This is a genomic window from Novosphingobium sp. FKTRR1, assembly GCF_020404405.1.
GTDB lineage: Bacteria > Pseudomonadota > Alphaproteobacteria > Sphingomonadales > Sphingomonadaceae > Novosphingobium.
This window is the reverse complement of sequence record NZ_JAIZDA010000009.1, coordinates 1-55,845: the sequence shown is the minus strand read 5'-3', so window position 1 is coordinate 55,845 and position 55,845 is coordinate 1. Positions and strand designations below refer to the sequence as shown.

The 55,845-nt window shown below is 65.5% G+C and carries 53 protein-coding genes (1 of these 53 only partly in view); 22 read left to right on the top strand and 31 right to left on the bottom strand.

Annotation, left to right across the window (positions count from 1 at the left end):
- Positions 1-911, bottom strand: partial view of a M61 family metallopeptidase gene (locus LDN95_RS10670; RefSeq protein WP_226017662.1) — the 5' portion only. The gene continues 1,087 nt to the left of window position 1, outside the view; 911 of the gene's 1,998 nt are visible here — the first part of the coding sequence; the start codon lies at positions 909-911; its stop codon lies off the left edge, out of view.
- Positions 912-1,017: 106 nt separating this feature from the next.
- On the opposite strand from LDN95_RS10670, the gene hisS reads away from it, so the two are divergent.
- The 6 genes from hisS to metK all read left to right on the top strand — a co-directional run bounded on the left by hisS (position 1,018) and on the right by metK (position 8,477).
- Positions 1,018-2,268: a histidine--tRNA ligase gene (gene hisS / locus LDN95_RS10665; protein WP_226017661.1), complete on the top strand. Its 1,251-nt coding sequence runs from the start codon at positions 1,018-1,020 to the stop codon at positions 2,266-2,268.
- Complete coding sequence (gene prfA / locus LDN95_RS10660) at positions 2,265-3,329, top strand: peptide chain release factor 1 (RefSeq protein ID WP_226017660.1); 1,065 nt, start codon at positions 2,265-2,267, stop codon at positions 3,327-3,329. The genes hisS and prfA overlap by 4 nt, the downstream gene beginning before the upstream one ends.
- Before the next feature lie 5 nt (positions 3,330-3,334).
- Complete coding sequence (gene prmC / locus LDN95_RS10655; protein ID WP_226017659.1) at positions 3,335-4,171, top strand: peptide chain release factor N(5)-glutamine methyltransferase; 837 nt, start codon at positions 3,335-3,337, stop codon at positions 4,169-4,171.
- A gap of 240 nt (positions 4,172-4,411) precedes the next feature.
- Positions 4,412-5,461, top strand: coding sequence for a DUF4167 domain-containing protein (locus LDN95_RS10650; protein ID WP_370631680.1), 1,050 nt, complete (start codon positions 4,412-4,414; stop codon positions 5,459-5,461).
- A gap of 59 nt (positions 5,462-5,520) precedes the next feature.
- On the top strand, positions 5,521-7,209 hold the full coding sequence (gene lnt / locus LDN95_RS10645; RefSeq protein ID WP_226017657.1) for an apolipoprotein N-acyltransferase: 1,689 nt from the start codon (positions 5,521-5,523) through the stop codon (positions 7,207-7,209).
- Positions 7,210-7,265: 56 nt separating this feature from the next.
- Positions 7,266-8,477 carry a methionine adenosyltransferase gene (metK, locus tag LDN95_RS10640; protein ID WP_226017656.1) on the top strand — a complete coding sequence of 404 codons (1,212 nt, stop codon included), beginning with the start codon at positions 7,266-7,268 and terminating at the stop codon, positions 8,475-8,477.
- A gap of 54 nt (positions 8,478-8,531) precedes the next feature.
- On the opposite strand, the gene LDN95_RS10635 is transcribed toward metK, so the two are convergent.
- Positions 8,532-9,809, bottom strand: a complete 1,278-nt coding sequence (locus LDN95_RS10635; RefSeq protein ID WP_226017655.1) for an acyl-CoA dehydrogenase family protein — start codon at positions 9,807-9,809, stop codon at positions 8,532-8,534.
- Positions 9,809-11,164 carry a phosphotransferase family protein gene (locus LDN95_RS10630; RefSeq protein ID WP_226017654.1) on the bottom strand — a complete coding sequence of 452 codons (1,356 nt, stop codon included), beginning with the start codon at positions 11,162-11,164 and terminating at the stop codon, positions 9,809-9,811. The genes LDN95_RS10635 and LDN95_RS10630 overlap by 1 nt, the downstream gene beginning before the upstream one ends.
- Before the next feature lie 362 nt (positions 11,165-11,526).
- Here LDN95_RS10630 and bla point away from each other — a divergent pair, with 362 nt between their 5' ends.
- Positions 11,527-12,462, top strand: coding sequence for a class A beta-lactamase (gene bla / locus LDN95_RS10625; RefSeq protein ID WP_226017653.1), 936 nt, complete (start codon positions 11,527-11,529; stop codon positions 12,460-12,462).
- Positions 12,463-12,775: 313 nt separating this feature from the next.
- Here bla and LDN95_RS10620 read toward each other — a convergent pair whose 3' ends face one another.
- Entirely contained in the window at positions 12,776-12,943 is a 168-nt protein-coding gene (locus tag LDN95_RS10620; protein WP_226017652.1) for a hypothetical protein, read from the bottom strand.
- Between the two features lie 314 nt (positions 12,944-13,257).
- Here LDN95_RS10620 and polA point away from each other — a divergent pair, with 314 nt between their 5' ends.
- Both polA and LDN95_RS10610 read left to right on the top strand, forming a co-directional pair.
- Positions 13,258-16,152 (top strand): DNA polymerase I, encoded by a 2,895-nt coding sequence (gene polA / locus LDN95_RS10615; RefSeq protein WP_226017651.1) that lies wholly within the window; start codon positions 13,258-13,260, stop codon positions 16,150-16,152.
- 122 nt (positions 16,153-16,274) lie between these two features.
- Positions 16,275-17,783 (top strand): YifB family Mg chelatase-like AAA ATPase, encoded by a 1,509-nt coding sequence (locus LDN95_RS10610; protein WP_226017650.1) that lies wholly within the window; start codon positions 16,275-16,277, stop codon positions 17,781-17,783.
- Between the two features lie 19 nt (positions 17,784-17,802).
- On the opposite strand, the gene LDN95_RS10605 is transcribed toward LDN95_RS10610, so the two are convergent.
- The 6 genes from LDN95_RS10605 to LDN95_RS10580 all read right to left on the bottom strand — a co-directional run bounded on the left by LDN95_RS10605 (position 17,803) and on the right by LDN95_RS10580 (position 25,283).
- On the bottom strand, positions 17,803-18,324 hold the full coding sequence (locus LDN95_RS10605) for a GNAT family N-acetyltransferase (protein ID WP_226017649.1): 522 nt from the start codon (positions 18,322-18,324) through the stop codon (positions 17,803-17,805).
- Positions 18,325-18,334: 10 nt separating this feature from the next.
- A complete protein-coding gene (locus LDN95_RS10600; protein ID WP_226017739.1) occupies positions 18,335-19,543 on the bottom strand; it encodes a DUF445 domain-containing protein in 1,209 nt (402 codons plus the stop codon).
- Positions 19,544-19,602: 59 nt separating this feature from the next.
- Positions 19,603-23,007, bottom strand: coding sequence for an efflux RND transporter permease subunit (locus tag LDN95_RS10595; protein WP_226017648.1), 3,405 nt, complete (start codon positions 23,005-23,007; stop codon positions 19,603-19,605).
- Between the two features lie 15 nt (positions 23,008-23,022).
- Positions 23,023-24,258 (bottom strand): efflux RND transporter periplasmic adaptor subunit, encoded by a 1,236-nt coding sequence (locus tag LDN95_RS10590; RefSeq protein ID WP_226017647.1) that lies wholly within the window; start codon positions 24,256-24,258, stop codon positions 23,023-23,025.
- Positions 24,259-24,570: 312 nt separating this feature from the next.
- On the bottom strand, positions 24,571-24,870 hold the full coding sequence (locus LDN95_RS10585; RefSeq protein WP_226017646.1) for a DUF1153 domain-containing protein: 300 nt from the start codon (positions 24,868-24,870) through the stop codon (positions 24,571-24,573).
- Positions 24,867-25,283: a hypothetical protein gene (locus tag LDN95_RS10580; RefSeq protein ID WP_226017645.1), complete on the bottom strand. Its 417-nt coding sequence runs from the start codon at positions 25,281-25,283 to the stop codon at positions 24,867-24,869. The genes LDN95_RS10585 and LDN95_RS10580 overlap by 4 nt, the downstream gene beginning before the upstream one ends.
- 241 nt (positions 25,284-25,524) lie before the next feature.
- On the opposite strand from LDN95_RS10580, the gene mnmA reads away from it, so the two are divergent.
- Positions 25,525-26,697 (top strand): tRNA 2-thiouridine(34) synthase MnmA, encoded by a 1,173-nt coding sequence (gene mnmA, locus LDN95_RS10575; RefSeq protein WP_226017644.1) that lies wholly within the window; start codon positions 25,525-25,527, stop codon positions 26,695-26,697.
- A gap of 10 nt (positions 26,698-26,707) precedes the next feature.
- Here the strand turns inward: mnmA and LDN95_RS10570 are convergent, their stop codons facing one another.
- Entirely contained in the window at positions 26,708-27,148 is a 441-nt protein-coding gene (locus LDN95_RS10570; RefSeq protein ID WP_226017643.1) for a hypothetical protein, read from the bottom strand.
- Between the two features lie 22 nt (positions 27,149-27,170).
- On the opposite strand from LDN95_RS10570, the gene LDN95_RS10565 reads away from it, so the two are divergent.
- Positions 27,171-28,295 carry a serine hydrolase gene (locus tag LDN95_RS10565; RefSeq protein WP_226017642.1) on the top strand — a complete coding sequence of 375 codons (1,125 nt, stop codon included), beginning with the start codon at positions 27,171-27,173 and terminating at the stop codon, positions 28,293-28,295.
- A gap of 28 nt (positions 28,296-28,323) precedes the next feature.
- Here LDN95_RS10565 and LDN95_RS10560 read toward each other — a convergent pair whose 3' ends face one another.
- The 3 genes from LDN95_RS10560 to pdxH form a co-directional block, all read right to left on the bottom strand.
- Positions 28,324-28,608 (bottom strand): hypothetical protein, encoded by a 285-nt coding sequence (locus tag LDN95_RS10560; RefSeq protein ID WP_226017641.1) that lies wholly within the window; start codon positions 28,606-28,608, stop codon positions 28,324-28,326.
- 75 nt (positions 28,609-28,683) lie between these two features.
- Entirely contained in the window at positions 28,684-29,658 is a 975-nt protein-coding gene (locus LDN95_RS10555) for a cation diffusion facilitator family transporter (RefSeq protein WP_226017640.1), read from the bottom strand.
- 9 nt (positions 29,659-29,667) lie between these two features.
- On the bottom strand, positions 29,668-30,303 hold the full coding sequence (pdxH, locus tag LDN95_RS10550) for a pyridoxamine 5'-phosphate oxidase (protein WP_370631679.1): 636 nt from the start codon (positions 30,301-30,303) through the stop codon (positions 29,668-29,670).
- A gap of 164 nt (positions 30,304-30,467) precedes the next feature.
- On the opposite strand from pdxH, the gene LDN95_RS10545 reads away from it, so the two are divergent.
- Genes LDN95_RS10545 through fabI form a run of 3 tightly spaced genes read left to right on the top strand, consistent with a single transcriptional unit; the run spans position 30,468 to position 33,361 of the window.
- Positions 30,468-31,445 (top strand): DnaJ C-terminal domain-containing protein, encoded by a 978-nt coding sequence (locus LDN95_RS10545; protein ID WP_226017638.1) that lies wholly within the window; start codon positions 30,468-30,470, stop codon positions 31,443-31,445.
- 3 nt (positions 31,446-31,448) lie between these two features.
- Complete coding sequence (locus LDN95_RS10540; protein WP_226017637.1) at positions 31,449-32,561, top strand: YihY/virulence factor BrkB family protein; 1,113 nt, start codon at positions 31,449-31,451, stop codon at positions 32,559-32,561.
- The gene (fabI, locus tag LDN95_RS10535; protein ID WP_226017636.1) at positions 32,558-33,361 is read left to right on the top strand and encodes an enoyl-ACP reductase FabI; all 804 of its coding nucleotides are present in this window, start codon (positions 32,558-32,560) and stop codon (positions 33,359-33,361) included. Before LDN95_RS10540 ends, fabI begins: the two co-directional genes overlap by 4 nt.
- Positions 33,362-33,466: 105 nt before the next feature.
- On the opposite strand, the gene LDN95_RS10530 is transcribed toward fabI, so the two are convergent.
- The 9 genes from LDN95_RS10530 to LDN95_RS10490 all read right to left on the bottom strand — a co-directional run bounded on the left by LDN95_RS10530 (position 33,467) and on the right by LDN95_RS10490 (position 40,910).
- The gene (locus LDN95_RS10530; protein ID WP_226017635.1) at positions 33,467-34,021 is read right to left on the bottom strand and encodes a hypothetical protein; all 555 of its coding nucleotides are present in this window, start codon (positions 34,019-34,021) and stop codon (positions 33,467-33,469) included.
- A 129-nt stretch (positions 34,022-34,150) separates the two neighbouring features.
- Positions 34,151-34,660 carry a demethoxyubiquinone hydroxylase family protein gene (locus tag LDN95_RS10525; RefSeq protein WP_226017634.1) on the bottom strand — a complete coding sequence of 170 codons (510 nt, stop codon included), beginning with the start codon at positions 34,658-34,660 and terminating at the stop codon, positions 34,151-34,153.
- The gene (locus LDN95_RS10520) at positions 34,657-35,142 is read right to left on the bottom strand and encodes a disulfide bond formation protein B (protein ID WP_226017633.1); all 486 of its coding nucleotides are present in this window, start codon (positions 35,140-35,142) and stop codon (positions 34,657-34,659) included. The genes LDN95_RS10525 and LDN95_RS10520 overlap by 4 nt, the downstream gene beginning before the upstream one ends.
- Before the next feature lie 14 nt (positions 35,143-35,156).
- Entirely contained in the window at positions 35,157-36,491 is a 1,335-nt protein-coding gene (locus LDN95_RS10515) for a S41 family peptidase (RefSeq protein ID WP_226017632.1), read from the bottom strand.
- A 114-nt stretch (positions 36,492-36,605) separates the two neighbouring features.
- Positions 36,606-37,859, bottom strand: a complete 1,254-nt coding sequence (locus tag LDN95_RS10510; RefSeq protein WP_226017631.1) for a murein hydrolase activator EnvC — start codon at positions 37,857-37,859, stop codon at positions 36,606-36,608.
- Between the two features lie 11 nt (positions 37,860-37,870).
- Positions 37,871-38,296: a 23S rRNA (pseudouridine(1915)-N(3))-methyltransferase RlmH gene (locus LDN95_RS10505; RefSeq protein WP_226017630.1), complete on the bottom strand. Its 426-nt coding sequence runs from the start codon at positions 38,294-38,296 to the stop codon at positions 37,871-37,873.
- A 55-nt stretch (positions 38,297-38,351) separates the two neighbouring features.
- Positions 38,352-38,780: a ribosome silencing factor gene (gene rsfS / locus LDN95_RS10500; protein ID WP_226017629.1), complete on the bottom strand. Its 429-nt coding sequence runs from the start codon at positions 38,778-38,780 to the stop codon at positions 38,352-38,354.
- A gap of 127 nt (positions 38,781-38,907) precedes the next feature.
- Complete coding sequence (locus LDN95_RS10495; RefSeq protein ID WP_226017628.1) at positions 38,908-39,636, bottom strand: nicotinate-nucleotide adenylyltransferase; 729 nt, start codon at positions 39,634-39,636, stop codon at positions 38,908-38,910.
- Positions 39,600-40,910: a glutamate-5-semialdehyde dehydrogenase gene (locus LDN95_RS10490; RefSeq protein ID WP_226017627.1), complete on the bottom strand. Its 1,311-nt coding sequence runs from the start codon at positions 40,908-40,910 to the stop codon at positions 39,600-39,602. The genes LDN95_RS10495 and LDN95_RS10490 overlap by 37 nt, the downstream gene beginning before the upstream one ends.
- A gap of 345 nt (positions 40,911-41,255) precedes the next feature.
- Between LDN95_RS10490 and LDN95_RS10485 the strand changes: the two genes are divergently transcribed.
- Positions 41,256-42,377, top strand: a complete 1,122-nt coding sequence (locus LDN95_RS10485) for a peptidoglycan DD-metalloendopeptidase family protein (protein ID WP_370631678.1) — start codon at positions 41,256-41,258, stop codon at positions 42,375-42,377.
- Positions 42,328-42,747 (top strand): polymer-forming cytoskeletal protein, encoded by a 420-nt coding sequence (locus LDN95_RS10480; RefSeq protein ID WP_226017625.1) that lies wholly within the window; start codon positions 42,328-42,330, stop codon positions 42,745-42,747. Before LDN95_RS10485 ends, LDN95_RS10480 begins: the two co-directional genes overlap by 50 nt.
- 121 nt (positions 42,748-42,868) lie before the next feature.
- On the opposite strand, the gene LDN95_RS10475 is transcribed toward LDN95_RS10480, so the two are convergent.
- Positions 42,869-43,549 (bottom strand): DUF1013 domain-containing protein, encoded by a 681-nt coding sequence (locus LDN95_RS10475; RefSeq protein ID WP_226017624.1) that lies wholly within the window; start codon positions 43,547-43,549, stop codon positions 42,869-42,871.
- Positions 43,550-43,699: 150 nt separating this feature from the next.
- Positions 43,700-44,692: an NAD(P)H-quinone oxidoreductase gene (locus LDN95_RS10470; protein ID WP_226017623.1), complete on the bottom strand. Its 993-nt coding sequence runs from the start codon at positions 44,690-44,692 to the stop codon at positions 43,700-43,702.
- 159 nt (positions 44,693-44,851) lie between these two features.
- On the opposite strand from LDN95_RS10470, the gene LDN95_RS10465 reads away from it, so the two are divergent.
- The 3 genes from LDN95_RS10465 (at position 44,852) to LDN95_RS10455 (ending at position 48,821) form a co-directional block, all read left to right on the top strand.
- A complete protein-coding gene (locus LDN95_RS10465) occupies positions 44,852-45,091 on the top strand; it encodes a DUF1192 domain-containing protein (RefSeq protein WP_226017622.1) in 240 nt (79 codons plus the stop codon).
- Between the two features lie 198 nt (positions 45,092-45,289).
- Positions 45,290-47,674 carry an ATP-dependent Clp protease ATP-binding subunit ClpA gene (gene clpA / locus LDN95_RS10460; RefSeq protein ID WP_226017621.1) on the top strand — a complete coding sequence of 795 codons (2,385 nt, stop codon included), beginning with the start codon at positions 45,290-45,292 and terminating at the stop codon, positions 47,672-47,674.
- A gap of 142 nt (positions 47,675-47,816) precedes the next feature.
- Positions 47,817-48,821: a ligase-associated DNA damage response exonuclease gene (locus LDN95_RS10455; RefSeq protein WP_226017620.1), complete on the top strand. Its 1,005-nt coding sequence runs from the start codon at positions 47,817-47,819 to the stop codon at positions 48,819-48,821.
- 13 nt (positions 48,822-48,834) lie between these two features.
- Here the strand turns inward: LDN95_RS10455 and LDN95_RS10450 are convergent, their stop codons facing one another.
- Positions 48,835-49,152 (bottom strand): hypothetical protein, encoded by a 318-nt coding sequence (locus tag LDN95_RS10450; protein WP_226017619.1) that lies wholly within the window; start codon positions 49,150-49,152, stop codon positions 48,835-48,837.
- A gap of 119 nt (positions 49,153-49,271) precedes the next feature.
- Here LDN95_RS10450 and LDN95_RS10445 point away from each other — a divergent pair, with 119 nt between their 5' ends.
- From LDN95_RS10445 to LDN95_RS10435, 3 genes are read left to right on the top strand one after another with little or no spacing between them, the layout of a single operon-like run.
- Positions 49,272-50,867, top strand: a complete 1,596-nt coding sequence (locus LDN95_RS10445; protein ID WP_226017618.1) for a cisplatin damage response ATP-dependent DNA ligase — start codon at positions 49,272-49,274, stop codon at positions 50,865-50,867.
- A 37-nt stretch (positions 50,868-50,904) separates the two neighbouring features.
- Entirely contained in the window at positions 50,905-51,342 is a 438-nt protein-coding gene (locus LDN95_RS10440; protein WP_226017617.1) for a group II truncated hemoglobin, read from the top strand.
- Positions 51,343-51,397: 55 nt separating this feature from the next.
- Positions 51,398-52,036 carry a YoaK family protein gene (locus LDN95_RS10435; protein ID WP_226017616.1) on the top strand — a complete coding sequence of 213 codons (639 nt, stop codon included), beginning with the start codon at positions 51,398-51,400 and terminating at the stop codon, positions 52,034-52,036.
- On the opposite strand, the gene LDN95_RS10430 is transcribed toward LDN95_RS10435, so the two are convergent.
- Genes LDN95_RS10430 through LDN95_RS23300 form a run of 5 tightly spaced genes read right to left on the bottom strand, consistent with a single transcriptional unit; the run spans position 52,014 to position 55,604 of the window.
- Positions 52,014-52,301, bottom strand: coding sequence for a DUF167 domain-containing protein (locus LDN95_RS10430; RefSeq protein ID WP_226017615.1), 288 nt, complete (start codon positions 52,299-52,301; stop codon positions 52,014-52,016). The two genes, LDN95_RS10435 and LDN95_RS10430, sit on opposite strands and share 23 nt — an antisense overlap.
- Positions 52,282-52,854, bottom strand: a complete 573-nt coding sequence (locus LDN95_RS10425; protein ID WP_226017614.1) for a gamma carbonic anhydrase family protein — start codon at positions 52,852-52,854, stop codon at positions 52,282-52,284. The genes LDN95_RS10430 and LDN95_RS10425 overlap by 20 nt, the downstream gene beginning before the upstream one ends.
- Positions 52,855-52,876: 22 nt before the next feature.
- Positions 52,877-53,431, bottom strand: a complete 555-nt coding sequence (locus tag LDN95_RS10420) for a GNAT family N-acetyltransferase (protein WP_226017613.1) — start codon at positions 53,429-53,431, stop codon at positions 52,877-52,879.
- Positions 53,424-54,419, bottom strand: a complete 996-nt coding sequence (gene hemB / locus LDN95_RS10415) for a porphobilinogen synthase (protein WP_226017612.1) — start codon at positions 54,417-54,419, stop codon at positions 53,424-53,426. Before hemB ends, LDN95_RS10420 begins: the two co-directional genes overlap by 8 nt.
- Positions 54,420-54,473: 54 nt before the next feature.
- Positions 54,474-55,604 (bottom strand): M23 family metallopeptidase, encoded by a 1,131-nt coding sequence (locus LDN95_RS23300; protein ID WP_226017611.1) that lies wholly within the window; start codon positions 55,602-55,604, stop codon positions 54,474-54,476.
- Positions 55,605-55,845 lie beyond the last annotated feature (241 nt).

Below are 55,845 nucleotides of genomic sequence, written 5' to 3'. Positions count from 1 at the left end.
ATGCGGTCGGTCAGCGCCAGCAGCAGGTCGTAGTGGTCGAAGTGGCGCACGCCGAACGTCGCCTGCGCTTCGGCCACCAGATTGCGATAGACCTGCAGGTTCTCGGGCTTGATCGCCAGCAGCTCCGGCTTGTCGGCTACCGCATCGAGATAGACGTTCCAGCCCAGATCGAAGCGGCGGGCATGGGCCCCGGCGAAAATCGGCGAATCGACCAGCGTTTCGTAGTCGGTGGCGTCCCAGCTTACGCGGGTTGGCGCTCCGGCGGCCCCCCCGGCAACCTCGGTCTTGCCGTCAAGTGCAGTGAACACGCTCCATCCGGCCGGCACACTCACCGTCGGCTTGATCTTGATCTGACGCACGTAGTGCCCGGCGGGATAGAGGCTCATCTTCTCCCATTCGAGGTTGAGCATCTCGCGCGTGATCACCACGCGGCCCTCATCCTCGCGAAGGGGCGAGGTGTGGACGAAGCGTGCGGTCACCGCCACGGTTCCGGCGGGCACATCGACATGGAAGGCATAGACGTCGACCGGATCGCGCGTCCATGTCAGTGGTTTGTCACCGGCAAAGAACTGGACGCCCGCCAATTGCGGCATTGGTCCGCGCGGGCCGTGATTGCCGGGCAGCCATTCGGGGTAGAGCAGCGTCAGCCGGGTGGTGTTGGCACCCACCGGGATCGTCTCGACCACGCGGAACGCTCCGGTGGCAAGGTCGCTGGCATCGATATCGAGCGTGATCGTGCCCGGATAGGCCACGTCCTGCGGATCGGGCACGGTGGTGACGATCGGCACCGCCTGCGGGCGGGTGTTGCCCGCAGGCTGGACCTGCGCGATGGCAACTGGGGCGGCGAGCGATGCGGCGGCAAGCACGGTAACGGCAGCGGCGGCGAGGAGCGGAAAGCGCGTCTTGATCATGGGTTGCAGGTCATGGCGGCAACCGCTTGCCACTGCAACCATCTGCACACACCTTTTCTTGCCCGCCTTTTCTTGATCGCCATGACAGGCTAAGCGCGCGGACATCATGACCATCCAGACACCACAGGCCATTCGCGGCACCCAGGACATCTTCGGCCCCGACGCCGAGGCATTCGGCTTCGTAGTCGAAACCTTCGAGCGCGTGCGGCGGCTGTACCGCTTTCGCCGGGTGGAGATGCCGGTGTTCGAAAAGACCGCGGTGTTCAGCCGCAGTCTGGGCGAGACGACCGACGTCGTGTCCAAGGAAATGTACAGCTTCGACGATCGCGGCGGTGAATCGCTGACCCTGCGCCCCGAGTTCACGGCCGGGCTGGCCCGCGCCTACCTGACCGATGGCTGGCAGCAATACGCGCCGGTGAAGCTGGCCACGCATGGCCCGGTATTCCGCTACGAACGCCCGCAGAAGGGGCGCTATCGCCAGTTCCACCAGATCGACGCTGAAGTGATCGGTGCGGCCGAACCGCAGGCCGACGTCGAACTGCTGGTGATGGCAGACCAGATCATCAAGGAACTGGGCATTGCCGATGGCGTTACCTTGCAGCTCAACACGCTGGGCGATGCCGCCAGCCGCGAGGCCTGGCGCCATGCGCTGATCGGCTATTTCCGCGACCATACCGCATCGCTGAGCGAGGATTCGCAGGACCGGCTGGAGCGCAATCCCTTGCGCATCCTCGATTCGAAAGACCCGCGCGACAAGCCCTTCACCGCCGATGCGCCCCGCATCGACGACTTCCTGACCGCAGAGGCGCAGGACTTCTTTGCCAAGGTTACAGCGGGCCTCGATGCCGCAGGCGTCGAGTGGACCCGCAGCCCGGCGCTGGTGCGCGGGCTGGACTACTACCGCCACACCGCGTTCGAATTCGTCACCGACCGGCTGGGCGCCCAAGGCACCGTGCTCGGTGGCGGCCGCTACGACGGCCTGATCGAAGCACTCGGCGGCCCGCACACGCCTGCAGTCGGCTGGGCAGCCGGGATCGAACGGCTGGCGATGCTGGTGGGGGATCGGGCGGAACCGGTTTTGGATGTCGTCGTGGTGGCTGAGAGCGCAGACAGGGAAATCGAAGCACAAGCACTTGTCGCGCGGTTGCGCCGAGCCGGAGCGATTGCGGAACTGGTTGCCAGTGGCAGTCTGCGAAAGCGGTTCGACAGAGCCAAGAAGCTCAATCCGGCGTCGATCGTTTCGCTTGACCAGCGAGATGGCAACAAGACCCAGAATTTTCGGCCATTGCGGCCTGAAGTTGCCGGGATGGAGCTGGCCGGCAAGGTCTTTGCGGCCTTTTATGCGGACATGCAGTGAGCGTATCCGACACCCGTCTCTCGCAGATCACCAGCCGCCTTGCCGAACTGGAAGCGCGGCTGGCTTCGGGTACGCTGGAGGGGGCGGACTTCATCGCGGCCAGTCGCGACTATGCCGAGCTGGAGCCGGTGGCGCGCGCGGCCGGTGATGTGCAGGCCATGCGCAGCGAACTGGCGAGTCTTGCCGCGCTCGACGATCCTGAAATGCGCGAACTGGCCGAGGAAGAGATAGCGCACCTGAAAGTGGCGCTGCCCGAGGCCGAGCATCGACTGGCCATCGCGCTGCTGCCCCGCGATTCGGCCGACAGCCGCCCGGCGATGCTTGAAATCCGCGCAGGCACGGGCGGGGACGAGGCCGCGCTGTTCGCCGCCGACCTCTATCGCATGTACGAGCGCTTCGCCGCAGAGCAGGGCTGGCGGGTCGAGATGGTCAGCGCCAACGCCAACGAACTGGGTGGGTTCAAGGAAGTGGTCGCCAACGTGGCGGGCACGGGCGTGTTCGCCCGGCTGAAGTTCGAAAGCGGGGTCCACCGCGTGCAACGCGTACCCGTGACCGAAAGTGGCGGGCGTATCCACACCAGCGCCGCCACGGTCGCCGTGCTGCCAGAACCAGACGAGGTCGACGTGCAGATCGATCCGGGCGACCTGAAGATCGACATCTACCGCGCATCGGGCGCGGGCGGGCAGCACGTCAACACCACCGATTCGGCGGTGCGGTTGACCCACTTGCCGACCGGGCTCGTCGTGATTCAGCAGGACCAGCGCAGCCAGCACAAGAACCGCGACAAGGCGATGCAGGTGCTGCGCACGCGGCTCTACGACTTGCGCCGCGATCAGGCGCAAGGCGCCGAGGCCGAGGCGCGCCGCGCGATGGTCGGCAGCGGCGACCGGTCCGAGCGCATCCGCACCTACAATTTCCCGCAAGGCCGCGTCACCGATCACCGCATCAACCTGACGCTGCACCGCCTGCCCGAAATCCTTGAAGGACCGGGGCTTGGCGAACTGATCGACGCGCTGACCGCCGAAGATCAGGCCAAGCGGCTGGCCGCGATGGACCAGTAAGGACGATGGCCGAAGTCCGCGAGGCGCTGCGCCTTGCCGCCGGGCGCCTTGCCGCCACCAGCGACACCGCGCGGCTGGACGCCGAAGTGCTGATGGCGAACGCGTTGGGCATTACCCGCTCGGACTTGCTGCTGCGGCACATGTTCGATGCCGAACCCACAGCGTTTGCCGCGCTGGTCGAGCGGCGGCTGGCGCATGAACCGGTCGCCTACATCACCGGCTCTCAGGAGTTCTACGGACTCGACTTGCGGGTCAGCCCCGCCGTCCTGATCCCGCGCGGGGACAGCGAGACGCTGATCGAGGCGGCGCGCGCGGCCTTTCCCGGCGCCGGACCCGCGCGCGTGCTCGACCTTGGCACGGGGTCGGGCGCCTTGTTGCTGGCGGCGCTGACGCTGTGGCCTGCAGCGCAAGGGGTTGGCATCGATCGGTCGGCTGAGGCGCTGGCGGTTGCAAGGGGCAATGCCGCCAAGCTGGGCCTTGGCGAACGGGCGGAACTCAGGCAGGTCGACTGGACCCTGCCCGACTGGGACGCGGCGCTCGGCCGGTTCGATCTGATTCTGGCCAACCCTCCTTATATCGAAAGCGACTGCGCGTTGGCCCCCTCGGTTGCGGCGCACGAACCGCATGGGGCGCTGTTTGCCGGGCCAGACGGGCTTGACGATTACCGCCGCCTGATCCCGCACTTGCCCGGCCTGCTGACCCGGCAAGGCGTCGCAGTGGTGGAGATCGGCTGGACCCAGGCAGAGGCGGTCGGTGCGCTGGCGCAAACCGCAAGATTGGTCAGTCACTTGCACCGGGATCTCGGCAATCGACCGCGCGCGCTAGAATTGCGGTGGTTGTAGCAATATTTCGCTTGGCAATGCCCCGACGGTTCCCTAATTAGCTTTGCAGGCAGGGCGACGGATGAACTATTCCCGTCCCGGCCCGCTCCACCATTTGCACCAGATATCCGGCTTATCCGGGTTGGTGGCAGGCAGATGCGGGGATCCACCGCCGGGCTTTCGGCATGGCAGGTGGCGATTGGTTGCGCGCGGCAGCAGGGTTGCACCGAAAGGATCGGACCAGCCGCCCCAAGTAAGGACGTGCCTGAGTTGAACAACAACAATCGTGGTAACAACAACCGCCGTCGCGGCCGTGGTCCCAACCGCCCGCAGAACGGTGGCCAGCAGGTCAACCGCATCGACAGTCGCGCCCGGGGCAATGCTCCGCAATTGCTTGAGAAGTATCGCAAGCTGGCACAGGACGCCCATCTCAACGGCGACCGCGTGCAAGCCGAGTACTATCTGCAGTTCGCCGATCACTATTTCCGCGTGATTGCCGACACCCGCGTCCGGCAGGAAGAGCAGCGTCAGCGCCACACCAACGGCGGCGCCCCCGGCGTGGCCGGTGATCGCTGGCAGGAAGGCGAAGGCGAAGACGACGGCTTCGAATTCGGCATCGACAGCGACTTCCCCAGCTTCGACCGCCCGCAAGTGGTGCGTCGCGAGGACCGTGAGCCACGCGAAGAGCGTGCGCGTGAGGAGCGGCCCCGCGAGGAACGCCAGCCCCGCGAGGAACGGCAACCCCGCGAGGAACGGCAACAACGCGAACCGCGTGACGAACGGCCCAGAGAGGATCGTCAACCTCGGGATGATCGCCAGCCGCGCGAACCGCGCGACAACCGCGAACGTGCGCCCCGCGAGGAGCGCCAGCGCGAAAACCGTGAACCGCGCGAACCGCGCCAGCCCCAGTTCGAGCCTGCCGCAGAAGTGCTGCCCGGCGAAGGCGTAAGGGCTGCCGAGGGCGAACCGATCATCGACGCGAACGACAATCCGTTCATCCGCGACGCCCGCCCGACACGCGGCTTGCGTCCGCGCGGCGAACGGCGCCAGCGGCGAGACGATCCGGCTCCGGTTGCCGGGGGTCTCGATCCGTCAAGCCTGCCGCCGCCGATCGGGGTGCGGCCCGAACCCGTCGCCACACCCGCGCCCGCACCTGCGCCTGAAGCGGCGCACGAGCCCGCGCCCGTCGTGGCCCATGTCGCGCCGGAGCCGGTCGTTGCAGTCGAAGGCGAACTGGCACCAGCACCACGCAAGCGCGGTCGTCCCCGCAAGAATCCATTGCCCGAAGTGGCTCCTGCCAGCGGTGAGTGAGCCCGTTTCGGGCGGAGCGCATGATGGCAAAGCCCACAGACGAAAGCTCTGACCTACAGGTGTCGGCGCCAAAACTGACCCGCGCGCAAAAGTGGCGGGTCGTGCGCAAGATGGCGCGCGGCTATGCCGTCGGCATTGGCAGGGTACTGGGTGTTGCGGGCATCGGCGGAGTGGCCGCGACCGGCTTCCAGCCGCTGATGCTATGGCCGCTGACGCTGGCAGCGTTCGCTTGGCTGATCGACAGGATCGAGCGCGCGCCATCCACACGGCGCGCGACACTGATCGCCTGGCTGTTCGGCGTCGGCCACTTCACCATCGGCAATACCTGGATCGCCACGGCCTTCACCTATCAGGCACAGATGCCTGCATGGCTGGGCTATGTGGCGGTTGTGCTGCTGGCACTTTATCTCGCGATCTACCCGGCGTTGGCCACATTTGCCGCGCGGGCCGTGGCCAAGCGGACCGGCGCGGCGCTGCTGCCGACCTTTGCGGCGTTCTGGATCGTGGCCGAATGGCTGCGTGGCTGGGTCTTTACCGGCTTTCCGTGGAACCCGCTGGGGGTTGTCGCGCTGGGTCCGTTCGACCGGCCAGGCCTTGCCCAGGTCGCCGCCTTCACTGGTACTTACGCGCTATCAGGCGTTGTCATACTACTGGCCGGGCAATGGCTGTTCGGCTGGCGTCGCCTGATCAACTTGCGCAAGACCGAGCGCTCGCCGCGCACGCTCGTGCCCGCGCTGGTCCACGCGGCCGTCCCGGTCGCCCTGCTGCTGCTGCCCTTGCACGGTGACACCTCACCCGGAATGCTGCCCTTCACGCTGGTCCAGCCTGACCTGCGGCAAGACGAGATCAACGATCCGGCGCGGTTCGAGGCGCAATTCCGCAATTTGGCCGCGCTTTCGCTGCCGCGCCGTCCGGGCCAGCGCCGCGTGGTTCTGTGGCCCGAAGGCGCGGTGCCCGACTTCCTGCGCAGCGGCTATCCACGCTATTGGTACGAAAGCACCACACTTGGCGCAGACCCGGTGCTTGCCCGCACCCGGCTGGGCTGGACGGTCGGCCAGAACAGTCTGCTGCTGACCGGCACCACCGACTTGGAACTGCGCCACACCGGACCGCAGGCCGACCCGAACAATGCCACGGTGGCTGGCGCGTGGAACGTGGTAACGGTGCTCGACCACACCGGCGCCATCCGCGGCAGCTATGCCAAGGCGCATCTGGTGCCATATGGCGAATACCTGCCGCTGCGCGACTGGCTGGAGCCGCTGGGCCTTTCGCGGCTGGTTTCCGGCAACCTCGATTTCCTGTCCGGGCCGGGGCCGCGCACGCTGGACTTCGGCGATCCCGCGCATGGCGGCTGGGGCCGGATCGGCATGCAGATCTGCTATGAGATCGTGTTCTCAGGGCACGTGATTGACCGTGCGCACCGACCCGACTTCCTGTTCAATCCGTCCAACGACGGCTGGTTCGGCCCCTCGGGCCCCCCACAGCATCTGGCGCAGGCGCGGTTGCGTGCGATCGAGGAGGGCGTGCCCATTCTGCGGTCAACCACCACCGGCATCAGCGCGGTGATCGACGCTAGTGGCGGGGTGCGCGCTTTCGCGGCGCCGCATCGCGCGCAGCGCATCGATGCGCTGGTGCCACCCGTACACGCCACGACCTTGTTCGCCCGGTTTGGTAATCAAGTTCCGCTTGGCTGGGCCGTGGCACTTCTTGCCATTGCCTTGGTTGCCACGCGCCGCCGCCTCGGCTAGGAGGGCCGGACATAAAGAATGCTTTATATCAGCATTCGGCGCGAGGTTCCCCAGCGATGCGTAGCGATTACCTGTTCACGTCTGAGAGTGTTTCCGAGGGACATCCTGACAAAGTCGCCGATCAGATCAGCGATGCCATCGTCGATCTGTTTCTGGCCAAAGACCCCGAAGCGCGCGTCGCCTGTGAGACTCTGACCACCACGCAGCTGGTGGTGCTGGCCGGTGAAATCCGCGGGCAGGGCATCTACGAGAATGATGCATGGGCACCCGGCGTGCCCGAGGAGATCGAGCGCGTGGTGCGCGAAACGGTGCGCCGCATCGGATACGAACAGGACGGTTTCCACTGGCAGACCTTCCGCTTTGAAAACAATCTGCATGGGCAATCGGCGCACATCGCGCAGGGCGTCGATGCCGCTGACAACAAGGATGAAGGCGCCGGCGATCAGGGCATCATGTTCGGCTATGCGACCGACGAGACCCCCGATCTGATGCCTGCGACGCTTTATTACAGCCACAAGATCCTTGAACGCATGGCCGCCGACCGCCACTCGGGCGCGGCCCCGTTCCTTGAGCCCGACGCCAAGAGCCAGGTCACGCTGCGCTATGAGGGATCGCTCCCCGTCGCCGCGACCGCCGTGGTCGTCTCGACCCAGCATGCGCCGGGCTATGACGAAGGCGAGAAGGAGACCGCGCTCCACGATTACGTGAAGCGCATCGTTGCCGAAGTGATCCCGCCCGTCCTGCTGCGCGAGACGAAATACTACATCAATCCCACCGGCAGTTTCGTGATCGGCGGCCCCGATGGCGATGCGGGCCTGACCGGGCGCAAGATCATCGTCGATACTTATGGCGGCGCGGCCCCGCATGGCGGCGGTGCGTTTTCGGGCAAGGATCCGACCAAGGTCGATCGCTCGGCCGCCTACATCACCCGCTACCTTGCCAAGAATGTGGTCGCTGCAGGGCTGGCCACGCGCTGCACGATCCAGATCGCCTATGCGATCGGCGTCTCGGAACCGCTCTCGCTTTATGTCGATACGCATGAGACCGGAACCGCGGGCGACGACCGGATCGAACAGGCAATTCTGGATATCCCGCGCCTCGGCGGCCTGACCCCGCGCGCAATCCGCACGCATCTCGGGCTCAACAAGCCGATCTACCAGCCGACCGCCGCCTATGGCCACTTCGGGCGCAAGCCGAATGGCGACTTCTTCCCGTGGGAACGGCTCGATCTCGTCGATGACCTGAAGGCCGCCCTCGCCGCGCGATGATGAACAGCCGGAGGAGCCACATCGCGGCTCCTCCGATCATCGCGCCTTGTCATTTCAGTGCTTGTTCGGCCCCATGTAGCCGAACAGGAAGCCGGCGACCTTGCGCATCTGGATTTCCTCGGCGCCTTCGGTGATGCGATAGCGGCGGTGATGGCGATAGATGTGCTCGAACGGCTTGTGCCGTGAATAGCCGATGCCGCCATGCACCTGCATCGCCCGGTCGGCGGCCTCGCAGACCAGCCGGTTCGCCCAGTAGTTGCACATGCTGACCTTGTCCGACAGCTCGCGCTCGATCTGCTTGTGCTCCATCCGGTCCATTTCCCAGGCGGTCTTGCGGATCAGCAGGCGCAGCATCTCGCACTGCGTCGCCAGTTCCACCAGCGGGAACTGAATGGCCTGATTGCGCGCCAATTCCTGCCCGAACGGCTTGCGTTCACGCGCATAGCGCACCGATTCGGCCACGCAGAAGCTCGCCGCCCCCAGCGACGATGCCGCTTGCCGGATGCGGTTCTGGTGGACGAAGCTCTGCGCGATGGCGAGCCCCCCGCCGATCGGGCCGAGGATCGCGCTGTCGGGCACCCAGACATTGGTGAACGATACGCGCGGATGATCGGTCGGCATGTTGAAGGTCCACAGGTACTCCTCGATCACCATGCCCTCGGCCGGGTTGGGGACGAGGAAACAGGTGATGCCGCGCGCATCGCCATCATCGCCGCCGGTGCGGGCGAACGTGGCGCAATGCGTGGCAACGTGCATGCCGGTGGTCCACATCTTGGCGCCATCGATCCGCCAACCCGCCACGCCATCGCGCACCTCGGGCACTGCGCGGGTTTCCATATGAGTCGCGTCCGACCCGTGATCGGGCTCGGTCAGGCCGAAGGCGACCCGGCGTTCGCGGGCAAAACCGCCGAGGATGAATTCCTGCTGCTGCTCTGCCGTGCCGAAGTGTTCGAACATCGCCACAAACGGGAAGTTTCCGACGATCGAGTGTTCGTTCTGCAAATCATTGTGCAGGCCCAACCCCTTGGCGGCGAAGTGTTCGCGGATCACCGCCATCCACAGGTTCGATCCATCCTTGCCGCCATACTGTTTTGGCGCGGAAAAGCGCCAGTGCCCAGCCTGATCGGCGCGCACGGTGGCCTGACGCAGCAGATCTTCCCACTCATGACGCGGCAGGCCGCCGTTGTCGAAGTCGGTTCGCGCCCATTCGCGGCGGTGGTCGAAGAAGCGGATGTTGTCGTCCGCCTGCTCCAGCGGCTTGATCTCCGCGTCGATGAAGGCATCGAGTTCGGCGAGGTAGGCGACAAGATCGGCGGGAAGATCGAAGTCCATCACGGTTGCTCCCAAAGCGCGCGGGCCGGTGCCAGCGCGGGATATTTCGGCATGTCGGCGGAAAGGGTGGCGAGTACGCGGGCACGCATGTCGGCCAGCAGGCCCGGACTGGCGAGCGTCGCCTGCCCCGCCAGAATGGCATCGGCCAAAGCTCGATCCGCTACCGGGGGGCGCCCGGCCAGTTCGCGCCGCACGATGCCCAGCGCGTTCTGCGCAACCGCCAGTTCCCAACGGTCGCGCCCGTCGAGCCGGGGCTTGACCGTGGCCGCCAGCCATTCGGACACGGCGGTAAGAATTTCGCCCGCGCTCGGCTCTCCATCTCCGGCGACCGGCGCAGGCTGCGTTGCGGGCAATGGCCTTGCGCGTTCGGCGGCGGGCGCATCGCCTTCCAGCAGCAACAGCAGATCGAGTTCCTGCTCGGCCGCGCGGCGGGCGACGACGACGCGTTCGAGCGAGCGGTCTGCGCCGCTGCGCCAGGCCTGCCCCATCGACAAGCAGCCCAACGCCCACCACACCGTGCGATAGACCAGCCAGAAACGGAAGCGCACCGGGTCGAACGGCTCACCGCCCGCTGCCTCATAGGCGGCGGCGAACGTTGGCACGTCGGTCAGGCCAAGCGCCTGCTTGTCAAGCCGCCCGAAGCGCCACACCGTCATGCAGCCATAGGCCAGATCCTCGTGCCCATCGCCCAGATGCGCCAGTTCCCAATCAAGTACGCCCGACAAGTGGCCATGATCGGCCATCACGTTGCCGATCCGCAGATCGCCGTGGACCACCCGCAACGGCCCGGATTCAGGCAGATTGGCGCGCAACCACGCAAGGCCCAGCGCGATGACCGGGCGATCCCCCCCGGCACCGGCAAACTGCTGCGCCAGCCGCTCAACCCCTTCGACGGCATTCAGCACCGGCAGAAAGTCGAGCGGCCCGGTATCCAGCGCATGGATGCGCGCCATGGCCCGTGCAATTTCCTCAGCCAGCGTCGGCCCGTTGGCCAGCACGACTTCGGGATCGGCAGTGCCGGGTACGCAAGCCATCACGAAACCGATGCCGAAGTCGTCCCCGGGCACCAGTTCGACCACGATTTCGGGCGCAATCACGCAGCCTGTACGGGCATGGCGAATGACCGCGGCCTCTCCCGCCATGTCGAGCCCACGGCCGGCCAGCCATTCCGCCGATGGCGCGCGCCGCAGCACGAAGTCAGCTTTGCCGCAGGTGAACAGCCACGATTCCATGTTCGCGCCACCCGACAGCCGCCGGGCGCCGGTGATCGCGCCATGATGACCAGCTCGCGCCATGACCGCCGCCAATCCGGCGGCAAACGCTGCTGCCGCGCTCGCCTCTTCCGCCTGCGCCATGCATCCTCCGTGTCCGGTCTACTGCCGGACGAGCCACGACTATCGTTAATCGATCGATTAAAGTCCAGCGGTCAATTGGCGCCGCACAGCGAATACCGGCCGTCGAGCGCGCCGAACTCTTTCGCCAAAGTCGCGCTGGCTGGCCCAAATCGGTCGGAGCGCGCCCCGCGTAAGGTCGGTCGATGGAACAAGGGAATTACAACCGATTCGCGCTACGGTACGATGCGATCTATAAAAGGGCGCTTTTTCAAGGTAACCGTTTCGGCATGGCATTGCGTTTTCGCATCAGGCGTTCTGGCTCCCAACGCGCAACCAGTCAGCGTTCGGGATTCCTTGGCTCTCGGCGGACGACACTGGCCGCCATGCTGCTGGCTGCGCCGCTGCTGCTGGCGACTACGCCGGGCGTGCAATCGCGCCAACCGCTGGTCCAGATGGACGCGCGCGACTTTGCCCTGCAGCGCCAGATCGAAGCGATCGTGGCCGAAGGACGCGGCCGAATCGGCGTCGCCGCGATGGACCTCGACACCGGCCGCCAGATCCTGATCAACGGCGACATGCCCTTTCCCATGGCCAGCACCGCCAAAGTGGCGGTGGCGGCAACCCTGCTCGAAACCATCGAGAAGGGGCGTCTGCGGTTGGACCAGACGGTGCCGATGATGGTGCCGGTCGCCGAAACCAGCGCAGCGCGCACGGCCAACGCCCGCCTGCGCGCCGGCCCGACGCTCCCGGTGCAGCAACTGCTGGAACTGATGATCACCCGCAGCGACAACCACGCCACCGACGGTCTGATCACCGCGCTTGGCGGGATCGGCCCGATCAACGCTTGGCTCGCCCGCGCAGGGATTGTTGGCCAACACCTTGATTCGACGATGGCAACGCTGGTCCGCGATGAAAATCTGGTCAATCCTGCCACGACCATCGACACGCGCACGTCAAGCACGCCGCGCGCCATGCTGGCCTTGCTGAACGCGATCGACCGGGGTGGTGTGCTCAGCCCGCAAAGCCGCGCCTTGCTGCTCGACACGATGACCCGGACCAGCACGGGCAAGAACCGCATCCGGGCCGGACTACCCGAAGGCACGATCTTCGCCCACAAGACCGGCACCCTTACCGGGGTGACCAACGATGTCGGGATCGTCCGCCTGCCCGATGGGCGGCATCTGGCGATGGCCGTGTTCATCACCGGCAACGAAGGTCACACCTATCACGCCGGGCTGATCTCGCGCATCACGCGGACGTTGTTCGATGGTTATGCCGACGCGCCGCTTGGCGCTGGCGCAGCAGTGGCTCGCCGATAGAGGCTACCGCATGTGCCAAGCGACTTGGCGGCTGCTGGCGGGGTTGTGGACAGCAAGGTGCCCAGCGCGCGTTTGGCCGCATAGCCGCGCCATTTGAACCGCGCGTTTCGCCACCGCTTGCAAGATTCCTCGGCAATCAGGCCTTTCGTGGTGAAACGCGATCCAGCCACAGGCAAGTCCGCAAAACCGACGTATCCGCACGCCGATTCCCGAGTGCTCTTTCCGCCCCCATTCTCTGCGCCAAACGCACGAAAAGGGGCACGGCCTGATGGCCATGCCCCTTTTGCCTGTATTCAAACCCGTGAGGGTCTGATTACATCTTCGGTGCTTCCGAGCTGGCGTCGGCAGCGGGTTCCGAAGCGTCAGCCGAACCGGTGTCGGTGGCTTCAACGGTAGCTTCGGTCGGCTCGGCGGCCTTTTCCGAGCAGCCTGCAAGAGCGAAGGCGGTGCCGGCGACAGCGGCGAGGATGAGCTTGCGCATGCGTTACAATCCCTGGATTGAAGTGAACCGCGCCGGGCAAGCAGCCCGCCGCAAAGCCTATTCTGGCGATAGACTTCGCAACCCAATTAATGGGCAATTCATCGCGTTGCAAGCACAACACGTAGGCAAGCAGCCGCCCTTTTCCCAAGGGACGGACAGGGAAGGCTTTTTTGCCCTTGCACCAGCACGACGAAGCGCCCCTCACATGCGGTGGACGGTGCCAATTCATGCCGCATCGCACCAAGGATCGGTGGCATCAAAGCGCCGGGGGAGAACGGCTTTCGCTTGCGGGCCCGACGCGCTAACACCCGCCGATGGACACCATAACGGCTACCGATCCGGCTCTTGAGGCCGCTGCGCATCGCCATCTCTACCTGGTCGATGGCTCGGCTTACATCTTCCGCGCCTATCACCGGCTGCCCCCGCTGACCAATCCGCGCGGCGTGCCGGTCGGAGCGGTGTTCGGATACACCACAATGTTGTGGAAACTCGCCGAAGACCTGCACCAGGCCGACGGTCCGACCCACCTTGCGGTGATTTTGGACAAGGGTTCGGTCACTTTTCGCAACGCGATGTACGATAAGTACAAGGCCAATCGCCCACCGCCGCCCGAAGATCTGGTCCCGCAGTTTCCACTGATTCGCGATGCGACGCGCGCGTTCAGTCTGGCCTGCATCGAAGAAGCCAATCTCGAAGCCGATGACCTGATCGCCTCGTACGCCCGCGCCGCCAGTGCACGCGGCTGGGATGTGACGATCGTGTCGTCGGACAAGGATCTGATGCAACTGATCGGGACTTCGGCCGGGGGCGGACGGGTCGACATGCTCGACACGATGAAGAACCAGCGGATCGACATTCCAGAGGTCGTCGAAAAGTTCGGCGTTCCACCGGAACTGGTCGGCGACGTGCTGGCGCTGATGGGCGATTCGGTCGACAACGTGCCGGGCATCCGCGGCATCGGCCCCAAGACCGCGACCAAGCTGATCCAGGACCACGGCAACCTTGAAGGCGCACTGGCGGCCGCGCCCGCGATGAAGGCCGGCAAACTGCGCGAGAGCCTGATAGAGCAGGCCGACATGGCGCGGCTGTCGCGGCGGCTGGTGGCGCTCAAGGAAGATTGCGACCTGCCGGTGCCGCTCGACGATTTCTTGCTCGGTCCGATCCCGCCCGCACCGTTGGCGGCGTTCCTGACCGAGCACGGTTTCACCAGCCTGCTGCGCAAGCTGGGAACCGCCACACCGCCACCGCCACCCGCAGTCGCGTCGGCATCCGGCGATGCCGGTCCGGCACGGTCGCCGCTGGCGCCCGCCACGCGTCAGGCCCTGCCCGAATGGCCGCCGATCGATCCCGCACAACTTGCCTGCGTCCAGACCATCGATGACCTCAACCGCTGGATCGCCCGCGCCTTTGCCGCGCGCGTGGTCGCGGTCGATACCGAAACCTCCGAGCTTGATGCGATGAAGGCCGATCTGGTCGGCGTAAGCCTGTGCGTAGGGCCGGGTGAGGCCTGCTATATCCCGCTGGGCCATCGCGGGGCCGACATGTTCGCCGAAGCGCCGCGCCAGATCCCGCTGGCCGAGGCGCTGGCCGCGCTCAAGCCGCTGCTGGAGAGCGATGCGGTGCTCAAGGTCGGGCAGAACATCAAGTACGACCTCACCGTGCTGGCGCGCGCCGGAGAGGGCCCCGCAGGCCCGGTCGGCGGCATCACCGTCAGCCCGATCGACGACACCATGGTCATGAGCTTCTGTCTTGACGCCGGGCGTGGCGAGGCCGGCATTGGCGGGCATGGCATGGACGAGCTGTCCGAACGCCACCTTGGCCACACCACCATTCCGTTCAAGGAACTGTGCGGCACCGGCAAGAAGGCGATCTCGTTCGCCGAAGTGCCGCTGGCCGACGCCACTCGCTATGCCGCCGAGGACGCCGAGGTGACCTGGCGACTGCACCGTGTGTTCCAGCCCCGCCTTGCCGACGAGGGTGGCACCCGCGTGTATCAGCGCGTCGATCGCCCGCTGGTGCCGGTGGTGGCACAAATGGAGCGCCATGGCATCCGCGTCGATCGCGAGCGTCTGGCTGGGTTGTCGGGCGAATTCGCCACGCGCATCGCCGCGCTTGAAGCGGTCATCCACGACAAGGCAGGCGGCCCCTTCACCATCGGCAGCCCCAAGCAACTGGGCGAAGTGCTGTTCGACAAGCTGGGCTACAAGGGCGGCAAGAAGGGCAAGACCGGGCAGTATTCCACCGACCAGTCGGTGCTTGAAACGCTGGCCGGGCAAGGCGCCGAAGTCGCCACGCTGGTGCTCGAATGGCGCCAGTTGTCGAAGCTGAAATCGACCTACACCGACGCGTTGCAAGCGGCGATCAACCCCGCCACCGGCCGCGTTCACACCAGCTACAGTCTGGTCGGCGCGCAAACCGGGCGGCTTTCGTCGACCGACCCCAACCTGCAGAACATTCCGATCCGCACCGATATCGGCCGCCAGATCCGCGATGCTTTCGTGGCCGATGCGGGCAAAGTACTGCTATCGGCCGACTACAGCCAGATCGAATTGCGGCTGGCAGCGCACATCGCCGATGTGCCCGCGCTGCGCGAGGCGTTTGCAGCGGGTGAGGACATCCACGCCCGTACCGCGCGCGAAATGTTCGGCGAGGTCAACCGCGACACGCGCGGCCGGGCCAAGACGATCAACTTCGCCATCCTTTATGGCATCAGCCGCTGGGGTCTGGCGGGGCGGCTGGGCACCAGCGCGGACGAGGCGCAAGCGATGATCGACCGCTATTTCGAGCGCTTCCCCGGTATCCAGCGCTACATCCACGAAACGCTCGAGAGCGTGCGCGAGAAGGGCTATTCGGAAACGCTGTTCGGCCGCAAGACGTGGTTCCCGCGCATCAATTCCAAGAATCAGGCCGAGCGGCAGGGCAGCGAACGCGCCGCGATCAACGCGCCGATTCAGGGGACTTGCGCCGACATCATCAAGCGCGCGATGGTGCGGATGGAACCGTCACTTGCCGAAGCCGGCTTGCCGCACGTGAAGATGCTGTTGCAGGTGCACGACGAACTGGTGTTCGAGCTGCCCGAAGCCGACGTGGCTGCCGCGCGCCCGATCATCGAACAGGTCATGGCCACGGCCGCCGAACCATCGGTGCGCCTCACCGTCCCGCTGGGGGTAGAGATCGGCACCGGTGCCTCATGGGGGGCGGCGCACTAAGGCGGCAGCAAGAGTTGCCACCGATTTGGCGACACCGGCGCTGCGCCGCTTCACAGTCCGTCGTTGCTCCGTAAGTTCCCGTAGCTGCGCACAAGGCTGCGCCGTCAGGGGGATGCGGAGCAATGGTCGCGCTGGTTTCGACGGTGGCCTATCTGGGGTTGGAGGCGCGCGCGGTCGAAGTGCAGTGCCAACTCGCCCCCGGGTTGCCCGCCTTCCGCGTCGTCGGCCTGCCTGACAAGGCGGTGGGTGAAAGCCGCGAACGGGTGCAGGCGGCGCTTTCGGCCATGGGGCTGGCGCTGCCGCCCAAACGCATCACGGTCAACCTGTCGCCGGCCGACTTGCCCAAGGAAGGCTCGCACTACGACCTGCCGATCGCGCTGGCACTGCTGGCAGCGATGGGGGTGGTCGATCGCGAGACGATCGCCGACTACATCGCGGTGGGCGAGCTGGCGCTGGATGGCCGCGTCATCACCAGTCCCGGCGTGCTGCTCGCCGCACTCCACGCCAGCAGTTTGGACAAAGGGCTGATCTGTCCTGCGGCTCAAGGGTCGGAGGCGCGCTGGGCCAGCGGGATCGACGTGATCGCCGCGCCCGATCTGCTCCTGCTGCTAAACCACCTGAAGGGCACGCAGCGCTTGCCGCAACCCGAGCCGGGCGAAGCGGTACCGCCCCCGCGCGGTGCTGACCTGAAGCAGGTCAAAGGGCAGGAAACCGCCAAACGCGCGCTCGAAATCGCGGCGGCCGGTGGCCACAATCTGCTGCTCATAGGCCCTCCGGGCGCGGGCAAGTCGCTGATGGCCGCCTGCCTGCCCGGCATACTGCCCGAACTGACGCCGGGCGAGGCGCTGGAGGTGTCGATGATCGCCTCGGTCGCGGGGACGCTGGAGGAAGGAAGGATCAGCCGCGCCAGACCGTTCCGCGCCCCGCATCATTCGGCATCGATGGCCGCGCTTACCGGCGGGGGTCTGAAAGTCCGCCCCGGCGAGGTGAGCCTGGCGCATCTGGGCGTGCTGTTTCTGGACGAACTGCCCGAATTCCAGCGGGTGGTGCTCGATTCGCTGCGCCAGCCGCTTGAAGCTGGTGAGGTTACCGTCGCGCGCGCCAATGCGCATGTGACGTTCCCCGCGCGGGTGCAGTTGATCGCTGCCATGAACCCTTGCCGCTGCGGCCATCTCGGTGACCCGGCACTTGGCTGCTCGCGCGCCCCGCGCTGTGCCGCCGACTACCAGTCAAAGGTCAGCGGACCCCTGCTCGACCGCATCGATCTGCATGTCGAGGTCGATCCTGTTTCGGCCGGCGATCTGGCGCTGCCACCGCCGACCGAAGGCTCGGATCAGGTGGCCGCGCGGGTACGCGCCGCCCGCACCCGCCAGACTGCGCGATTGGAGGGGAGCGGTCGGCGCTGCAATGCCGAACTCGACGGCGACCTGCTCGACCGCTTTGCCACGCCCGATGAGCCGGGGCGCAAGTTGTTGCTGCAAGCCGCGGACGCCATGCGGCTGTCGGCGCGCAGCTATACCCGGATGCTGCGGGTGGCGCGCACCATCGCCGACATGGCCGGTGCCGACACGATCGGCCGCATCCACGTGGCCGAGGCGCTGAGTTATCGCCGGGTCGCGCCCAGAGCCTGAGCTCACCACGAAACCCGCGTCAGACGTACTGTTCCAGCAGCACCAGTTCGGTGCCTTGGTCGGTGTGGTGGTCGTATTCCACGAAGCCCAACCGGGCAGCGACCGCGCGGCTGGGCAGGTTGGTATCGTTGATCATGCAGGCGACCCGCGCCGGGCCAAAGCTTTTGGCGAACCAGGCCAGCACCGCCTGCATCGCCTCGGTCGCGAGGCCCTGCCCCCAGGCCCGGCGCGCAAAGATCCATCCCGCTTCGGGTACGCCGTCGAGCCCCTTGCCGAAGCCGCGCCACGAATGGAACACCCCGGCAATGCCGATCACGTCATCATCGCCACGCCGCCGGACGGTGAAGATTCCGTAGCCATAGAGCGCCCAGCTTCCGGCATTGCGGCACAGGCGGTTGAACTCTTCTTGCGCGCTGGTCGGCCGGTTGCCGAGATGCAACCGCACCGCATCATCGGCCAGCAAAGCGATCAGCCCGGCATGATCGCCCGACCGGGGCAGCCAAAGGTCGAGCCGTTCAGTCGAAAGCAGCGGTTCGGTCATGGCACCCCTTCTATTTCAGCAAGACATCGACCGCATGGATGGCAACGCCCACCAGTCCGCCAACGACCGTGCCGTTGATGCGGATGAACTGCAAGTCGCGCCCCACGGCGCCCTCGATCCGGTCGGTTACCGTGCGCGCATCCCAGCGGCGCACGGTTTCGGACACCAGCCGCACGATCTGTCCGCCATAGCGCGTCGCGATCCCCACCAACGTGCGGCGGGCAAAGCGGTTGACCAGCAGCCGCAGCCGCGCATCATGCTGCAACGCGCGGCCCAGTTCGGCCAGAGGCTGACCCAGTTGGCCATCCAGGGCCCCCTGCGGCTGGCGTACCAGTTGCAGCAGGCGCGAGCGGCCGCGCTCCCACAGGCTGTCCAGCCAGGCGGCGAAGGCCGGATTGCGGAGCGCTTCGGTCTTCATCCGTTCGACCCGCGCGTGCATCGCCGGATCGTTGATCAGATCGTGGGCGAGCTGCTCGAGCCCTTCCTCGATCTTGCGCCGCAACGGATGGTCGGGCAGCACCACCACTTCGGCCAGCAGCTTGTACAGGGCGTCAAGCACCGCGCTGGCCAGCCGTTCATCCATGCGGGTCCAGCGCAGCAGCGTGTTGGCGCGATCGTGAATCATCGCGCGCACCAGTTCCTCGTTCGCTTCAAGCAGCAGAGCGATCCGGCGGATCAGCGCCTCGATCACCGGCATGTGGCGCCCGTCGGCCAGCATTGCCCCAAGCATGCGCCCCAGCAGCGGGGCAAGGTCGATCCGTTCGATCTGGGCACGCAAGGCCCCTTTGGCCAGCCCGCCAAGCCGTTCCTGATCGAGCGATTCGAGCACGTCGGCCAGCAGGCTGCCGACTCCTTCGCGCAGGCGTCCGGGCCGCGCGCGCGGGTCGGTCAGGAATGCACCGGCTGCGCCTGCGACGTCGAGCGCCGACAACCGGCGCGCAACGACTTGCGGCGTCAGGAAGTTCTGCTGCAGGAACGCCGCCATCATGTCGGCGATGCGGTCCTTGTTGACAGGGATGATCGCGGTGTGCGGGATCGGCAGGCCGAGCGGGCGACGGAACAGCGCCGTCACCGCGAACCAGTCGGCAAGGCCGCCGACCATCGCCGCTTCGGCAAAGGCGCGGACATAGCCCCACACCGGACCACCATGGTCCAGCCACCGGGCAAGCAGGAACAGCCCCGCCATGACCAGCAAAAGCGACCCCGCAAGCAAGCGCATCCGCCGTGCCGCGTCCTGTGCGAACAACGGCGGTAGCGCGCGCTTGCGGGCGGATTTGCTCACTCGGCCGGCTGTTCCGCCAGATGCGTCGCGTCTTTGCCCGGCTGATACGTCAGCACAAGCCGGGCAAGCCAAGGCCCAAGCCGCTTTTCAAGGCCATCGGCAAGGCTGAAACCGGCCGGCACGATCAGCAGGGTCAGCAGGGTCGACAGCGTCAGACCACCGATCACGACAATGCCCATCGGCGCGCGCCAGCCACCATCGCTGCCCAATGCCGACGCGGTCGGCACCATGCCGGCGACCATCGCCACCGTGGTCATGATGATCGGCTGGGCCCGCTTGTGCCCGGCCTCGATGATCGAATCGAGCTTGCCGCGGCCAGTCGCCATTTCCTCGATCGCGAAGTCGATCAGCAGGATCGAGTTCTTGGCGACGATACCGAACAGCATCAGGATACCGATAAACACCGGCAACGAGATCGACTGGCCGGTGATCAGCAACAGCAGCAGACCACCCAGCGGCGCCAGGAACAGCGAGCCCATGTTGACCAGCGGCGAGATGAAGCGATGGTACAGCAAAACCAGCACCGAGAACACCAGCAGCACGCCTGCGCCCAGAGCAATCCCGAAGTTCTTGATCATTTCGGCCTGAAAGCGGTCTTCGCCCGCCGCCGCATTCGATACGCCTTGCGGCAGGTTCATCATGATCGGCAGGCGCTTGATCGCGGCCATCGCCGTGCCCTTGACCACGCCCGGTGGCAGGTCGGCGCCGACGAACACGCGGCGTGTCTGGTTGTAGCGCTGGATCGAGGTTGGGCCGGAACCGAAACTGATCGTGGCGACGCGCGACAGCGGCACCGAACCACCCGAAATCGTCGGCACGGGAAGATTTTCCAGCGTGCCAAGGTCGCGGCGCGAATTGACCGGAAGCTTGACGCGGATCGGCACCTGACGATCGGACAGCGAGAACTTGGCGCTGTTCTGGTCGATTTCGCCCTGCGTGCCAATGCGGATGACCTGGCTAAGCGCTTGTGTGGTTACACCAAGGTCGGCGGCAAGGTCGAAGTGCGGGGTGATAATGATCTCGGGACGCCGCAGATCGGCGCTGATGCGCGGCGCGACCACTTCCTTGACGGTGCTCATCTGGTCGACCAGCGTTTGCGCGGTGCGTTGCAGCAGGTCGGGATCGGAACCGGCCAGCATCACGCTGATCGGCCGGCCCGAACCGCTGCCCGGCCCTGCTCCGTTCTGGCTGGCGAACGTCACCCGCGCATCGGGAACCCGCTGCAGCACGGTCGCCATTTCGCGCTCGAACTGGATGCTCGAGCGAGCGCGGTCGGGGTTGAACTCGATGAAGATGCGGGCACTGGCTTCGTTGACCCGCTCGAGCGCGTGGTGAACTTCGGGCTGGCCACGAACCAGCGCGAGCACCTCATCGGCCTTCCGCTCGGTCTGCTCGAGCGTGGTGCCGGGCACCATTTCGATGTTGATCTGGCTGGAATCGGTATCGATATCGGGAAAGAACTGGCTGGGGATCGACAGCATCAGGATCACGGTCAGGGCCAGCGCGCCCATGCCGATGCCCATCATCCACAAGCGGTGGTCGCGCAATCGCGCCCGCACCCGCTCGCCGACATAATGCCACCAGGCGCCAAACCGGCCTCCGATCGTTCGCGCCAGCACCTTGGCGATCAGCAGCACCGCGAAGATGGCACCGATCCCCGCCAGCATCGCCGAAACAGGTGCGATCCATGCCGGGATCGACATGATCGACAGCGGGGTATAGGCCGCGTTGGCTGCCTCGAAGAAGCCGAACAGCGCCGCACCAACGACCAGCGTAAGGATCAGCGGGAACCACCACCGGCCCTTGCTCCGCACGATCCCGAGTCGATAGGCCTGCGCCTTGGTCGTATCGAGCGACCAGTGCAGCACTTTCATGTAGCGATCCATCCACGGGCCGCTGCCATGTTCCTTTTGCCCATGCGATTCAAGGAAGTAGGCCGCGATCATCGGCGTGATCATGCGCGCCACCAGCAGCGAGAACAGCACCGCGATGACCACGGTCAGGCCGAAGTTCTTGAAGAACTGGCCCGACACACCCGGCATCAGCGCCACCGGGAAGAATACCGCAACGATCGAGAACGTGGTGGCCACGACCGCAAGCCCGATCTCGTCTGCCGCGTCGATGGCCGCCTGATACGGACTTTTGCCCATGCGCATATGGCGCACGATGTTCTCGATCTCGACGATGGCGTCATCGACCAGAACGCCCGCAACCAGGCCCAGCGCCAACAATGACATCGTGTTCAGCGTAAAGCCGATCAGGCTCAACACCCAGAAAGTGGGGATCGAGGACAACGGGATGGCGATGGCCGACACGATCGTCGCGCGCCAGTCGCGCAGGAAGAAGAACACCACGATGACCGCTAGCACCGCGCCTTCGACCATCGACGACATCGAGCTGCGGTACTGCTCCTTGGTATACGTCACGTCGGTGAACAGCTTGGTGAACTTGATCTTGTGGTCACGCTCTGCCGACAGCTTGTCGAGTTCGACCAGCGCGGCATCATAGACGCTCACGTCGGATTCGGCGCGGGCGCGCGCGATGCTGAAGGTCACCACCGGCTTGCCGTTGAACTTGGCGATCGAGGTGATCTCGCTGAAGCTGTCGCGAACATCGGCCACTTCGGCAAGGCGGACCGAACGGCCACCCGATATCCCGACTTCGACTTGCGAAAGATCGAAAGCGCTGCGCGCGTTACCGAGCACGCGCACAGCTTGGCGTGAGCCGGCCACTTCAGCCTTGCCGCCCGCCGCGTTGAGATTGACCTGCCGCAGCGTGGCATTGACCTGCGCCGCCGTGATGCCCAGCGACTTCATCCGGCCGGGATCGAGCGTGACCGCGATCTCGCGGTTGACCCCGCCCGCACGCTGGACTTCGGCCATGCCGGGAATAGCCAGCAGGCGCTTGGCCACCGTATCGTCGATGAACCACGACAACTGCTCGATGGTCATGTCGTCGGCGGAAACCGCGAAGTATGCGATGGGTTCGGACGAGGTTTCGGCCTTGAACACCTGTGGCTCAAGGATGCCTTCTGGCAGTTCGCCGCGCACCCGGTCGACCGCGTTCTTCACTTCGTTGACCGCAGCGTTGATGTCCTGCCCGATCTTGAAGCTCACCATCGTCTGGCTGCTGCCTTCGGACGCGGTGGAAGACAACGTATCGACCCCGGCGATCGTACGGACGCTCGATTCGATTTTCTGGGTGATCTGGTTTTCGATCTCGGTCGGCGCGGCACCGGGCTGGGTGATCGAAACGATCACCATCGGGAACTCGATATCCGGGTTGTTCTGGACCTTCATCCCGTAGAACGAGACAAGGCCCGCCAGCGTCAGCCCGAGAAAGATGACGATCGGCACCACCGGGTTGCGGATCGACCAGGCGGAGATATTGCTGAAGTTCATGGCCAGAAGGTCCGATCAGCCGCCGTGTGGACCGGAAGCGCGCTGCTCCACCGGTCTTACCGTGTCACCAGGGTTGAGGAAGCCACCAGCCCGCAGCACCACCCGTTCGGTGCCATCAAGGCCTGCCGCGATAGCGATGCCTTGTGCGGTGACGTCGCCGATCTTCACCGCGCGTCGCGCCACCTTGTTGCCCTGACCCAGAACGAAGACATAGCTGCCGGTCGCATCTGAAAGGATCGCCGATTCGGGTAGAACCGGGGCGGTCACCGCCCCGCTGCGGATGCGCGCGCTGGCAAAGCCGCCCGGTCGCAGCGCCGCATCATAATCAAGCGCGATCCGCGCAACGCCTTCGCGCGTCTGCACGTCGATGGTCGGCGACAGCTGCCAGATCTTGCCGGTAAAGCTGCGGCCACTGCCAACCGGGGTGACTTCGGCCGACTGGCCGACCGCCAGCCGCGCGAGGTTGTCCTCGGACAGGCGCGCCTGCATTTCGAGTTCGCCGTCCTTGGCGATGCGGAACAGCACGCCCGAACCGCCACTGACTACCTGACCCGGCTCGACACCGCGCGTCAGCACCAGCCCAGCAGCGGGGGCCACGACGTTGAGCCGCGCGGTGCTGGCCTGCAACTGGCCCAGCGAGGCGCGCGCCACCCGGACCGAAGCTACCGCTGCATCGCGGGTGGCGGTCAGGCGATCGACGTCGGCGTTTGAAATGAACCCCTTGGCCACCAGTTTGAGCGCGCGGTCGAGGTTGGATTGCGCGATCCGGGCATTGGCATCCTGCACCGCGACGTTGGCCGCTTGCCCTGCGATCTGCTGGCTTTGCACGGACCGGTCGACCACCGCCAGCACCTGTCCCTGACGCACCCAAGTGCCGGCATCGACCAGCACGCTGACGACGCGGCCGCCCTCGCCCGCGATGCCCACCGGCAAATCACGCCGCGCGGCGATTGCGCCGCTGGCGTTGATGTTGCCTTCGACCGTGGTCTGCCCCGGCGCGATCACCGAAACCGTCTGCGCCTGGCTGGCTGCGTTGCCACCGGCCGCGGCATCCGTGGCTCCACCATGACGCAGTGCGAACCAGCTTGCCGTCAACAGCAAGGCGACGACGATTCCCCCGGGGATCGCCCAGCGCCGGAGGGTTCCGGGTGCCGAGGCGTCACGCGCTGAAAGATCGGTCGCAGCCGTATCGGGCACGCCGTCGGCGTAGTCGACCGCATCGGCGGTTTTCAAGGTGGACTCGTAATTCATGTCTTTCACGTGCCCTGCCCCCGTCGAACAACCGTGCCCGGGCGACGGGAAACGGCCTTACGCGCACGAGGAATCTTTTAGGAAAAAACCAACGTTGCCGCAGAACTGCAGCACCGCTCTTATCGCCCGCACAGTGTTGGAAATAGACGGCAATCCGACGAGTTGCAATTGCTGCTCTGCGAACGACAGGAGAACGCCCCCAAAGGCACTCTTTTCCTTGCCCCCACGAAGAAGGCGGCCACCCCCCCGGATGACCGCCATTCCTTGAATTCCGGGCCGGGTTGCCCCGGCATTTCTGAAGTTCTCAGTATCTCAGTACTTGAGCTGGCGCTCATAAAGGTCGCGGTAGTGTTGCAGTCGGGTAACACGCAGACCCTGCATGCCCGACCGGTCGACGGCACGCTGCCATGACGCGAACTCTTCCAGCGTCAGGCTGTAGCGTTCGCAGACTTCGTCGATGGTCAGCAGGCCACCGTTGACCGCGGCCACCACTTCGGCTTTGCGGCGCACAACCCAGCGGGTCGTTGAGGCCGGAGGTAGGTTGTCCAGCGTCAGCGGCTCGCCCAACGGCCCGATGACCTGAGACGGCTTGATTTTCTGGTTTTCGATCATGGCAACTCTCGTCGGCTCTGCTCGGGGCGGGGGGCTGAGGCAACTGGCCTCTGCATGTCGTCGGTTTTGCCGTCTGCGTATTTGCCATTCACTGAAGATGCAGGGTTAACGCGCTCTTCATTTTTGCGCGCCTTGTGCGATGCAATGCCCGCTGAGAGGTCGGATACCGGCCTGCTGCCACCCGTACCCAACAGCAGCATCGCCGCAGGATGGTGAAAACTGCCGCCTGTGCCGAACGTCTGCACAGACGTGCGCCCTGGCGCCCCGGCAAGCGTCGCATCGGCCGCGAACAAGCCTTCGCGTCGCAAGTCCTGCGCTGCGGCCAAGCGCGCGCACAACTCGCGCCAGCCGAGCGGTCGCAACCGGCCAGCCGTTTCAGCCGCCTCGACGGGCTGAGAATCGTCGAATCCCATTTCCATGCCCAGCGGCATAGGCCCATGACAGATAAAGGACGGTAAAGACCCGTTTCATGAATGGTTAGCTTTCGTTAACGGCGGACGCCGCAGTTCTACCAAGCGCCGAGAGCCAAATCGGCGCACTCCGGGCGGCTGCGAGCGCGCGGCGAGCGACGGGAGCGGGGACAGCGGGGGCAGCAGGGGCAGTCCCGGCAAGTTTTTGCTGCCGGGCGCGCGGAACTGGCCTAAGGCGACGGACATGACTGCGCTTTCCGGCCTTTCCGCCTCCGCCATCGATCCGTTTGCCCTGTTCGACCTTGCCGCGCCGGCAAGCGCGCGGCGCATCGTCGTGGCCATGTCGGGCGGGGTGGACAGCTCGGTAGTTGCCGGGCTTGCCGCCGCCAGCGGGGCCGAGGTCATCGGTATCACCCTGCAATTGTACGATTATGGCGCGGCCACCGGGCGCAAGGGTGCGTGCTGCGCCGGCGACGACATCCGCGATGCGCGCGCCGTAGCGGACCGACTGGGCATCGCCCACTATGTCTTCGACCACGAATCGCGCTTTCGCGAAGACGTGGTCGATCGCTTTGCCGACGACTATCTGGCCGGACGCACGCCGATTCCCTGCATCCGTTGCAACATGGGGCCCAAATTCACCGACCTGCTGGCGATGGCGCGCGAACTGGGCGCCGATTGCCTCGCCACCGGGCACTATGTCCGCCGCGTGGTCGGGCCGCACGGGGCCGAACTGCACCGCGCGCTCGATCCGGCGCGCGACCAGTCCTACTTCCTGTACGGCACCACGCAAAAGCAGCTCGAGTTTCTGCGCTTCCCGCTGGGCGGGCTGCCCAAGCCCGAAGTGCGCAAACTTGCCGCAGAGCTTGGTCTTGCGGTTGCGGCCAAGCCGGACAGTCAGGACATCTGCTTCGTGCCCGATGGCGACTATGCCAAAGTGGTCGAGCGAGTCCGCCCCGGCGCGAGCGTGGCGGGCGACATCGTTCATGCGCAGACCGGCGCGGTGCTGGGCCAGCACAAGGGCGTGATCCACTATACCGTGGGCCAACGGCGCGGGCTGGAGATTGGCGGCCTTGCCGAACCGCTCTATGTCGTGGGCATCGACGCTGCCACCAATCGCGTGCTGGTGGGACCGCGCGCGCTGCTGGCGGTCCGCCGGGTCCGCGTGATCGAGACCAACCGCATCGGCCCGCTGCCCGATGATGCTCCGCTGAGCATCAAGGTGCGATCGCTGGCCAAGCCCGCCCCGGTGGTGCTGGAAGGCGCGTTTGGTGGCGATTCCACCGCCAGCTTGCGCTTTGTCGAGCCGGAATTCGGCGTCGCGCCTGGCCAGGCGGCGGTCCTCTATGCCGGGGATCGCGTGATCGGCGGCGGCTGGATCGAGGCGACCGAAGCAGCCGAACCCATCGCCGCCTAACCGCGCACCTTCATTCCTTCGGGGACGGGCTGCGGCCTTCTTCGGGCCACGTTTCCAGAACGCAGCCGTAGCCCTCGCGATAGGTGGCGGTCTGGCGCGACAGGAACAGATAGCTGGCGGTTACGCTGCGCGCAGTGTCATCTTCGGACAGCGTGGCCCAGGCCGTCGCCCCCTCCAGATCCTTGCGGCAATCGCCAAGTGGCCGTCCGCCGACGAAACGGCACGAACACCCCACCCGCGCGGCATAGGACGCAGCGGTTTGCGACAGACCTTGCACCGGTTCGCGATAAGCATAGCCGAAGCCCGCCACCACCAGCACGATCAGCAGCGCAAGGCGCGCAAGCCAACGCCGCACCGGCCGGGCGCGCGGAAATGGTGCGGCATAGCGCGGGCCGTCAGCCAAGCTCTGGTCAGGGGATGAAGGCTGCATGGCCATTGCCGTTATGGTCAATCTCATGGAAAGGATAGGGCCGATGCCCATCCGCAAGTTCTCCCTTATCGCCCCCTTGGCCCTGCTGCCAGCCCTGTTCGGCTGTCACGCCGCCGCGCCGTCCGGCCCGCCGCCCCTGCCGCCCGAGGCGCTCAAGGCGGTGGTCGAGCGGCCCGGCACCGGGCGCGAGGCGCTGGCCCGCGCGGTCGATGCGCTGTTCACCGATCCGGCGGCGGGCGAAACCCGCGCGGTGATCGTGATGCACAAGGGTCGCATCGTGGCCGAACGCTATGCCCCCGGCTATCACGAGAACACGCGCTTCATCAGCTGGTCGATGGCCAAGAGCGTGACCGGCGTGATGATCGGCATGCTCGTGTCCGACGGGCGCCTGAAGCTCGACGAATCGGCGCCGGTCGCCGAATGGCAGCGCCCCGGCGATCCGCGCGGCGAGATCACCTTGCGACAGCTGCTGCAGATGCGATCGGGCCTGAAGCACATGGAAGCAGGCGATCCGGTATACCGCTCGGACGAAGTGCGGATGCTGTTTCTCGATGGCCGCAACGACATGGCGCGCTATGCCGAGGACCAGCCGCTGGAATTCGAACCGGGCGCGAAGTTCGTCTATTCGTCCAACACCAGCGTGATCCTGGCCGATCTGGCCGCGCGCGTACTGGCCCCGGCGCAAGACCCCGACAGCCGCCGCCGTGCCGTGGCCGAGTACTTGCGCACCCGCTTGTTCGAACCGGCGGGCATGCGCTCTATGGTGCCCGAGTTCGATGCGGCCGGCACGCTCATCGGCGGCAGCATGATTCACGGCAGCGCGCGCGATTGGGCCCGCTTCGGCGAATTCCTGCGCAACAAGGGTTCGGCCGGCGGGGTACAGATGGTGCCGCGCCAGTGGGTGGACTTCATGACCCGGCCTTCCCCGCGCGAATCGCAATACGGCGCGCAGATCTGGCTCAACCGCAAGCCGGCGCATGGGGAGGCATCGCTGTTCCCCGAGCGTGGCCCGGCCGACCTGTTCGCCGCCGAGGGGCATGTCGGCCAGTTCGTTCTGGTTGCGCCCAGCCGCGAACTCGTGGTCGTTCGCCTCGGCATGACGCCAGAGGATCGCCTGCACCCGCTGGTCAGCCTGCTGGGCAATGTTGTTGGATTGTACCAGCCTTAGGGAAGCGTTCGATCGGGCGGTGGAGCCGTCAGGCGATGTTCGAGGCGGCAAGGATGGCGACGGCGATCAGCAGCGCCCCCAAGCCGACCAGAAACACCTTGTCAGCGGTCCGCTCGCACTGTTCGGCGCCGTCATTTCGTATGGATAAATATGAAAAAATCGAACTGGCGCAGAAGCTGAGCGCGGCAACCCATGCAACCTCGTCGGCAAGCGTCTGCCCCGAATTCTTGGTGAGATGAAGGCCTGCGATGATCAGCAGACTGATCCCCAGCAGGTTGCCCGCAGCGTTCAGGATATGGTGCGACTTTTCCATGGGGAAGCCCTTGGAATGCGCATCCTGAATGCCGCAAAAACAACGTTCATGCAGGCAAAGCAAACCTAAAGCGGCCTAACCCCGTGGACTGCCCTGCACCAGCAGCGCCGGGCTTTCGCCCTCAGGCCCGGGCTCTAGCAAGTCGCGCGCGCCCAGTTCCTCTTCGTCGACATGGCCTTCGGGATCGGGGTGGATGAGGATCTCGATCCCGGGGAATTCGGCCAGCAGCTTGGCCTCGATCTCGTCCATCACGCGGTGCGCCTCGGCCACGGTCATGTGGCCATCGACCCAGACATGGAACTGCACGAAGTCACGGTGACCGCTGGTGCGGGTGCGCAAATCATGCAGGCCGCGCAACTCGGGATGTTGCGCCACCACCGTCAAGAATCGCTCGCGCTTTTCCAGCGGCCATTCCTGATCCATCAACTGTTCGATCGCTTCCTGCGACGCGCTCCACGCGCCCCACCCCAGCCACGCCGCGATGGCCAGCGCGAACACCGCATCCGCTCCCGCCAGCCCGGCATAGTGATCAAGCAGCAGTGCGGCGATGACGGCAAGGTTGAGGTAGAGGTCCGACTTGTAGTGCACGTTGTCGGTGCTGATCGCCAGACTGCGGGTCTGGCGCAGGACATGGCCCTGATAGGCAACCAGCGCCAGTGTCGCGGCGATGGCGATGACCGAAACGACCACGCCCGAATCGGCCTCTGCCACTTTCTCGCCACCGCCGAACTGACCGATTGCGCGCCATGCCAGGCCGATCGCCGAAATCGAGATCAGCACAACCTGGAACATCGCGCCCAGCGCCTCGGCCTTGCCATGGCCGAAGCGGTGGTTCTGGTCAGCCGGCTGAGCGGCGTACCAGACCGCGCCCAGCGTCGCGAGGCTGGCGACAAGGTCGAGCGCGGTGTCGGCCAGACTGCCGAGCATCGCGGTCGAGCCGGTCGACCACACCGCCCAGCCTTTCAGCCCGAGCAGCAGCGTAGCGACGGAAATGCTGGCAAAGGCAGCGCGACGGTTGAGGCCGGCGTTCAGGGCGTGGGGATCGGTCATGATGCCATCTTACGGGTAAAGCAGCGTGCTGTTCCACCCTTGCATAGCATCGCGCACAAAACGGCGGCGTTCGTGCAGCCGATGATCGCGATCCTGCCAGAACTCGATGGCCGCAGGCGTGACACGATAGCCCGACCAGTGCCCCGGGCGCGGCACGTTGCCATCGGGGTACTGTGCACGCAGCAATTCGACCCGGTCGAGGTAGTCCTGCCGCGCCGCCAGCGGGCGCGACTGGTCTGACGCCGCCGAGCCCAGCCGCGATTCCGGATGCCGACTGGCGAAATAGGCGTCGGCCTCTGCCGAGGTCACCTCGGTGATGGTCCCTTCGACACGAATCTGGCGGCGCAGGCTTTTCCAGTGGAACAGCAGCGCAACGTGGTCGTTGGCGGCCAGTTCGCCGCCCTTGCGGCTGTGGAAGTTGGTGTAGAACACGAATCCATCGGGACCGTGTCCTTTCAGCAGCACCATCCGCACCGACGGCACGCCATCGGGCGTGGCGGTGGCCAGCGCCATGGCGTTGGGGTCATTGGGTTCATGCACGCGGGCCTGCGCGAACCAGTCCTCGAAGATGGCGAAGGGATCGCCTGCGGGAATGGCGTCAGAAGCGCTGGCTTGAGGGGCGCTGGCGGGTGTGGTCACGGGCATGTCCTGTAGCTGTTGGCGGGCCGACGTTTCGGCCCCGTTCTGTCTGCTGCAAACGGATCGGGAACCATGACCGGGATCAATGCAGCGCGCCGTGCGTAGACTAACGAGAATTCGCGGGAAAGCGAACCTTGCGGGCAATGCCCGTCACTCCTAGCTTGAGGCCCATGCAAGATCCCTACACCCTTCTCGGCCTCAGCCGCAGCGCCAGCGAAAAGGACATCAAGTCCGCCTATCGCAAACTGGCCAAGGAACTGCACCCCGATCACAACAAGGACAACCCGCGCGCAACCGAGCGGTTTGCCGAGGTGACCGGCGCGTACGACCTGCTGTCGGACAAGGACAAGCGCGCGCGGTTCGACCGGGGCGAGATCGACGCCGATGGCAACCCGACCGCGCCGTTCGGCTTTGGTGGAGCAGGCGGTCGGCAGGGCGGCTTTGGCGCGGGCGCGGGCGGTGGCCAGCGCGGTTTCCGGCACGATGGCTTCGAAGGGCCGGGCGGAGATGGCGCGGACATTGGCGACTTGTTCGAAGGGCTGTTCGGCGGTCGTGGCGGTGCTGGCGGCGGCTTTGGCGGTGGCAGTCCGTTCGGATCGCGCCGCGCGCCCCCGCCCAAAGGGGCCAACATCCCGTATCGGCTGGTGGTTCCGTTCACCGATGCCGCCACGCGTGCCGCACAGCGCGTGACGCTGAGCGATGGCAAGACGATCGAGCTGAAAGTACCGCCGGGCGTCGAAAACGGCCAGCAGGTGCGGCTGGGCGGCAAGGGCGAGGCGGGTCCGGGCGGATTTGGCGATGCCATCGTCACCATCGAGATCGCGCCGCACCCCTTTTTCGTCCGCGATGGCAACCATATCCGCGTCGATCTGCCGATCACTTTGACCGAGGCGATCGCGGGCGGAAAAGTCAAAGTGCCGACCGTCGATGGTGCAGTCATGCTCACGATCGCGCCGGGTACCTCAAGCGGGCGCACCTTGCGGCTCAAGGGCAAGGGCTTCTTTGCCAAGAATGGTGAGAGGGGCGACCAGCTGGTGACCGTGCAGATCGATCTGCCCGCCGCCGACACGCCGCAAGGCATCGCCTTGCGCGAACGGCTTGATGGCTGGGTGGATGAACGCAACCCGCGCGAGAAACTGGGACTTTGAGCGATGCCAGCCCTGCCCGGCGATGAGGCTGCGCCGGGTGGCAGGCAAGCTGGTGACATCACGTCCCCGCTGATCCCCGACCTTTCGCCCGAGGCGCGGCGGCGCGAGGCCTTGCGCAAGGTCCGCCGCGATTCCCAGTCCTCTGGCCAAACCACCGGCCGTACCACCGCGCAGACGATCAAGCGCGCGCGCATCCGCGAGGTGCTGCACCGCGTCTGGACCGGCGTGGTCAACGACGGCACGATCCACGCCGGTAACTTCGCCTACATGGTGCTGGTGTCGCTGTTTCCGTTCTTCATCACCGGGGCCGCGCTGTTTTCGCTGCTGGGCGAGGCCAGGCAGCGCTCCGCTGCAGTCGATGCGGTGTTGCGAGCCATGCCGCCCGATGTCGCCAATGTGCTGCAACCGGTGGCGCAAGGCGTGATCGCGGCGCGCAGTGGGTGGCTGCTGTGGATCGGTGGGCTGGTTGGCCTGTGGACCGTCAGCAGTCTGGTCGAAACCATCCGCGATGTGCTGCGCCGCGCCTATGGCACCCGCTGGACCCGCGGATTCTGGTTTCACCGACTGACGTCGACCGGACTGATCATCGCTGCGGTCGTGGCGCTGCTGCTGGCAATCACCGCGCAAGTGGCACTCAGCGCCGCGCAGGAAGCGCTGCTGGCGCTGGCGCCCGAGCTGACCGGCTGGATCACCATGCTGGCCCGGTCGCAACTGGTGCCGCTGGTTGTGCTCTATGGCGCGCTGTGGGTACTGTTCATTTCGCTGACGCCATCGGCCTATCGTGGCAGCCGCTATCCCAAATGGCCCGGCGCACTGTTCGTCACCGGCTGGTGGCTGGCAGTCACGACCGCGCTGCCCAAGCTGCTGCGCCATCTTTTCACCTACGATCTGACTTATGGCAGCCTGGCCGGAGTGATGATCGCGCTTTTCTTTTTCTGGCTGGTCGGCTTAGGGATGGTAGTAGGAGCCGAACTCAACGCCGCGCTGGCCGAAACGCCGGAGGAACGCGATACGCTGGGCCAGGCCGATGACAGAGCTTTTCTGAATGACGGGAAATCCGCCAGTGCCAGACGCGCCGGGCAGATTGCCGAGGAAGTGAGACAAGAGGACGCATGACCGGATTGATGCAAGGCAAACGCGGGCTGATCATGGGCCTGGCCAACGACAAGTCACTGGCGTGGGGAATCGCGAAGAAGCTGCACGAAGCAGGCGCCGAACTGGCCTTCGCCTATCAGGGTGAGGCGCTGGAAAAGCGCGTTCGTCCGCTGGCGGCCAGCCTTGGCAGCGACTTCCTGATCGATTGCGACGTGTCCGACATGGCCGCGCTCGATACCGCGTTCGCGACTTTGGCGGAACGCTGGCCGACGATCGACTTCGTCGTCCACGCCATCGGCTATTCCGACAAGAACCAGTTGCGTGGGCGTTATTACGACACGACGCTCGACAACTTCCTGATGACCATGAACATTTCGGCCTACAGCCTGGTCGCGGTGACCCAGCGCGCCCTGCCGATGATGCCCGATGGCGGGTCGATCCTGACGCTGACCTATTACGGGGCGGAAAAGGTCGTGCCGCATTACAACGTGATGGGCGTGGCCAAGGCGGCGCTCGAAACCAGCGTGAAATATCTCGCCAACGATTGCGGCCCGCAGAACGTGCGGGTCAACGCGATTTCCGCAGGTCCGATCCGCACGCTGGCCGCCAGTGGCATCGGCGATTTCCGCTACATCCTGAAGTGGAACGAACTGAATGCCCCGCTGCGCCGCAATGTCACAATCGACGACGTGGGCGGGGCGGGCCTCTACCTGGTGTCCGATTTGTCGTCGGGCGTCACCGGCGAGGTCCACCACGTCGATGCCGGTTACCACGTGATCGGCATGAAGCAGGAAGACGCGCCCGATATCGCGCTGGGCTGACCAGCAAGATCCGGCGGTTCGCATTGAGCGAATCGGCTCTGCCAAAACGGAAAGGCCCGCGCATGGTGCGCGGGCCTTCGTTCCATCAGCCTCGCTGAACGCGGCTTATTGCGGCGGCGTTGGCACAGCGGGCGCGGCCGTCCCGGCGCGCTCGCGGGCCAGCTTGGCGTCGTATTCCTTTTCCAGTACTTCGACGCGAGCCTGTTCCTCGGCAGCATCCTTGTCCACAGATTGCAGCCGCTTCTGGCGGGCTTCGTCGATCAGCTTGCCGAACTGCACGTCGCTCGACTGCTTCTTTTCGGCGTAGGCGGCGTTGATCAGCTTGGCCATGCAACCCGAAGCGCCAGAAGCACCGACCGGCGAGCAGGATGCAACCCCGGCCGCGCCAACCGTCTCATAGGCTTTGACCCGGTCGGTCCAGCCCTGATTGACCGAGGCATTGGGGTTGTCGCGCAAGGGTGCGGGAATGCGGAAGCGTTCGCCTTCGTCCTTGCGGGCGCAAACGGTTATCTGTTCATCGGTCGAGGGCGGGCACGCGTCGTTGCCATAGATGATCAACTGGTTGACCTTCTCGCCCGCGACATCCTGCGCGGCGGCGGGCAAAGGCGCAAAGGCTGCCGATGTGGCAAGCGCGACGGCGGTCAGGATCAGGCGCTGCATCGGGAAAACTCCAATCGGGATCAAAGCCCTATAGGGCAGATACCCCTTGAACGGTAGGTGAAGCGGCATCCTTGCTTTTGATCAAGCGGAAGCTGGCAAAAATGTGCCGGTCCGCGACAGTCGTAAGCGTCAGATACGCTTGGAAACGGCAATCGCCGCACGGCAACCCAACCGGATCGCGTTGAACAGCAAGGGATAGGCCGGTGCCCTTTCCGCACCCGCAGCGAATGCGGCATCGCGGTGTTCGCGCTCATCATCGCGGAATTCACGGACCAGCGTGGCCAGTTCCGGGTCTTCGTCGCCCAGTTCCTCAAGCTGTTCGGTATAGTGGCGGTCGATCTCGGTCTCGATCGCGGCGGTGCAGGCCATCGCCGCTTCGGGGCCGATCAATGCTGTCGCCGCGCCAAGTGCGAAACCGGCTGCCGACCACAGCGGCCGCAGCGCGGTCGGTCGCACGCCGCGCGCACTCAGCAGCGCATCGAACTTGCGCCGGTGGCCCTCTTCCTGTTGCGCCATCGCGGCGATCTCGGCGGCGTGCGGGCCCCGGTCACCCATCACGGCAAGTTGCCCGGCATAGATCCGCGTCGCGCCGAACTCGCCGGCCTGATCGACCCGGATCATCTGTGCAAAGCGGCTCATGCAGCACCTTTCCGGGCGCGGGTCAGCAGGGCAAAAATTGCCAGCGCCGCGCCGGTTGAAACGAGGAAATTATAACCCGCCAGACTGATTCCGAACAGTGTCCACTGGGCCACATCGCAGCGCACCAGCGGCGCGTTGAGGATGGCCGCAAGCGGATCGGCGCCCAGTTGCGTGGTCGAACAGGTGGTGATCCCCTGCCACCAACCATATTCGACCCCGGCATGGAACGCGCCGATCAGCCCGCTGGCAAGGATCGCCACGGCCGCCGCCCAAGCGAACGCGTCACGCGCGCGGGGGTGGGGCAGCACATTGGCAAGCACGCCAAGCCCGATCGCGGCAAAGTGCGGATAGCGCTGCCACCAGCACATCTCGCACGGGACCAACCCGAAGCCATACTGCGAGGTATAGGCGCCGCCCAGCAGCGCCACCGGAACGACCAGCGCCAGCAAGTGCGCGGTGCGAGCGGGACTTGATCCAGCCATGGTCCCGACCACCCTTAGCGCCGCTGAAACGCAAGCGCGGCGGGGTTGGTGTGCCCCAAAGTGCGCACTGCGTACCACAACTGGAAATCGTCGATGCCCTTGGCCTTCAATTCCTCGGGCGTCATCTTGAAGCGCGGATCCTCGTTCTTGTCCTTCTCGAGATCCTTGTCGTCCTTGATCTCGTTGATCAGGTGGCCGCGCAGGTCGCTTTCACGATACGAGCGCAAGGCCCGCTTGCGCAGATCGGGATCGGAAATCTGCGGCACCGCGATATCGGGCTCGATCCCGCCTTCCTGCACCGAACGGCCCGATGGCGTGTAATACCGCGCCGTCGTCAGCTTGAGCGCGGTATCGCGGGTCAGCGGCAGCAGCGTCTGCACGCTGCCCTTGCCGAAGCTGCGCTGGCCAAGGATCGCCGCGCGATGGTTGTCTTGCAGCGCGCCCGCCACGATCTCCGAGGCTGAGGCCGATCCTTCATCTACCAGTACCACCACCGGCAACCCGCGCGCGATATCACCGGGCTGCGCGGTATAGACCTCGTTGTCGCGGGCATAACGACCACGCTGCGACACGATCGTGCCCTTGTCGAGGAACAAGTCGGACAGCGCCACTGCTTCATCGAGCAGGCCGCCGGGATTGCCGCGCAAGTCGAGCACGACCCCGTTCAGGTGCCCCCCGGTCTGGGTGCGGATGCGGTTGAAGGCATCGTTGACATCGGCGCCGACATTGGCGCTGAAGCTTGATACCGAGATCACACCGACGCCGTCCTTCACCTTCCATTCGACCGGCTTGAGGTCGATGATCTGGCGGGTGATGGTGAAATCGAGCGGTTCATCGCGACCCGGGCGATAGACCGTCAGGCGGATCGGCGTACCCGGAGGCCCGCGCATCTGATCGACCGCCTCGTCGAGCGTGCCGCCATAGATCAGCTTGCCATCCAGATGGGTAATGAAGTCGCCCGCCTTGACCCCGGCCTGATCGGCAGGGCTGCCCTTGGTCGGGGCAATGACCTTGACCGCGCCGTCGTCGAGCGTCACCGACAAGCCGAGCCCACCGTACGAACCATCGGTCTGGGTGCGCAGGTTCTCGAAATCGCGCGCGTCAAGATAGGCACTGTGCGGATCGAGCGTGGCGAGCATCCCGTCGATCGCGCCCTTGATCAGCTTGTCGTCGTTGACCGGATCGACATAGCTCGACTTGATCCGTTCATAGATCGCCATCAGCTTGCCGAATTCGGGGCCGGTGCGCGCATCTACCGCCGCCAGCCCTGCGGTTGCGGCGGGTAGAAGGGCTATGGCGCTGACCAGCAAGGTGGCACGCAGAACAGGAACGATGCGGTTGCCCATCATGGTCTTTCGCGAGGGTGTCGACACGCGCCTATCTATAGCCGCGACAAGGTTAATACCAGATGGCGTAAGCAACCGCCGCATCAAGGGGTAACCCGCGCGAAACAGTCTTTGACGTCAGGGTCGAGCAGATTGGTCCTTGAGGAAATCGAGCGGATTGACCGGCAATCCATCGCGGCGCAGTTCCACCCCGACGATCGGCCGCCCTTGCCCCGCGCTGCCAAGCGGCGATCCTTGCAGCACGGTATCGCCCACGCCGACATCCAACCGGCCCAGATAAGTCAGCAACGACGACCAGCCGCCATCGTGCTCGACGATCACGATCTGCCCGAACCCGCGATAGGGCCCGGCAAAAGCCACCCGACCTGCACCCGGCGCGATGACTTGCGCGCCCGCTGCGGTGGCAAGGGTGATGCCGCGCGTCGGCCCGGTTTGCGCTGCCTCGCCAAAGCCGGTGACGATCCGCCCGGTGACCGGGCGAAGCCAGACGAACGCGCTGGTGCGGTTGGTCAGCCCGAGCGACGGGGTGATGATCGGCCGCACCTCGTTTGCTGCCGCCGGACGCGGGACCGGCCCCGGCAGCGCCGCCAGTTCGGCGCGCAAAGCGCCTTCCTGCTGCAACTGCTGCATCAGCCCGGACAAGTCGCGGGTCTGCTCGGCCAGGGCCAGCATGCGATCGCTCTCGCGGCTGGCAGAGCCTTGCGCAGCGCGCTGGGCGATACGCTGACCGCTTTCCAGCGCGGCCAGTTGCTGCCGCCGCCCGGCAAGCGCGCGCTCGCCCTGACGCAACTGGACGGCTGCGTTGCGCGCGCTGTCCTGCAGCGCCCGCCCACGCAAGACTTCGGCGCGCAGACCGGCGGTCCGGTGGCGCACGTCGGGCAGCACGGTTTCCAGCACCGCACGCAAATAGACGGTATCCTGCAACGAATCCGACCGCACCACGCTGAACACCAACGGGCGCCTGGCCATCAACTGCAACGCGGCGGTCAGGCGGACCACCGGTTCCTGCTGCCGGGCAATACGCAAGCGCAACCCCGCGCGCTGGCGGTCGATCAAAGCGATGCGCGCGTTGGCCAGTGCGATCTCTGCTTCGGCCTGTTGAATGCGGGCGGCCACGGCAGCGGATTCGCGTGCCGTGCGGTCGGCAGCGGCGGTGGCTCGTTCGGCCTGAGCCTCAAGACGGCCTGCGCGAGACTGCGCCTCGCTCAACGCGCCTTGCGCCTCGTGCAGCGCGCGCGCGGCTTCGTCCGCTGTTTCGAACGGTGCGTTTTGCGCGAGCACCGCCCGTGTCGCCATGCCAAGCCCCGTGACCAGCAGCGCCGGTGCCAGCAACACCGCAACAATGCCGGACAGGAGCGCGCGTTTGCTCATCGCTCCGCCCCCTACCCTTCGCGATGATAGGGATGGCCGGCAACGATACTGGTGGCCCGCCACAGTTGTTCAGCCAACATGGCGCGCGCCAGCATGTGGGGCCAGGTCATCGCCCCGAACGCGATCAGCAGGTCGGCCGACTCGCGCAAAGTCGCATCGTGGCCGTCGGCCGCGCCGATCAGGAAGCGGGCTTCGCGTACCCCATCATCGCGCCAACGCTCCAGAATGCGGGCAAAGGCGGTCGAAGTCAGCGTCTCGCCGCGTTCGTCGAGCGCGACATGCCGCACCGAACCTGCGGGCAAAGGTGGCACCGTACCGCCACGCTCGGGCAGTTCGGACACCTTTAAGCCCCAGCTGATGCGCTTGGCATAGCGCTCGACCAGATCCGCCTCAGGCGAACGGCCGATCTTTCCACGCGCGATGATGTGCAACAGCATTCCTGCTGCCTAGCTCAGCGCGCGTGTCCCTGCAAATTGTGGCCTGAGACGTTTTTCAGGCAGCGCCCTTGTCACCAAAGGCCCACATGCGTTCCAGATTGTAGAACGTGCGCACTTCGGGGCGGAACACGTGCACGACCACGTCACCGGTATCGACCAGTACCCAGTCGGCGGCGGGCAGGCCTTCGATGCGCGAATGGCCGAACCCGGCGTGCTTCACCCGCTCTGCCAGCTTCTGCGCCATGGTGGCGACCTGCCGGGTCGAACGGCCCGAGGCGATAACCATCGCATCGGCGATCGAGCTTTTGCCGTCGAGCGGGATGGTGATCACGTCCTGCGCCTGATCATCGTCGAGCGAGGCGAGGATGACTTCAAGCAGCGTTCCCGGCTTGGTCGCGGCGGCAGCGACGGGGGTCGGAGCCGGAGCGATGGCGGGGGGAGAATCGGTGCCGGCACTGGCCGACAGGGGCTGGAGGCTTGTCATGAAGGAAAGATGGTCTCCGTTGATGAAGTGTCAATGCGGTTGCGCCCTGAGGCGCGAAAGCAGCGCCTGTCGGATGAACCGCACGATGAACTGTCCGATGGACCGGACAAATGGGCGGCCCGCGGCGTCAAGCGCCATCGGCCCGTTGGACTGCCGCCGGTTTCCCATGCAGCAGCCGGTGGGTAAGCATGTCTCGCTGGTGGAAGCGGGGCACACGGCGAAACCAGTCTGGATCGGCGGCGCGAATATCGCTTGCCGAACGCGAATCAGGATCGAAACGCAGCTGGATCAGCGCTGGTGCGCTCCCCTTTGCGCCGTCACGCAACTGGCCTGGCCGCTGGCGCCAGCGGCGCAACCAGGCCATGGCAGGGCTTGCCACAGCGGTCGCATCATAGCCCGGACGCGCGATAACCGCAATCGGCATTGCACGGGCGATGCCACGCCAGTTCCGCCAACGGTGAAACTGCGCCAGATTGTCGGCTCCCATAAGCCAGACAAAGCGATGGTGCGGATAGCGCCGCTGCAACCGCTGCAGGGTGTCGATGGTATAACGGGTGCCCAGTTCGGCCTCGATCGCGCTCACCCGAATCGGGTTGCGCCGCGCCACTTCGCGGGCACGGGCATGCCGCAAGGCCAGCGGCGCCATGCCCGCCACGGGCTTGAGCACATTGCCGGGCGAGACCAGCCACCAGACCTCGTCAAGTCCCAGCGCGGCCATGGCAAAGCGGCTGATCCGCAGATGCCCGCCGTGCGCCGGGTTGAAGCTGCCGCCAAGCAGACCGACCAGCGGCCCGCGTCGGCGGCCGTGCGCCGCCGTGTTCAGGGCCGCACCTGCCCGCTGCCGCGCACCAGCCATTTGTAGGTGGTCAGCCCTTCGAGCGCCACCGGGCCGCGCGCGTGCAGCCGTCCGGTGGCGATGCCGATTTCTGCGCCCAGCCCGAACTCGCCGCCATCGGCGAACTGGCTCGATGCATTGTGCATCACGATGGCGCTGTCGACCTCTGCCAGAAAGCGGTCGGCAACCACCTGATCCGCCGTGACGATCGCCTCGGTATGACCCGAGGAGTGGCGCGCTATGTGCGCCAGCGCCGCGTCCGGTCCATCGACCACCGCCACCGACAGGATCGCATCGAGGTACTCGGTATCCCAGTCGGCCTCGCTCGCAGCGCCGATTCGCGGATCGAGCGCGCGTGCGCGCGAATCGCCGCGCAACTCGCACCCGGCATCGAGCAGCGGCCGTACCAAACCGGCGGCATCGGGATAGGTCGCATCGATCAGCAGCGTTTCCACCGAGCCGCACACGCCAGTGCGGCGCAGCTTGGCGTTGAACACGATTGCGGCGGCCATCGCCTGGTCGGCCGCAGCGTGAACATAAGTGTGGTTGATCCCGTCAAGGTGGGCGAGCACCGGCACGGTCGCTTCGGCCTGAACCCGCGCGACAAGGCTCTTGCCTCCGCGCGGCACGATCATGTCGATCAGCCCCGCCGCCTTGAGCATGGCGCCAACGGCAGCACGATCTTGCGTCGGCAGCAGTTGCACCGCCGCTGCTGGCACGCCGCCTGCGACCAGCCCTTCGACCAATGCCGCGTGGATCGCGCGGTTGGAATGGACCGCCTCGGTACCACCGCGCAGCAGGGTGGCATTGCCCGAGCGCACGCACAGCGCGGCGGCATCGGCGGTTACGTTGGGCCGGCTTTCATAGATGATGCCGATCAGCCCGATCGGAATGCGCACGCGCTGCAGCACCAGCCCGTTGGGACGCGCCGTTTCGTCGATCACCCTCCCGACCGGATCGTCCAGCACGGCCACCGCCTCGACCGCAGTCGCGATCCCCTCAAGCCGCCCGGCGTCGAGCCGCAGCCGATCGAGCAGCGCGCCGGAAAGGCCATTGGCTGCGCCATTGGCCATGTCCTGCTCATTGGCCGCAAGAATCTGCGGGGCAGCCCGGCGCAGAGCCGCCGCCGCAAGCAACAGCGCGCGTTCCTTGGCCTGAGCGGACAGACGCGCAAGCATTGCCTGCGCGGCGCGGCCATCGCGCGCAAGGCGCGAAACGAGATCGCTCACCGGCTCGACCGCAGAAGTTGCGGAGTCGATTGCGATTTCGGGCGATGCAGCGAGAGTCGTAGCCATTCCCGCTCCCTATCACCGCCATCCCGACCTGTCAGCCGCAAGACGGGGTGCAATCCCGGTCGATTCGTCCGCTTCCATCGCTGAACCAGCAGAAAACGACACCGGTTGTACACATTTTCATCGCTTCACCGACTAACCGGCACGTTCCGTCTTGCATGGAGGCGATCCGATTCGCGCCGGGCAGTCACCTTGGCTAGGTCCCGCCCGGAATAACGCGCCATGACGAGGATCACGATAAGGCCCCGCATGGACGACAAACTGTCGGGGGTCGCTCGCTTGTCATTTCTAACCCGGGACCGGCTTTCCGCCCGTCTCAGGGCATGGTTCCCGGATCGCGAATTCTTCATGCGATCCGAAGGGCATGTCCGCTTCATCCGCATTTCCACGCGCTTGCAGGCAGGAATCGCCGGTGCCCTTGCTGGCGCTGTGTTGCTGTGGATCGGCGTGCTGGGTTGGGCTTTGCTGTCGACGGTGCTGGGTCTACATGACCAGTCGTCGTTGCTTGGGCGCGAAGCCGCGGTGGCTTCGGCCGAAAGCCGGGTGGCAAAATACCGCGCCAACCTTCAGACCATCGCCGCCGACCTGCAAAAGCGTCAGGATTTCATCGAGAAGGTCGTGCAGGGCTCGATCGGCCCTATCCCCGATTCGCTGCCGCGTGGGACTGTTTCAGACAGTTCGGGAGAGGCTGCGCGCACCGTGCGCAAGATCTCGATGGTCCTGCCCGGCGCCACGGGCCTTGCCCGCGTCGAACAACGCCAACTGGCCTTTGTCGAGCGGCTGACCCGTTTCGCCGACACCCGCGCCGCACAAGCGACCTCTGCCATCCGCAAGGTTGGCCTGTCGCCCGACATGGTTGCGCGCAACGATCGCGCCGCACAGGGCGGGCCGCTGATCCGGCTGGCCACCGGCCCAGGCCTCGCCATCGACCCGCGCTTTGCCCGGCTGGGCGCCAGCCTTGCGCGGATGAGCTTGCTCGACAACGGGCTGGCGCGCATTCCGAACACGCTGCCGGCCAACCTCGATTACATCTCGTCGGGCTTCGGTTATCGCGCCGATCCGTTCGACGGGGGTGCGGCCTTCCATGCCGGGCTCGACTTCAAGGGCCCGCTGGGCGCGCCGATCTATGCCGCCGCCGCCGGTACCGTCAGCTTCACCGGCGTGCGGCAAGGATACGGCAACTGCGTGGAAATCACCCACGGCAATGGGCTGCTCACCCGCTATGCCCACATGTCGCGGATCGCCGCGCGGATGGGCGAGGTGGTCAAGCCCGGCGCGGTTATCGGCGCAATCGGCAGCACCGGCCGCTCGACCGGGCCGCACCTGCACTTCGAAGTGCGCATCAGCGACCGCCCGGTCAATCCGCGCCCTTTCCTTGAAGCGCCCCTGCCCAAACCTCCCCTAGCCAAGGCCAACAATGATGTTCAGCAAGAAGCCGGGGCCCGACGCCCGGCCAGTCGGCGCGGGTAAGTCCGTGGCCGCGACCTTTTCCGTGCTGGGTGCCGACCTTGTCGTGACCGGCGACATCACCGCCGCCGCCGACCTGCACATCGACGGCCGGATCGAAGGCGATGTGACTTGCGCCAGTCTGGTGCAGGGCGAATCGGGTACGATCCATGGTGCCGTGCGCGCGCAGACGGCGCGGCTTGCCGGACGCGTGGAAGGCGCGATCACGGTCACGCAACTGGTGTTGCTCAAGTCTGCCCGCATCCACGGCGACGTCACGTACGATTCGCTGACGATCGAGCAAGGCGCCCAAGTCGACGGGCGACTGGCCTATAGCCATCCGACCCACGATTCGGTGGCGCCACTGGCGTTGGTGACGCAACAACCGGGATAATGGCCGTAATGCCGTAGCCCACAGGACGGCTTACGGCATGCGCCAAATTGGCCAGTGCTGGCCATTGTAGTGCCCGCCCGACATGCAATACGCTTACCGCGTCGCATGTCGGGCTGTGCGCTCAGCTGTCGGAAATGCCTTCGGCGCGGCGCGCTTCAAGCCAGGCGGCGGCTTCGGCCTCCTGCGCGGCATCGCTTGCCGCCTTGACCGTAGCCACACGTTCGGCGCGCAACTGTTCGATCAGCGCATCGCGATCGGTGCCCAGCCGCTGGATATCGACCGAGGCGTCCTCCTCGATCCCGGCGCGCTTGGCCGCCTTGGCGACCAGCGCATCGAGTTCGCGCTGCGAACACAGACCCAGCGTCACCGGATCCTTGGGGTTGATGTTGCTGATGTTCCAGTGGCTGCGATCGCGAATCGCGGCAATCGTGGTGCGAGTGGTGCCGATCAGCTTGCCGACTTGCGCATCCGAAATCTCGGGATGGTGGCGCAAGATCCAGGCGATGCCATCGGGCTTGTCCTGCCGCTTGGAAACCGGCGTATAGCGCGGCCCCTTGGTGCGGCTGACCGAAAGCGGCGCCTTCTGCATCTTCAGCCGATAGTCGGCGCTGGCCTGACCGCGATCGATCTCTGCCTGAGTCAGTTCGCCCGAATGGACCGGATCGCGCCCGGTGTACTTGGCACCGGCCAGATCATCGGCCATCGCCTGCACTTCAAGGATGTGCAGGCCGCAGAATTCGGCGATCTGTTCGAACGACAGGGCAGTATTGTCGACCAGCCATGAGGCGGTCGCATGCGGCATCAAAGGATAACTGGGCTGCGGGCTCACGGGAAAGTCTCCGGACTGCAGAAACAATAAGGGCCGCCCCTTCCGGAGCGGCCACGCTGACGATGATGTAGGACACGAGGCGGAAAACGGCAAGCCCTGATCGGACCTTGCCCCGATTGCACATCAGTTGCCGGTTGTATCTGTCTGCAGCACGATCTTGCCGATATGGTTGCCCTGCTCCATCCGCGCATGGGCAGCGGCGGCATTGGTCAGCCCGAATGTCGTGTCCATGACCGGGCGAAGCTGCCCGCCGGCAACCAGCGGCCATACCGTCTCGCGCACCTCTTGTGCCAGCAAGTCTTTGAATTGATTTGAACGTGGCCGCAATGTCGAACCGGTAAGCGTCAAGCGGCGACGCATGATCTCGGCCATGTTGATCGCTGCCCGGACGCCGCCTTGCACGGCGATCGTGACATGGCGGCCATCCTCGGCAAGACACTTGATATTGCGCGCGACATAATCGCCGGCAACCATGTCGAGCACCAGTTGCACCCCTGCACCGCCGGTGATCTGCTTCACGGCCTCGACGAAATCCGCGGTCTTGTAGTCAATGGCGTGATCCGCCCCGAGACCGAGCGCGGCCGCACATTTATCTGCATTGCCGCATGTGACGATGACGGTCAGACCGAACAATTTGCCCAGCGCGATCGCCATCGTGCCGATGCCGCTGGTGCCGCCGTGAACCAGCATCGTCTCGCCTTCGCGGGCCCAGCCGCGTTCGAACACGTTGTGCCACACGGTAAACAGGGTTTCGGGCAGCGCGGCAGCCTCGGCCAGCGAGAGGCCGTCGGGCACAGGCAGGCATTGCGCCGCTTGCGCCAGACAATATTCGGCATAGCCCCCCCCTGCCACCAGCGCGCAGACGAGCGACCCCACCAGCGGATCGGTCACCCCTTCGCCAACCGAGACAATTTGCCCTGAAACTTCAAGGCCCGGAAGCGGCGAGGCACCGGGCGGTGCGGGATAGAAGCCTTGCCGCTGGATCACATCGGGGCGGTTCACCCCGGCGAAGGCGACCCGGATCAGGACTTGGCCCGGCCCTGGTTCGGGCACCGTAACGGTTCTGGGTTGCAGAACGTCTGGACCACCCGGTTCATCGAAACCGATGGCGGTCATGATCGTCGGAACTGGCTGCATCGCTTTCAACCCCAATTGCAGCGCCGGGCCCCCCGACCCGTTTACAGCGACGTTACTGTCGCACTAGCGCCCTTTCCTGAAGCACTACCCATGCACCCGGTTGACAGCAAGCGCGGATGCGCCACATTGTGCAGTGCAATGGAACTTGAAGAGCGAGCGCGCGCCACGGGCGACCTTGCCAGTCGGCTGGCCACCGAAGCGCTCGACCCGCTTTCGCAGGCCGAGCTTGATGCCCGGATCGCTTTGCTCACTGCCGAAATCGAACGGGTTCGGGCTCATGCCGCGAAAGCGCAGGCACACCGGCTCGCCGCCGAATCGCTGTTTCGCACGCCATCGTCGCCCCCGGCAACCGGCAGCCCCGGCAGCGTGACGAAATGAGCGGCGCCGCCCTTCACGATAGAGGGCGGCCTTCCCATATTGCCGGTATGCAGGAGCGTGCAGAAGTGCACATCATGCGATTAAGATCGGTTTCCACACGCCCGGACGATTTAGCCACGGTTAATCGCCCCCGTGCTTCCTTCCCGCAAGGGGCCCACCCGGAGTCCGTCCCTCCCGGACCGTCCAGAAAGCAAGTATATGCCCAGCTTCGCACAGAGCCTTGAGAAGACGCTCCATGCCGCGCTCAGCAACGCTTCCGAGCGTAGCCACGAGTACGCGACGCTAGAGCATTTGCTGCTTGCCCTGATCGATGACCCCGATGCCGCGCAAGTGATGCAGGCCTGCGGCGTGGATCTGGGCGATCTGGGGGACGTGGTGCGCCAGTACCTCGATCAGGAATACCAGTCGCTAAAGACCCAGGAAAAGGCCGATCCCCAGCCGACCGCAGGCTTCCAGCGGGTAATCCAGCGCGCCATCCTGCACGTGCAATCGTCGGGCAAGGACACCGTGACCGGCGCCAATGTGCTGGTCGCGCTGTTCTCCGAACGCGATTCGTACGCGGTCTACTTCCTGCAGCAACAGGACATGAGCCGCCTCGACGCGGTCAGCTTCATCAGCCACGGCATCGGCAAGGGCGGCCGTCAGGTCGAAACCCGCAATCCCAAGGGCGCCGAGGAAGAGACCCCCAAGCCCGAGGAAAAGCAGGAAACCAAGGCTTCGAAAAAGGATTCGGCGCTCGACCAGTTCACTGTCAACCTCAACGAAAAGGCGCTGATCGGCAAAGTCGATCCGCTGATCGGGCGTGGCCCGGAAGTCGATCGCACCATCCAGATCCTGTGCCGCCGGTCGAAGAACAACCCGCTTTACGTGGGCGATCCGGGCGTGGGCAAGACCGCCATCGCCGAAGGTCTGGCGCGCAAGATCGTCGAAGGCGAAGTCCCCGAAGTGCTCTCGCAAGCTGTGATCTATTCGCTCGACATGGGCAGCCTGCTGGCCGGCACGCGCTATCGCGGTGACTTCGAGGAACGGCTCAAGCAGGTCGTCTCCGAACTGGAGAAGATGCCGCACGCGATCCTGTTCATCGACGAGATCCATACCGTGATCGGTGCCGGGGCGACCAGCGGCGGGGCAATGGACGCCTCCAACCTGCTCAAGCCCGCGCTGTCGGGTGGGACGATCCGCTGCATCGGTTCGACCACCTACAAGGAGTTCCGCAACCACTTCGAAAAGGATCGCGCGCTGCTGCGCCGGTTCCAGAAGATCGACGTCAACGAACCGACGATCGAGGATACCATCAAGATTCTCAAGGGCTTGCGTACCGCTTTTGAGGAACACCACAAGGTCAAGTACACCCCCGACGCGATCAAGACCGCGGTTGAATTGTCCGCGCGCTACATCAACGACCGCAAGCTGCCCGACAAGGCGATCGACGTGATCGACGAAGTGGGCGCGATGCAGATGCTGGTGCCGCCGTCCAAGCGCAAGAAGACCATCACCGCGCGCGAGATCGAGCAGGTCATCGCGACGATGGCCCGCATCCCGCCCAAGTCGGTGTCGAGCGACGACAAGAAGGTGCTCGAACACCTTGAGCGCGATCTCAAGCGACTGGTGTTCGGTCAGGACAAGGCGATCGAGGTTCTGTCGAGCGCGATGAAGCTTTCACGTGCAGGCCTGCGCGATCCGGACAAGCCGATCGGCTCGTTCCTGTTCAGCGGCCCGACCGGCGTCGGCAAGACCGAAGTCGCGCGCAGTCTGGCGCAGATCATGGGCATCCCGCTGCAGCGCTTCGACATGTCGGAATACATGGAGCGCCACTCGATCAGCCGGTTGATCGGCGCCCCTCCGGGCTATGTCGGGTTCGATCAGGGTGGATTGTTGACCGACGCCATCGACCAGCAGCCGCATTGCGTGCTGCTGCTGGACGAGATCGAGAAGGCGCACCCCGACCTGTTCAACATCCTGCTGCAGGTGATGGACAACGGCCGCCTGACCGATCACCACGGCAAGACGGTCGATTTCCGCAATGTCGTATTGGTGATGACGACCAATGCCGGAGCCAGCGACATGGCGCGGCAGGGGATCGGGTTTGGCGACGTGTCGAAGGCGGATGCGGGCGATGAGGCGGTGAAGCGCATGTTCACCCCCGAATTCCGCAACCGGCTCGATGCGATCGTGCCCTTTGCCTATTTGCCGCCCGAAGTCGTCAGCCGCGTGGTCGACAAGTTCATCCTGCAGCTGGAACTGCAATTGGCCGACCAGAACGTGCACATCCAGTTCGATTCGGATGCACGCGCGTGGTTGGGCAAGCAGGGCTATGACAAGCTCTATGGAGCGCGGCCGATGGCGCGCGTGATTCAAGAGAAGGTCAAGAAGCCGCTGGCCGAGGAATTGTTGTTCGGCAAGCTGGCCAACGGCGGTGAGGTCCATGTCAGCCTCAAGGTCGAGGAGGGCAAGGATGCGGACAAGGACGGGGCGCTCAGCTTCGAACTGACCCCGGCCGCGCCCAAGCTGGTCAAGAAGAAGGGCCGCAAGGTCGCCCGCTCCGACAGCACCGAATCGGAGCCGAACACCGACGACGCCTGACGCTGCGCTGCCCGAACGGGCAAAGTAGCATGCATTTGAGATCAAGGCGGTGTGGGGCAAGGGTGCCTCCGCCGCCTTTTTCTTGGTCAGCTTCCCGCACGGCCACTGGAACGAAGCGCAAACCATGCGCATTGATGCGGTGATGGTTGCCGATTTCGCCTGGATCCGCCCGGAGCCGCAAGGATTGTACCTGCCCGAGGCCGATGCGTGGATCGATCCTTCGCACCCTGTCGGCACCGCGCTGGTCACGCATGGCCATGCTGACCATGCGCGTGGCGGGCATGGCCGCACCATCGCCACGCCCGAAACCCTTGCGATCATGGCGTTACGTTATGGCGTGGCCGAGGGCGGACAGGCCGTCGGCTATGGCGAATCGCTGCTGCTGTCCGGCGGCATCAGGGTCAGCTTCCACCCGGCGGGGCATGTGCTGGGTTCGGCCCAGATCCTGCTTGAACAGGCCGGCGAACGCGTGATCGTGACCGGCGACTACAAACGCGCGCCCGATCCCACTTGCGCGCCGTTTCAACCGGTATCTTGCGATGTGCTGATCACCGAGGCGACATTCGGCCTGCCAGTTTTCCGCCATCCACCGATCACGCAGGAAATCGCCCGGCTGATCGCCGTGCGCACGGCCAATCCCGAGCGTTGCATTCTGGTCGGTGCATACGCGCTGGGCAAGGCGCAGCGGGTGATCGCCGAATTGCGGCGCGCCGGATACCATGATCCGATCTACCTGCATGGCGCGATGGAACGGATGTGCCGGCTGTACGAAGAACTGGGCGTGCCGCTCGGCGATCTGCGACCGGTCGCTGGTCTGCCCCGCGCCGCGTTGGCCGGACAGATCGTGCTGTGCCCACCATCGGCGCTCAACGACCGCTGGAGCCGCGCCATGCCCGATCCTCTCACCGCGATGGCTTCAGGCTGGATGCGGGTGCGCCAGCGCGCAAGGCAGCGCAATGTCGAGCTGCCACTGATCATTTCCGACCATGCCGACTGGGACGAACTGACATCCACGATCAGCGAGGTAGACCCGGAGCAGACCTGGATCACGCACGGGCGCGAAGACGCGCTGTTGCGCTGGTGTGCGCTGCACCAGCGCCCGGCACGGGCACTCGCCCTTGTCGGCTATGACGACGAGAGCGAGTGATCCACGTGGAACGTCACTTGATCTGCGACAGCTCGGTCTTGACCTTGGCCAGCACTTCGGGAGTCAGCCTGTCGGCAGCAAACCCGGCAAGCGTGGACAGGCCCATGCTCTTGAACATTTCATACTGCGGATGGCTGACGAGGCCGGGCAAGTCCTTGTCGATTACCGCCTTTGCCGCTGGATCGGCGACAAGCGCCTCGATCGGCGTTTCGAGCGTGAACTTGGCCGCAGGTGCGGCAGTTGCGGCGGCCTGCGGCGGCTCGACCGGGCCAGCGGCAAGCGCGGGCGTGGAAAGCACCAGCAGGGGGACAAGCGTAAGGGCAGCCTTCATGGGCAGTCATTCCTTCTGTTCGAGCGCGCGACCGGCAGTCCGCTCCGCCCCGAAGCCTAGCTTTGCCAACCGCCCTGCGAAAGCGGATTTGCATCCACGTAGCAAAGCAGGGCGCTGAAATGGAACGTTTCGCCGCGCTGATGGATGCGCTGGTCTACACCCGCTCGCGCAAGGGCAAGCTGGCTCTGATCGCTGACTACCTACGCGAAACACCCGATCCCGATCGGGGCTGGGTGCTGGCCGCGCTGACCGATGGAATCGACTTTCCAGCGGTAAAGGCCTCGACCGTACGCGCGCTGATCGCCACCCGGGTGGACCCGGTGCTGTGGGCATTGTCGCGCGACTATGTCGGCGATACGGCCGAGACGGCCAGCCTGCTCTGGCCCGAGCCTCCCGGTGCGTGCATGTCGGCGCCGAGCGTGGCGCAAGCAGTTGCCGCGCTGCACGACACCACCCGGCAAAGCGCACCTGCCGCGCTGGCCGAACTGCTCGACCGGCTCGATGCCAATGGCCGGTATGCGTTGATCAAGCTCGCCACCGGTGCCTTGCGAATCGGGATTTCGGCGCGCCTTGCCAAAGTGGCGTTTGCTCAGGCCTTTGGCGTGGCGGTGGAGGAGGTCGAGGAATATTGGCACGGCCAATCGCCGCCCTACCGCCCGCTGTTCGATTGGGCGCTGGGGGTGGCCCCAGCGCCGCATGCCGGAGACACTCCGGCTTTCCGCCCGTTCATGCTGTCGCACCCGCTGGAGGAGGAGACGCTTGATCTTGCCGCGTTCGCCGCTGAATGGAAGTGGGACGGCATTCGCGTGCAAATCGCCCATGCCGGTGGGCAGACGCGGCTCTATTCGCGTGGCGGCGACGACATTTCCGCCGCGTTTCCTGACGTGGTCGATGCGCTGGACGAGCCCTTGGTGCTAGATGGCGAATTGCTGGTGCGCGGAAACCATCAAGGCGGGCAAGCCGGTGGAGCCGCCAGCTTCAACGCGCTGCAGCAACGGCTTGGCCGCAAGACCGTGTCACGCAAGCTGCTGGCCGAGGCACCGGCCTTCGTGCGGCTCTACGACGTGCTGGTAGCAGATGGTGAGGACTTGCGTGCGCTGCCCTGGACCGAGCGGCGCGCAAGGCTCGAAGCGCTGCTGCCCCGGCTCGATCCGGCCCGCTTCGACTTGTCCGCCGTCATTCCAGCGCGCGATTTCGACGAACTGGCTGAAATTCGTGCGCAGGCCCGCAGCGATGCCATCGAGGGCGTGATGCTCAAGCGGCGCGATTCGCCCTATGTCGCCGGGCGCCGCGCCGGATTGTGGTACAAATGGAAGCGCGAACCGCTGCTGATCGACTGCGTGCTGATGTATGCGCAACGCGGCAGCGGCAAGCGATCGAGCTTCTATTCGGATTTCACCTTTGGCTGCTGGAACGGAGATCCCGATGCCGGGGCCGAACTGCTACCGGTCGGCAAGGCCTATTTCGGGTTCACCGATGCCGAACTCAAGATGCTGGATGCCCACGTGCGCGCGCATACAGTGGCGAAATTCGGGCCAGTGCGTGAAACCGACAAGTCGCTGGTGTTCGAAGTAGCCTTCGATTCGGTCCATGCCAGCAAGCGCCACAAATCTGGCGTGGCGATGCGTTTCCCGCGCATCAGCCGCATCCGCACCGACAAACCCGCGCACGAGGCCGACCGACTGGAGACCTTGCGAGCCATGATCGCGGATTGATCGGGATCAAGGCGACTGGGCAGGTTCGCCGCCATTCATGATCCTGACGATCCCTGTCCGGAGCAAACTGACCGTGGCCAGCACCGCCGAAAACGATACCCTATCACCCTATCATCGTATCGGCGGCCTTGCGGTGCTGCGGCAGATCACCAACCGGTTCTATGACCTGATGGAACAGGAGCCTGAATTTGCGGAATTGCGCGCGATGCATGGCGCAGACCTGGCACCGATGCGTGATTCGCTGGCGTCGTTCCTTGCCGGATGGAGCGGCGGTCCGCGCGACTGGTCGCTGGCCAATCCGGGAAAGTGCATGGGATCGGTCCACGCCCCCTTCGCGATCACCGCTGTCACCGCGCGGCAATGGGTCACTGCGATGCGCCGCGCGATCGCCGCTGTGGCGCCGCAGGACACCGAAATGGCCGATGCCTTTGCCACCGTGATGGAGCGCATGGCGCTGGGCATGGCGCGAGGTTGAGGCACACCTTTCTGGCGTGTTGTGCAAGGCGCGACCCTCGCGCTAGAATGACGCCATGATCGAATATGACTTTGCCCGCCGCCGCCTTGCCATTGCACTGGCCGCGCTCGCGGGCTTTGTCGATGCGGTAGGTTTCCTGTCGGCCGACGGCTATTTCGTGTCGTTCATGTCGGGCAATACCACGCGGCTGGGCGTTGCCTTGGGTACATCGCCCGCGCGCACCTGGATACCGCTGGTGCTGATCTCCGGCTTCGTCGGCGGCGTTGCGGCGGGATCGGTGTTGGCGCACAAGGCGGGGCACCACCGCAAGGCTGCGGTGATCGGCCTTGTGGCGGTGTTGCTCCTGCTCGGAGCGATAGCGCGCGCTGCGGGTGCAGAACTGGCGATGCTGGGTGCGCTGGTGGTGGCGATGGGCGCGCTCAACAACACGTTTCAGCGCGGGGGCGAAGTGGCGATCGGCCTGACCTACATGACCGGAGCGCTGGTCAAGATCGGCCAAGGGCTGGCAGCAAGGCTGGTAGGCGCACCCGGTCCGGCGTGGAGTGCCTGGGCCTTGCTGTGGATCGGCCTGTTGACCGGGGCGGTCTGCGGCGCATTCCTGCAGCACCAACTCCCGTTCGGTTGCCTGTGGATTGCCGCCGTCTATGCGCTGGGGATGGTCGTCCTGGCGTTCAGACTGCCGGCGGAATCCTGAACAGCTTCTCGCGCGAAGTTGCGCCGCGCAACAAGGCAACCGCGCTTGCTGGCACACCGAGTGCCTGCGCCAATAACGATGCGACCGCGGCAGTGGCCTTGCCATCTTCGGGTTTGACGCGGACTTTCACCAGCACGCGCCCATCCTCGATGCTGACACCTTCGCTGCGCGCGCCCGGCGTCACGCGTACGGCCAGTCGCCCATCATCATCGGCCACCGCGCGCAATGCGGCGGGCGACGGCAGATCAGGCTTCGGTCTGGCCAAGCGTGTGTGCAAGCGCAGCCTTGTGCGCCTGCCCGTTGCGTACGTAATGCGCGACGCCCAGTTGCATTTCGGCCAGCGCCGCTTCGGTAAGGTCGCGCATGTAGGCCGCGGGGCGCCCGCCCCACAATTGGGCGCGGCCGATCTTTTTGCCCGGGGTCAATAGCGCGCCTGCCGCCAGCATCCCGTCGCTTTCGATCACGCAGCCATTCATCACCGTGGACGACAACCCGACAAAGCCACGGTCGTGCACGACACAACCGTGGATCATCGCCATGTGCCCGACCAGCACGTCATCGCCGATCAGCGTCGGAAATCCTTCGGGATGGCGTGGATCGGGGCTGTCGCAGTGGATAACCGTGCCATCCTGGATGTTGGTGCGCGCACCGATGACGATGCGGTTGACGTCAGCACGCAAGACACAGTTGTACCAGATCGACGCCTCCGCCCCGATCTCGACATCGCCGATGATCCGGCATCCCGGCGCGATGAAGGCGCTGGGATGGATGCGCGGCGTCTTGCCGTTGATCGCGGCGATGGTGATATCATTGGCCATCAGGATTCGTCCCCAAGCAGCGTCAGCGCAGTGTGTCCCCACGCCCGATCGCATAGACCACATGGCGCCGCAACGGGTCACCTTCGGCCAGCGAGGGATGATCGAAATCGAGCCGTTCATGCCGCCGCATACCAAGGCGCTGCATCAGCCCTTGCGAGCGGAGGTTGGCGGGGACGGTCATGGCCCAGATCGTCTGGTCGAACAGGTTGGCAAAGCCCCACGCCAGCGCCGTCAGCGCTGCCTCGCGCGCATAACCCTGTCCCCACGCCTCATACGCCAGTCGCCAGCCGATCTCGGTCACCCCATCGAGCGGGGTACCCTCGGGTCCGGGCTTGAGCCCGCAAAAGCCAAGGAACGCCCCGTCAGACCGCCGCTCCAGCGCCCAGAAGCAATAGCCGACCAGATCCTGCAACGCATTCTGCCGCTCCACCGCAGCTTCGGCTTCGGAGCGTTCCTGCAGTGGGCCAAGGAATTCCATCACGCGCGCATCCGAACAGAGCGCGTGAAATGGCGCGACGTCATCCTCGCGCCAGTCACGCAAGACCAGTCGCTCGGTCTCAAGCCGGAAGTCAGCCATGAAGAAGCCTTGCCGCATGGAGCGCATGATAGGTCAGCACACCCGAGCAACCAGCCCGCTTGAAGGCCAGCAGGGTTTCCAGCACCAGCGCATCGCGCTCGCCCGCTCCTGCCGCCACGGCCGCCTCGATCATCGCGTATTCGCCGCTGACCTGGTAGGCGAACACCGGCACCCCGAACGCCTGCTTCACCCGGAACGCGATGTCCAGATAGGGCAGGCCAGGTTTGACCATCACGCTGTCGGCCCCTTCGGCAAGGTCAAGCTCGACCTCGCGCAAAGCCTCCTCGGCGTTGGCAGGATCCATCTGATAGGTCTTCTTGTCGCCCTTCAGCAGCCCGCGACTGCCGACCGCGTCGCGGAACGGGCCGTAGAAGGCCGAGGCATATTTGGCCGCATAGGCCATGATCTGCACGTTGGCGTAACCTTCGCCTTCCAGCGCGTCACGGATCGCGCCGATGCGGCCATCCATCATGTCCGAAGGGGCGATGATGTCGGCCCCGGCGGCCGCCTGATTCAGGCTCTGGCCCACCAGCGCCTCGACCGTGGCGTCGTTGAGAACGTAGCCCGCGTCGTCGATAAGCCCGTCCTGCCCGTGGCTGGTATAGGGGTCGAGTGCGACATCGGTCAGGATGCCGATATCATCGCCGCAGGCATCGCGGATGGCGCGAATGGCGCGGCACATCAGGTTATCGGGGTTGAGCGCCTCGGCGCCATCGGGGCTGCGCCGTTCGGGCTGGGTATTGGGAAACAGCGCAAGGCACGGAATGCCGACCGCGATCGCCTGTTTCGCTTGCGCCACGATGCCATCTACCGACCAGCGCGACACGCCGGGAAGCGACGCAATGGGGTCTTCGACCCCGCGCCCTTCGGTCACGAACAGCGGCCAGATCAGATCGGCGGGAGTCACCAGCACTTCGCGGTGCAGGGCACGGCTCCATGCCGTCGCGCGCGTACGGCGCAGGCGGGCTTGCGGGAAACTTGCGGTCATGGACAACTGTCTAAGCGCCAAGTCGCTGCGGAGCAACGCCCGTGAACGTCTTGTTTACCGTCTTGGCAAGATTCCCTGCGGCAAAGCAGTCAGTTGGGCAAGCCGGGTGCGAAATGCAGCCAATTGTACGGGATCAACCTGATGGCGCGGTGCAAGACTGCGCAGCGACAGCGGGTCGATGGGCTGGCCACCGCGATATACTTCATAGTGCAAGTGCGGTCCGGTCGACAGCCCGGTCGATCCGACATAGCCGATCACCTGCCCGCGCCGCACCGCCATGCCCGGTGCAACGGCAAGTCGGCTCATGTGGCCATAACCGGTGCCGATTCCGCCGCCATGGTCGATCCGCACATAGTTCCCATGGCCACCATGCCACCCGGCAAAGGTCACGGCGCCCTCGGCCACGGCATAGACCGGCGCACCGTAGGAACTGGCAAAATCGACCCCGGCATGCAGGCGCACGAAGCCAAGGATCGGGTGGCGCCGCATTCCGAAGCCCGAGGTGATCGCACCCGCCACCGGCGAGAGCAGCGCGCCGCCCTCACCCGCCGCATCGCCGCGCAGGTCATCCAGCGTGGCATACGCGCCATCGTTGCCCCAGCGCAGCAGTTGCACCAGCGGATGGCCCTGCCGCACGATACCAGCGTAAAGCAGATTGCCGACCGCACCTTGTCCGTCGGCGGCGCGCTTGTAATCGACCACCAGATCGAACGTGTCACCCGGGTCGATCGCCTCGAACGGCAAATGCGAATCGATCGTCTGCAGGAACGTCTGGACAGTGTCGGGGGGGGCCCCGGCCCCGCGCGCGGTGCGATAGAGGCTCTGCCCGACGATCCCGCTCAGCCGCAACGGCGCGGTATCGACCGCGATCGGGTGTCGCTCAAGCGCCAGCGTACCCCCACCCGTACGCCCGATGACAAGCGCCAGATCGAAGCGCGGACGGAACCGCAGTGCCTGCAACGGGCGCGGATCGGCGGGGCTGGCGCGGTGCCCCAGCGTCAGATCAAAGCGCATGCCGGGCGCGATGGTATCTGCAGGCACGGCGCGATCAATGAGTGCCGCCACTTGCCCGGCGTCACCCGAAGCGACGCCCGCGCGCTGCAACATGCGCGTCAACGAATCGTCCTCGCCCAGCGTGGCCGTCAGTTCGATTATCGGCCGCTCGGGCACATTGTCGAGCCGCACCACCGCCTCACCAGCCGCAAAATGACGGCCCTGCCCGGCGCCACGCTGCCATGGCTTGATCGCAAGGCTGCGCCATTCGGACTGTTGCGCTTCATCGAGCCACGCGCCCGACCGTGCGGATTCCGAGGTGATCGCGCGCGGTGTTCCGATTTGATGGCGCGCGGGATTCCGAGGTGATGGCGCGCAGCGTTCCGAGAATTATCCGCGCAGCATTCCGAGGTGATGGCGCGCAGTTTGAGGT

What these genes read in the sequence shown, in the direction of transcription:
- hisS (WP_226017661.1), top strand. Translation starts at nt 1,018, where the DNA reads ATGACCATCCAGACACCACAGGCCATTCGCGGCACCCAGGACATCTTC.
- prmC (WP_226017659.1), top strand. Translation starts at nt 3,335, where the DNA reads ATGGCCGAAGTCCGCGAGGCGCTGCGCCTTGCCGCCGGGCGCCTTGCC.
- metK (WP_226017656.1), top strand. Translation starts at nt 7,266, where the DNA reads ATGCGTAGCGATTACCTGTTCACGTCTGAGAGTGTTTCCGAGGGACAT.
- LDN95_RS10635 (WP_226017655.1), bottom strand. Translation starts at nt 9,809, where the DNA reads ATGGACTTCGATCTTCCCGCCGATCTTGTCGCCTACCTCGCCGAACTC.
- LDN95_RS10630 (WP_226017654.1), bottom strand. Translation starts at nt 11,164, where the DNA reads ATGGCGCAGGCGGAAGAGGCGAGCGCGGCAGCAGCGTTTGCCGCCGGA.
- bla (WP_226017653.1), top strand. Translation starts at nt 11,527, where the DNA reads ATGCTGCTGGCTGCGCCGCTGCTGCTGGCGACTACGCCGGGCGTGCAA.
- LDN95_RS10620 (WP_226017652.1), bottom strand. Translation starts at nt 12,943, where the DNA reads ATGCGCAAGCTCATCCTCGCCGCTGTCGCCGGCACCGCCTTCGCTCTT.
- polA (WP_226017651.1), top strand. Translation starts at nt 13,258, where the DNA reads ATGGACACCATAACGGCTACCGATCCGGCTCTTGAGGCCGCTGCGCAT.
- LDN95_RS10610 (WP_226017650.1), top strand. Translation starts at nt 16,275, where the DNA reads ATGGTCGCGCTGGTTTCGACGGTGGCCTATCTGGGGTTGGAGGCGCGC.
- LDN95_RS10605 (WP_226017649.1), bottom strand. Translation starts at nt 18,324, where the DNA reads ATGACCGAACCGCTGCTTTCGACTGAACGGCTCGACCTTTGGCTGCCC.
- LDN95_RS10600 (WP_226017739.1), bottom strand. Translation starts at nt 19,543, where the DNA reads ATGCGCTTGCTTGCGGGGTCGCTTTTGCTGGTCATGGCGGGGCTGTTC.
- LDN95_RS10595 (WP_226017648.1), bottom strand. Translation starts at nt 23,007, where the DNA reads ATGAACTTCAGCAATATCTCCGCCTGGTCGATCCGCAACCCGGTGGTG.
- LDN95_RS10590 (WP_226017647.1), bottom strand. Translation starts at nt 24,258, where the DNA reads ATGAATTACGAGTCCACCTTGAAAACCGCCGATGCGGTCGACTACGCC.
- LDN95_RS10585 (WP_226017646.1), bottom strand. Translation starts at nt 24,870, where the DNA reads ATGATCGAAAACCAGAAAATCAAGCCGTCTCAGGTCATCGGGCCGTTG.
- LDN95_RS10580 (WP_226017645.1), bottom strand. Translation starts at nt 25,283, where the DNA reads ATGGGATTCGACGATTCTCAGCCCGTCGAGGCGGCTGAAACGGCTGGC.
- mnmA (WP_226017644.1), top strand. Translation starts at nt 25,525, where the DNA reads ATGACTGCGCTTTCCGGCCTTTCCGCCTCCGCCATCGATCCGTTTGCC.
- LDN95_RS10565 (WP_226017642.1), top strand. Translation starts at nt 27,171, where the DNA reads ATGCCCATCCGCAAGTTCTCCCTTATCGCCCCCTTGGCCCTGCTGCCA.
- LDN95_RS10560 (WP_226017641.1), bottom strand. Translation starts at nt 28,608, where the DNA reads ATGGAAAAGTCGCACCATATCCTGAACGCTGCGGGCAACCTGCTGGGG.
- LDN95_RS10555 (WP_226017640.1), bottom strand. Translation starts at nt 29,658, where the DNA reads ATGACCGATCCCCACGCCCTGAACGCCGGCCTCAACCGTCGCGCTGCC.
- pdxH (WP_370631679.1), bottom strand. Translation starts at nt 30,303, where the DNA reads ATGCCCGTGACCACACCCGCCAGCGCCCCTCAAGCCAGCGCTTCTGAC.
- LDN95_RS10545 (WP_226017638.1), top strand. Translation starts at nt 30,468, where the DNA reads ATGCAAGATCCCTACACCCTTCTCGGCCTCAGCCGCAGCGCCAGCGAA.
- LDN95_RS10540 (WP_226017637.1), top strand. Translation starts at nt 31,449, where the DNA reads ATGCCAGCCCTGCCCGGCGATGAGGCTGCGCCGGGTGGCAGGCAAGCT.
- fabI (WP_226017636.1), top strand. Translation starts at nt 32,558, where the DNA reads ATGACCGGATTGATGCAAGGCAAACGCGGGCTGATCATGGGCCTGGCC.
- LDN95_RS10530 (WP_226017635.1), bottom strand. Translation starts at nt 34,021, where the DNA reads ATGCAGCGCCTGATCCTGACCGCCGTCGCGCTTGCCACATCGGCAGCC.
- LDN95_RS10525 (WP_226017634.1), bottom strand. Translation starts at nt 34,660, where the DNA reads ATGAGCCGCTTTGCACAGATGATCCGGGTCGATCAGGCCGGCGAGTTC.
- LDN95_RS10520 (WP_226017633.1), bottom strand. Translation starts at nt 35,142, where the DNA reads ATGGCTGGATCAAGTCCCGCTCGCACCGCGCACTTGCTGGCGCTGGTC.
- LDN95_RS10515 (WP_226017632.1), bottom strand. Translation starts at nt 36,491, where the DNA reads ATGATGGGCAACCGCATCGTTCCTGTTCTGCGTGCCACCTTGCTGGTC.
- LDN95_RS10510 (WP_226017631.1), bottom strand. Translation starts at nt 37,859, where the DNA reads ATGAGCAAACGCGCGCTCCTGTCCGGCATTGTTGCGGTGTTGCTGGCA.
- LDN95_RS10505 (WP_226017630.1), bottom strand. Translation starts at nt 38,296, where the DNA reads ATGCTGTTGCACATCATCGCGCGTGGAAAGATCGGCCGTTCGCCTGAG.
- rsfS (WP_226017629.1), bottom strand. Translation starts at nt 38,780, where the DNA reads ATGACAAGCCTCCAGCCCCTGTCGGCCAGTGCCGGCACCGATTCTCCC.
- LDN95_RS10495 (WP_226017628.1), bottom strand. Translation starts at nt 39,636, where the DNA reads ATGGCTGGTGCGCGGCAGCGGGCAGGTGCGGCCCTGAACACGGCGGCG.
- LDN95_RS10490 (WP_226017627.1), bottom strand. Translation starts at nt 40,910, where the DNA reads ATGGCTACGACTCTCGCTGCATCGCCCGAAATCGCAATCGACTCCGCA.
- LDN95_RS10485 (WP_370631678.1), top strand. Translation starts at nt 41,256, where the DNA reads ATGCGATCCGAAGGGCATGTCCGCTTCATCCGCATTTCCACGCGCTTG.
- LDN95_RS10480 (WP_226017625.1), top strand. Translation starts at nt 42,328, where the DNA reads ATGTTCAGCAAGAAGCCGGGGCCCGACGCCCGGCCAGTCGGCGCGGGT.
- LDN95_RS10475 (WP_226017624.1), bottom strand. Translation starts at nt 43,549, where the DNA reads ATGCCGCATGCGACCGCCTCATGGCTGGTCGACAATACTGCCCTGTCG.
- LDN95_RS10470 (WP_226017623.1), bottom strand. Translation starts at nt 44,692, where the DNA reads ATGACCGCCATCGGTTTCGATGAACCGGGTGGTCCAGACGTTCTGCAA.
- LDN95_RS10465 (WP_226017622.1), top strand. Translation starts at nt 44,852, where the DNA reads ATGGAACTTGAAGAGCGAGCGCGCGCCACGGGCGACCTTGCCAGTCGG.
- clpA (WP_226017621.1), top strand. Translation starts at nt 45,290, where the DNA reads ATGCCCAGCTTCGCACAGAGCCTTGAGAAGACGCTCCATGCCGCGCTC.
- LDN95_RS10455 (WP_226017620.1), top strand. Translation starts at nt 47,817, where the DNA reads ATGGTTGCCGATTTCGCCTGGATCCGCCCGGAGCCGCAAGGATTGTAC.
- LDN95_RS10450 (WP_226017619.1), bottom strand. Translation starts at nt 49,152, where the DNA reads ATGAAGGCTGCCCTTACGCTTGTCCCCCTGCTGGTGCTTTCCACGCCC.
- LDN95_RS10445 (WP_226017618.1), top strand. Translation starts at nt 49,272, where the DNA reads ATGGAACGTTTCGCCGCGCTGATGGATGCGCTGGTCTACACCCGCTCG.
- LDN95_RS10440 (WP_226017617.1), top strand. Translation starts at nt 50,905, where the DNA reads ATGATCCTGACGATCCCTGTCCGGAGCAAACTGACCGTGGCCAGCACC.
- LDN95_RS10435 (WP_226017616.1), top strand. Translation starts at nt 51,398, where the DNA reads ATGATCGAATATGACTTTGCCCGCCGCCGCCTTGCCATTGCACTGGCC.
- LDN95_RS10425 (WP_226017614.1), bottom strand. Translation starts at nt 52,854, where the DNA reads ATGGCCAATGATATCACCATCGCCGCGATCAACGGCAAGACGCCGCGC.
- LDN95_RS10420 (WP_226017613.1), bottom strand. Translation starts at nt 53,431, where the DNA reads ATGGCTGACTTCCGGCTTGAGACCGAGCGACTGGTCTTGCGTGACTGG.
- hemB (WP_226017612.1), bottom strand. Translation starts at nt 54,419, where the DNA reads ATGACCGCAAGTTTCCCGCAAGCCCGCCTGCGCCGTACGCGCGCGACG.